The sequence below is a fragment of the Sphingobacterium sp. Lzh-3 genome (assembly GCF_046764375.1).
In the GTDB taxonomy this organism is placed as follows: Bacteria; Bacteroidota; Bacteroidia; order Sphingobacteriales; family Sphingobacteriaceae; genus Sphingobacterium.
Window position 1 is genome coordinate 2,651,718 of the sequence record NZ_CP177226.1, and the last position, 57,671, is coordinate 2,709,388.

Annotated in this window: 49 protein-coding genes and 1 pseudogene (1 of these 50 only partly in view); 29 read left to right on the forward strand and 21 right to left on the reverse strand. The window is 40.6% G+C overall.

All coding sequences use genetic code 11. The features are described 5' to 3' along the window. The 3 genes from ACLCDV_RS10895 to ACLCDV_RS10905 form a co-directional block, all read right to left on the reverse strand. Positions 1-302, reverse strand: the 5' portion of a protein-coding gene (locus tag ACLCDV_RS10895) for a GNAT family N-acetyltransferase (protein WP_411973669.1). Its footprint begins 133 nt before the window's first position; only the first 302 of its 435 coding nucleotides appear in the window; the start codon lies at positions 300-302; its stop codon lies off the left edge, out of view. A gap of 73 nt (positions 303-375) precedes the next feature. Next, positions 376-972, reverse strand: coding sequence for a TetR/AcrR family transcriptional regulator (locus tag ACLCDV_RS10900; RefSeq protein ID WP_411973670.1), 597 nt, complete (start codon positions 970-972; stop codon positions 376-378). A gap of 248 nt (positions 973-1,220) precedes the next feature. Next, complete coding sequence (locus tag ACLCDV_RS10905) at positions 1,221-1,385, reverse strand: hypothetical protein (protein WP_411973671.1); 165 nt, start codon at positions 1,383-1,385, stop codon at positions 1,221-1,223. A gap of 289 nt (positions 1,386-1,674) precedes the next feature. Here ACLCDV_RS10905 and dinB point away from each other — a divergent pair, with 289 nt between their 5' ends. The 5 genes from dinB (at position 1,675) to ACLCDV_RS10930 (ending at position 8,239) form a co-directional block, all read left to right on the forward strand. Further along, a complete protein-coding gene (gene dinB / locus ACLCDV_RS10910; protein ID WP_088161297.1) occupies positions 1,675-2,856 on the forward strand; it encodes a DNA polymerase IV in 1,182 nt (393 codons plus the stop codon). Then, positions 2,837-5,773, forward strand: coding sequence for a DNA polymerase III subunit alpha (locus ACLCDV_RS10915; RefSeq protein ID WP_411973672.1), 2,937 nt, complete (start codon positions 2,837-2,839; stop codon positions 5,771-5,773). The genes dinB and ACLCDV_RS10915 overlap by 20 nt, the downstream gene beginning before the upstream one ends. Before the next feature lie 114 nt (positions 5,774-5,887). Beyond that, positions 5,888-6,511 carry an alpha-ketoglutarate-dependent dioxygenase AlkB family protein gene (locus tag ACLCDV_RS10920; protein ID WP_411973673.1) on the forward strand — a complete coding sequence of 208 codons (624 nt, stop codon included), beginning with the start codon at positions 5,888-5,890 and terminating at the stop codon, positions 6,509-6,511. 345 nt (positions 6,512-6,856) lie between these two features. Next, positions 6,857-7,330 (forward strand): hypothetical protein, encoded by a 474-nt coding sequence (locus ACLCDV_RS10925; protein ID WP_411973674.1) that lies wholly within the window; start codon positions 6,857-6,859, stop codon positions 7,328-7,330. Between the two features lie 111 nt (positions 7,331-7,441). Next, on the forward strand, positions 7,442-8,239 hold the full coding sequence (locus tag ACLCDV_RS10930; protein WP_411973675.1) for an SOS response-associated peptidase: 798 nt from the start codon (positions 7,442-7,444) through the stop codon (positions 8,237-8,239). A 200-nt stretch (positions 8,240-8,439) separates the two neighbouring features. On the opposite strand, the gene ACLCDV_RS10935 is transcribed toward ACLCDV_RS10930, so the two are convergent. Both ACLCDV_RS10935 and ACLCDV_RS10940 read right to left on the reverse strand, forming a co-directional pair. Further along, on the reverse strand, positions 8,440-9,147 hold the full coding sequence (locus tag ACLCDV_RS10935) for a hypothetical protein (RefSeq protein ID WP_411973676.1): 708 nt from the start codon (positions 9,145-9,147) through the stop codon (positions 8,440-8,442). Between the two features lie 19 nt (positions 9,148-9,166). Continuing rightward, the gene (locus ACLCDV_RS10940) at positions 9,167-10,114 is read right to left on the reverse strand and encodes a hypothetical protein (protein ID WP_411973677.1); all 948 of its coding nucleotides are present in this window, start codon (positions 10,112-10,114) and stop codon (positions 9,167-9,169) included. Positions 10,115-10,265: 151 nt separating this feature from the next. Here ACLCDV_RS10940 and ACLCDV_RS10945 point away from each other — a divergent pair, with 151 nt between their 5' ends. The 6 genes from ACLCDV_RS10945 (at position 10,266) to ACLCDV_RS10970 (ending at position 16,326) form a co-directional block, all read left to right on the forward strand. Continuing rightward, positions 10,266-11,420 carry an alpha/beta hydrolase gene (locus tag ACLCDV_RS10945; protein WP_411973678.1) on the forward strand — a complete coding sequence of 385 codons (1,155 nt, stop codon included), beginning with the start codon at positions 10,266-10,268 and terminating at the stop codon, positions 11,418-11,420. Positions 11,421-11,443: 23 nt separating this feature from the next. Further along, entirely contained in the window at positions 11,444-12,181 is a 738-nt protein-coding gene (locus ACLCDV_RS10950) for a C1 family peptidase (protein ID WP_411973679.1), read from the forward strand. A gap of 43 nt (positions 12,182-12,224) precedes the next feature. Then, positions 12,225-14,237: a hypothetical protein gene (locus tag ACLCDV_RS10955; RefSeq protein WP_411973680.1), complete on the forward strand. Its 2,013-nt coding sequence runs from the start codon at positions 12,225-12,227 to the stop codon at positions 14,235-14,237. Next, positions 14,234-14,857 carry a hypothetical protein gene (locus ACLCDV_RS10960; protein ID WP_411973681.1) on the forward strand — a complete coding sequence of 208 codons (624 nt, stop codon included), beginning with the start codon at positions 14,234-14,236 and terminating at the stop codon, positions 14,855-14,857. Before ACLCDV_RS10955 ends, ACLCDV_RS10960 begins: the two co-directional genes overlap by 4 nt. A 263-nt stretch (positions 14,858-15,120) precedes the next feature. Continuing rightward, the gene (locus ACLCDV_RS10965) at positions 15,121-15,327 is read left to right on the forward strand and encodes a hypothetical protein (RefSeq protein WP_411973682.1); all 207 of its coding nucleotides are present in this window, start codon (positions 15,121-15,123) and stop codon (positions 15,325-15,327) included. 168 nt (positions 15,328-15,495) lie between these two features. Continuing rightward, the gene (locus tag ACLCDV_RS10970; RefSeq protein ID WP_411973683.1) at positions 15,496-16,326 is read left to right on the forward strand and encodes an HNH endonuclease; all 831 of its coding nucleotides are present in this window, start codon (positions 15,496-15,498) and stop codon (positions 16,324-16,326) included. A 5-nt stretch (positions 16,327-16,331) separates the two neighbouring features. Here the strand turns inward: ACLCDV_RS10970 and ACLCDV_RS10975 are convergent, their stop codons facing one another. Genes ACLCDV_RS10975 through ACLCDV_RS10995 form a run of 5 tightly spaced genes read right to left on the reverse strand, consistent with a single transcriptional unit; the run spans position 16,332 to position 20,841 of the window. Then, complete coding sequence (locus tag ACLCDV_RS10975) at positions 16,332-16,817, reverse strand: very short patch repair endonuclease (RefSeq protein WP_411973684.1); 486 nt, start codon at positions 16,815-16,817, stop codon at positions 16,332-16,334. A gap of 57 nt (positions 16,818-16,874) precedes the next feature. After that, complete coding sequence (locus ACLCDV_RS10980; protein ID WP_411973940.1) at positions 16,875-17,924, reverse strand: LacI family DNA-binding transcriptional regulator; 1,050 nt, start codon at positions 17,922-17,924, stop codon at positions 16,875-16,877. An 11-nt stretch (positions 17,925-17,935) separates the two neighbouring features. Beyond that, the gene (locus ACLCDV_RS10985) at positions 17,936-19,075 is read right to left on the reverse strand and encodes an HpaII family restriction endonuclease (RefSeq protein WP_411973685.1); all 1,140 of its coding nucleotides are present in this window, start codon (positions 19,073-19,075) and stop codon (positions 17,936-17,938) included. A gap of 3 nt (positions 19,076-19,078) precedes the next feature. Further along, positions 19,079-20,452 (reverse strand): DNA cytosine methyltransferase, encoded by a 1,374-nt coding sequence (locus tag ACLCDV_RS10990; RefSeq protein ID WP_411973686.1) that lies wholly within the window; start codon positions 20,450-20,452, stop codon positions 19,079-19,081. A gap of 50 nt (positions 20,453-20,502) precedes the next feature. Further along, positions 20,503-20,841, reverse strand: coding sequence for a hypothetical protein (locus tag ACLCDV_RS10995; RefSeq protein WP_411973687.1), 339 nt, complete (start codon positions 20,839-20,841; stop codon positions 20,503-20,505). 420 nt (positions 20,842-21,261) lie between these two features. On the opposite strand from ACLCDV_RS10995, the gene ACLCDV_RS11000 reads away from it, so the two are divergent. The 4 genes and pseudogenes from ACLCDV_RS11000 to ACLCDV_RS11015 form a co-directional block, all read left to right on the forward strand. Further along, the gene (locus ACLCDV_RS11000) at positions 21,262-23,580 is read left to right on the forward strand and encodes an AAA family ATPase (protein WP_411973688.1); all 2,319 of its coding nucleotides are present in this window, start codon (positions 21,262-21,264) and stop codon (positions 23,578-23,580) included. Positions 23,581-23,590: 10 nt separating this feature from the next. Next, entirely contained in the window at positions 23,591-25,006 is a 1,416-nt protein-coding gene (locus tag ACLCDV_RS11005) for a 5-methylcytosine restriction system specificity protein McrC (RefSeq protein ID WP_411973689.1), read from the forward strand. A 195-nt stretch (positions 25,007-25,201) separates the two neighbouring features. Next, positions 25,202-26,287 (forward strand): hypothetical protein, encoded by a 1,086-nt coding sequence (locus tag ACLCDV_RS11010; RefSeq protein ID WP_411973690.1) that lies wholly within the window; start codon positions 25,202-25,204, stop codon positions 26,285-26,287. A gap of 337 nt (positions 26,288-26,624) precedes the next feature. Further along, a pseudogene (locus tag ACLCDV_RS11015) lies at positions 26,625-27,317 on the forward strand (transposase); the annotation flags it as partial. Between the two features lie 79 nt (positions 27,318-27,396). Here ACLCDV_RS11015 and ACLCDV_RS11020 read toward each other — a convergent pair. The 3 genes from ACLCDV_RS11020 to ACLCDV_RS11030 form a co-directional block, all read right to left on the reverse strand. Beyond that, positions 27,397-28,587 carry a hypothetical protein gene (locus ACLCDV_RS11020; protein WP_411973691.1) on the reverse strand — a complete coding sequence of 397 codons (1,191 nt, stop codon included), beginning with the start codon at positions 28,585-28,587 and terminating at the stop codon, positions 27,397-27,399. A 92-nt stretch (positions 28,588-28,679) separates the two neighbouring features. After that, positions 28,680-28,877, reverse strand: coding sequence for a hypothetical protein (locus ACLCDV_RS11025; protein ID WP_411973692.1), 198 nt, complete (start codon positions 28,875-28,877; stop codon positions 28,680-28,682). A gap of 234 nt (positions 28,878-29,111) precedes the next feature. Beyond that, on the reverse strand, positions 29,112-29,729 hold the full coding sequence (locus ACLCDV_RS11030; RefSeq protein WP_411973693.1) for a hypothetical protein: 618 nt from the start codon (positions 29,727-29,729) through the stop codon (positions 29,112-29,114). A 1,005-nt stretch (positions 29,730-30,734) separates the two neighbouring features. On the opposite strand from ACLCDV_RS11030, the gene ACLCDV_RS11035 reads away from it, so the two are divergent. Genes ACLCDV_RS11035 through ACLCDV_RS11050 form a run of 4 tightly spaced genes read left to right on the forward strand, consistent with a single transcriptional unit; the run spans position 30,735 to position 37,395 of the window. Continuing rightward, the gene (locus ACLCDV_RS11035; RefSeq protein WP_411973694.1) at positions 30,735-31,109 is read left to right on the forward strand and encodes a hypothetical protein; all 375 of its coding nucleotides are present in this window, start codon (positions 30,735-30,737) and stop codon (positions 31,107-31,109) included. A gap of 17 nt (positions 31,110-31,126) precedes the next feature. Beyond that, positions 31,127-34,552 (forward strand): SusC/RagA family TonB-linked outer membrane protein, encoded by a 3,426-nt coding sequence (locus ACLCDV_RS11040; protein ID WP_411973695.1) that lies wholly within the window; start codon positions 31,127-31,129, stop codon positions 34,550-34,552. Between the two features lie 10 nt (positions 34,553-34,562). Continuing rightward, positions 34,563-35,921: a RagB/SusD family nutrient uptake outer membrane protein gene (locus ACLCDV_RS11045; protein WP_411973696.1), complete on the forward strand. Its 1,359-nt coding sequence runs from the start codon at positions 34,563-34,565 to the stop codon at positions 35,919-35,921. 1 nt (position 35,922) lies between these two features. Then, positions 35,923-37,395, forward strand: a complete 1,473-nt coding sequence (locus ACLCDV_RS11050) for a TlpA family protein disulfide reductase (protein ID WP_411973697.1) — start codon at positions 35,923-35,925, stop codon at positions 37,393-37,395. Positions 37,396-37,431: 36 nt separating this feature from the next. On the opposite strand, the gene ACLCDV_RS11055 is transcribed toward ACLCDV_RS11050, so the two are convergent. The 4 genes from ACLCDV_RS11055 to ACLCDV_RS11070 all read right to left on the reverse strand — a co-directional run bounded on the left by ACLCDV_RS11055 (position 37,432) and on the right by ACLCDV_RS11070 (position 40,000). Then, positions 37,432-37,764, reverse strand: coding sequence for a hypothetical protein (locus tag ACLCDV_RS11055; protein ID WP_411973698.1), 333 nt, complete (start codon positions 37,762-37,764; stop codon positions 37,432-37,434). Next, entirely contained in the window at positions 37,751-38,284 is a 534-nt protein-coding gene (locus ACLCDV_RS11060) for a MauE/DoxX family redox-associated membrane protein (protein WP_411973699.1), read from the reverse strand. The genes ACLCDV_RS11055 and ACLCDV_RS11060 overlap by 14 nt, the downstream gene beginning before the upstream one ends. A gap of 268 nt (positions 38,285-38,552) precedes the next feature. Next, positions 38,553-39,548, reverse strand: coding sequence for a helix-turn-helix domain-containing protein (locus ACLCDV_RS11065; protein ID WP_411973700.1), 996 nt, complete (start codon positions 39,546-39,548; stop codon positions 38,553-38,555). Positions 39,549-39,562: 14 nt separating this feature from the next. Then, positions 39,563-40,000: a hypothetical protein gene (locus ACLCDV_RS11070; RefSeq protein ID WP_411973701.1), complete on the reverse strand. Its 438-nt coding sequence runs from the start codon at positions 39,998-40,000 to the stop codon at positions 39,563-39,565. Between the two features lie 199 nt (positions 40,001-40,199). Here ACLCDV_RS11070 and ACLCDV_RS11075 point away from each other — a divergent pair, with 199 nt between their 5' ends. The 7 genes from ACLCDV_RS11075 to ACLCDV_RS11105 all read left to right on the forward strand — a co-directional run bounded on the left by ACLCDV_RS11075 (position 40,200) and on the right by ACLCDV_RS11105 (position 51,255). After that, positions 40,200-41,441, forward strand: coding sequence for a hypothetical protein (locus ACLCDV_RS11075; protein WP_411973702.1), 1,242 nt, complete (start codon positions 40,200-40,202; stop codon positions 41,439-41,441). 489 nt (positions 41,442-41,930) lie between these two features. Continuing rightward, a complete protein-coding gene (locus ACLCDV_RS11080; RefSeq protein ID WP_411973703.1) occupies positions 41,931-42,452 on the forward strand; it encodes an RNA polymerase sigma-70 factor in 522 nt (173 codons plus the stop codon). 75 nt (positions 42,453-42,527) lie between these two features. After that, positions 42,528-43,691 (forward strand): FecR family protein, encoded by a 1,164-nt coding sequence (locus ACLCDV_RS11085; RefSeq protein WP_411973704.1) that lies wholly within the window; start codon positions 42,528-42,530, stop codon positions 43,689-43,691. Positions 43,692-43,903: 212 nt separating this feature from the next. Then, positions 43,904-47,305, forward strand: coding sequence for a TonB-dependent receptor (locus tag ACLCDV_RS11090; RefSeq protein WP_411973705.1), 3,402 nt, complete (start codon positions 43,904-43,906; stop codon positions 47,303-47,305). 2 nt (positions 47,306-47,307) lie between these two features. After that, on the forward strand, positions 47,308-49,212 hold the full coding sequence (locus tag ACLCDV_RS11095; RefSeq protein WP_411973706.1) for a RagB/SusD family nutrient uptake outer membrane protein: 1,905 nt from the start codon (positions 47,308-47,310) through the stop codon (positions 49,210-49,212). A 16-nt stretch (positions 49,213-49,228) separates the two neighbouring features. Then, positions 49,229-50,512 carry a DUF5000 domain-containing lipoprotein gene (locus tag ACLCDV_RS11100; RefSeq protein ID WP_411973707.1) on the forward strand — a complete coding sequence of 428 codons (1,284 nt, stop codon included), beginning with the start codon at positions 49,229-49,231 and terminating at the stop codon, positions 50,510-50,512. A 32-nt stretch (positions 50,513-50,544) separates the two neighbouring features. Beyond that, on the forward strand, positions 50,545-51,255 hold the full coding sequence (locus ACLCDV_RS11105) for a DUF4998 domain-containing protein (RefSeq protein ID WP_411973708.1): 711 nt from the start codon (positions 50,545-50,547) through the stop codon (positions 51,253-51,255). A gap of 60 nt (positions 51,256-51,315) precedes the next feature. Here ACLCDV_RS11105 and ACLCDV_RS11110 read toward each other — a convergent pair whose 3' ends face one another. Then, entirely contained in the window at positions 51,316-51,456 is a 141-nt protein-coding gene (locus ACLCDV_RS11110; RefSeq protein ID WP_411973709.1) for a hypothetical protein, read from the reverse strand. 328 nt (positions 51,457-51,784) lie between these two features. Here ACLCDV_RS11110 and ACLCDV_RS11115 point away from each other — a divergent pair, with 328 nt between their 5' ends. Beyond that, positions 51,785-52,609 carry an SDR family NAD(P)-dependent oxidoreductase gene (locus ACLCDV_RS11115; RefSeq protein WP_411973710.1) on the forward strand — a complete coding sequence of 275 codons (825 nt, stop codon included), beginning with the start codon at positions 51,785-51,787 and terminating at the stop codon, positions 52,607-52,609. 50 nt (positions 52,610-52,659) lie between these two features. Next, positions 52,660-53,550 carry a helix-turn-helix domain-containing protein gene (locus ACLCDV_RS11120; RefSeq protein ID WP_411973711.1) on the forward strand — a complete coding sequence of 297 codons (891 nt, stop codon included), beginning with the start codon at positions 52,660-52,662 and terminating at the stop codon, positions 53,548-53,550. Positions 53,551-53,661: 111 nt separating this feature from the next. Here ACLCDV_RS11120 and ACLCDV_RS11125 read toward each other — a convergent pair whose 3' ends face one another. After that, entirely contained in the window at positions 53,662-55,920 is a 2,259-nt protein-coding gene (locus ACLCDV_RS11125) for an ATP-binding cassette domain-containing protein (protein ID WP_411973712.1), read from the reverse strand. A 48-nt stretch (positions 55,921-55,968) separates the two neighbouring features. On the opposite strand from ACLCDV_RS11125, the gene ACLCDV_RS11130 reads away from it, so the two are divergent. After that, positions 55,969-56,400, forward strand: a complete 432-nt coding sequence (locus ACLCDV_RS11130) for a MarR family winged helix-turn-helix transcriptional regulator (RefSeq protein WP_411973713.1) — start codon at positions 55,969-55,971, stop codon at positions 56,398-56,400. Positions 56,401-56,493: 93 nt separating this feature from the next. Here ACLCDV_RS11130 and ACLCDV_RS11135 read toward each other — a convergent pair whose 3' ends face one another. Both ACLCDV_RS11135 and ACLCDV_RS11140 read right to left on the reverse strand, forming a co-directional pair. Next, entirely contained in the window at positions 56,494-56,853 is a 360-nt protein-coding gene (locus ACLCDV_RS11135; RefSeq protein ID WP_411973714.1) for a response regulator, read from the reverse strand. Between the two features lie 241 nt (positions 56,854-57,094). Next, the gene (locus ACLCDV_RS11140; RefSeq protein WP_411973715.1) at positions 57,095-57,286 is read right to left on the reverse strand and encodes a cold-shock protein; all 192 of its coding nucleotides are present in this window, start codon (positions 57,284-57,286) and stop codon (positions 57,095-57,097) included. Positions 57,287-57,671 lie beyond the last annotated feature (385 nt).

Here is a 57,671-nt window from a genome sequence, read left to right on the forward strand (position 1 = left end):
ATGCCTTTTGTCTCATCCATAAATTGAAATAGGCTCTTTCCATAACCTTTGCCGCGGTAGTCATTGTGAATAAAAAGCATTTCGAGGTTTCCTTCTGATACCGATGAAAATCCGATAGGTTTCCCATTTTCAATAAGAAGAAATACTTCAAGATGGGGCAGATAAACTTTTGGGATGATTTCTTTGAAATAAATGAAATCTTCTTCGGCAAGAAAGTCGTGCGTTGCTCTTACAGCGGATTCCCAGATTTCCATGATTCCTGGATAATCTCCGGTGGTTGCGAGCCTGATTTGTGTTGGCATAAGATATTCTATTCGTTTTTTAATATTATATTTATTAAAATAAACCGATCGGTCTTTTCATGAGCAAAAAAAATTATGCTTTCAAATTCCTGATCATTCGCTCTAAAAAGGACATCGCTATATTAAGTTCTGTCATATGCTTGTTGACCTTTGCCTGCATAAAAGCACCTTCGATCATCGAGATCATCACTACAGCAATTTCGGTAGGTTCGGTATCTGCTTTTATTTCATTTCTATCTATGCCGCGTTTGATTTGATTTTCGATAGATGTTTTCCAAAAGGCCAGGGCTTTTTGTACGCGTTTCTGCAGTGCCGGATGTGTATCATCAGCCTCCGTGGCAGTATTTAAAATAGGGCATCCTGCCTGTAAATACGGGTACCTAAAATAGTTCTTGTATGTATGGGGATAAACCAACAATCTTTCAATTGAATTTTTACTTGCCAAAATACGTTCTTTCATATGCTGCGTTACCTTACCAAAATTGTAATCAAATACGCTTAATGCAATCTCATCCTTATTCTCGAAATTACCATAGATGCAACCTTTCGAAAGACCAGTGGCGGTCATTACGTCTTTTATGGATGTACCTGCATAGCCTTTCACATTAAAAACGGTCGAAGTTTTCTCCACGATTAGCTGTTTGGTATTTTCGGATTTTTGAGTTTTCATCAGAACTATTTCTTGCCCGAAACAAAGTTAAATAATAAAATAGAACAATCGGTTTTTTTTATAAATAAAGTTAACAACTGACTTTATTTCACTGCTTTTAGATGGCAACTTTTATGATTTTCGGTAATTTTGCAATTATTTCATGTTTGCATGTTCAGAATCTCTTATACTTTTCGCAGCGAATGACTGGACATTGTAAATGCGACCATCGCTTTGATGAATTCTGTCCGTCCTAAATCGGGAGCCGGCTATCCAGTGACGGAGACATCTTTAAGGCGGTTAGATCTTAAAAAAGCAATCTTGAAATACTGGGAGAAATAAGACCTTAGCGCATCGTCTATTGACAATAAATCGTCCTCCCAAAGTGGAGTTGTGCAGGTTCGAGCGAGCAATTGCTCCAGATTTCCTTTCATGGGTTTATAGGCATGCGCACTGGATTTCCGTCATAAGTAAGTGAATCCTTCACCCTTCAAATAGCTGAGTATCTTTTCGTTCATAGGTCCTGTTTCGTAATAAGCAGAACAGCCATCAACTTGTTTAAGCCAATCCTATACTATAAATTATATCGCTGACAATGAATGTGATAAAAATTAAATCATTTCTCGCTGTTGATTGTTTGCTAATAATATTAGTAATTTTGAGTGCAGCAACTACCAAAAATCAAAGGCGACAATACAGGGCCTTTGATACAATTGAAAAAACATGGAGAGGAGTATAGTACATTGTGATCTCGATACATTTTTTGTATCTGTCGAGCGTTTGCAGAACAGCAAGCTCATCGGAGTACCTGTGCTCATAGGAGGAAGTAGTGACCGCGGGGTAGTTGCGTCTTGTTCCTATGAAGCCCGCAAGTTTGGGGTGCATTCCGCTATGCCCATGCGGCTGGCGCTGCGCATGTGTCCAGAGGCAGTGGTCGTACGGGGCGATCACGATCGGTACAGCCACTATTCTGGTATCGTTACACAGATCATCGAAGAAGAAACGCCCATTGTCGAAAAAGCCAGTATAGACGAACATTACCTTGATGTCTCTGGTATGGACCGCTTTTTTGGCTGTTGGAAATGGACACAGGAACTCCGCCAGCGTATTATCCGAGAGACCGGATTGCCCATTAGCTTTGGCCTGTCTGTCAACAAGACTGTCTCCAAGATTGCCACCGGTACGGCCAAACCCTGTGGTGAAAAGCAAGTGCAAAACGGTGCCGAAAAAGGTTTCCTCGCACCACTGTCCATCCGCAAGATTCCCATGGTAGGCGAGAAGTCCTTTACCTTGCTCCGAAATATGGGGATTTCCAAAATCGGAACCCTACAGCAGATGGAGGTGTTTACGATGCAAAAGGTCCTCGGGGAAAACGGGATAAACATCTGGCGTAAAGCCAATGGGCTCGATGATTCCCTCGTACTGCCTTTTCGGGAGCAAAAGTCCATGTCGAAAGAAAATACCTTTCAGCAGGATACCATCGATATGGATGTCCTTCGCCGAACGCTGATCAGCATGGTCGATATGCTCGCTTTCGATCTGCGCAAAGAGCAGAAGCTGACGAGCTGCGTCACCCTCAAGATCCGTTACAGCAACTTCGATACCCATACCCAACAACTACAGATTGGCTATACCAATTCGGATCGAAAGCTTACCGATGTGGTACTTGCACTCTTCAAAAAACTCTATAGCCGCAGGATGCTGATACGGCTTATCGGGATCAAATTCTCTGGTCTGATCTATGGTTCCTATCAGACCGATCTTTTTGACGACAGTGCCGAGGAGGTCAACCTCATGCAGGCCATGGACAAGATCCGAAAACGCTATGGGGCCGAATTTCTGATGAAGGCCATCTGTGCACCGCTGCCAGAGAAAGGAGGGGAGCATGCTCTTAAATCTACATAGTTATTATAGCCTGCGTTTTGGCACTCTCAGCCTGCAGGATCTCGTCTCGGGCATGCTTGCTGGCGGTTATGATACTGCGGTGCTTACCGATATTAATAACAGCTCGGGATCGCTGGACTTCATTAAACTGGGCCGTGCTGCCGGACTGAATCTACTCGCGGGAATGGAATTCCGAAACGGCGATCAGCTTTGTTTCGTGGCCATCGGCAAAAACGAACAAGGCTTTCGTGAGATCAATGAATACCGCACCAAACTCAATCTGGAAAACCGCGCTACACCAGAGCGTGCGCCCGAATTTGAGCAGGTCTTTGTCATCTATCCCTTTAGCAAGCTCAATGGCTTTCCATTGCGGGATTTCGAATACATCGGCATCCGACCCAGCGAGCGTACACGGGCCCAGCTGATGGACCGCAAGGTTCTTGATCGCTGTGTGATACTCGCACCAGTCAGTTTCCGAAAGGTCGACTATACCTTACATCGGCAATTAAGGGCGATTGATAACAACTTGCTGATCTCGCAGCTCGGCGATGAGCAGATAGCTGCCGAGGACGAGGTGTTTATCCCTCGGGTTAAGCTGATGCGCTTATTTTCCGACTTGCCCCAATTGCTGGCCAACACCAACCGTATACTAGGCCAGTGTTCTTTCAGCTTTGATTTTACCAGCGTCAAGAATAAAGCAACCTTTACCGGCAATCGCTACAACGATAAGCAACTTTTGCACAAGTACTGCATGGATGGCTTTACCAGGCGCTATGGTCGCAACGACCGGGTCGCAACCGAACGCATCCAGCGGGAGCTCGAAATTATCGAAAACCTGCGTTTCTCCAGTTATTTCCTCATTACCGACGATATCTGCCGCTATGCACGGGGCCGCAATTTTCACTATGTAGGCCGTGGCTCGGGAGCCAATTCTGCTGTCGCTTACTGCTTAGGGATCACCGATGTGGATCCCATTGCGCTCAAGCTTCCCTTTGAGCGTTTTCTCAATCCCAAGCGCAAGAGTCCGCCCGATTTCGATGTGGACTTTAGCTGGAATGAGCGCGACGAAATGTACGACTATATCTTTAACCGTTATCAGACAGGACATACGGCTTTGATGGGAGCCATGAGCACCTTTCGTTCCCGCAGCATCCTGCGCGAGCTGGGTAAGGTGTATGGACTGCCCAAGGCCGAGATCGACCGTCTCGTGCATGAACCCGAGCATATGCTCAACAAAAATGAGGTGACCAATACCATTCTGAGCGTCTACAACCGTATGGCTGATTTTCCCAATCAGCGTACCATCCATGCCAGTGGCGTGCTGATCTCGGAGGAACCGCTCACCTGTTATTCGGCGATGGACAATCCGCCCAAAGGATTACCTACCATGCAATTTGATATGTATGTGGCCGAAGATATCGGTTTTGAAAAGTTCGATATCCTTTCGCAGCGTGGTATCGGCCATATCAAAGATTGCCGTACCATTGTGCGGGAAAATTTGGGTGTGGTCATTGATACCGACAACCCCAAGCGTTTTTTTCAGGATGCCCATATCGCAGCGCAATTAAAATCGGCCAATACCATCGGCTGTTTCTATATCGAGAGCCCGGCCATGCGGCAGCTGCTCACCAAGTTACGCTGCGATGACTACCTGACGTTGGTGGCCGCTTCATCCATTATTCGGCCCGGTGTGGCCAGTTCGGGTATGATGGGCGAATATATCCGCCGGCATCACGACCCCGCAACGGTCGTCTATCCACACCCCGTGTTCAAAGAACAGCTCGAAGAGACCTACGGCGTGATGGTTTATCAGGAAGATGTGATGAAGATCGCCAATGCCTATGGCGGGCTCGATATGGCCGATGCCGATGTGCTGCGGCGTATGATGTCGGGCAAATATCGCAGCAAAGACCATCTGATCGAAATTGAGGATAAGTTCTTTTCCAACTGTAAGGCGAAGGGCTACGACGAAAAGATTAGCCGCGAGATCTGGCGGCAGATGGAAAGCTTTGCCGGTTATTCGTTTAACAAGGCACATTCAGCATCTTTTGCCGTAGAGAGTTATCAGAGTCTTTTCCTCAAGACCTACTATCCTTTGGAGTTTATGGTTGCGGTGCTCAACAATTATGGCGGGTTTTACAATCGTAAGGTTTATGTGAATGAAGCGCGAATTTCAGGTGGCAATATCTGCCTGCCCTGTGTCAATCAGTCGGTCTTTAATACCTCCATTCAGGGTAAGGATATTTACCTGGGTTTTGACTGCCTGCTCAATTTGGAAGGTAAACTGGCCCATCGCATTATTGAGGAACGCGAAGCCAATGGCAAGTACACGAGCCTAGAAAACTTTGTCAAACGGACACAGACGGGTATTGAGCAGGTTGTTATCCTAATTCGTGTAGGTGCCTTGCGCTTTACGGGGACGGGGAAAAAGCAATTGCTGTGGGCGGCTCATCTGATGATGAGCAGGCATAAGCCTGTGGCAGCGGGTATGGCGCTCTTTGAGACCGAGACTCGCAAGCCTATACTGCCACCCTTGGAAGAAGATATCCTGGAGGATTATTACGACGAGATGGAGCTGATTGGCTTTTGCGTAACGGGTACGCTATTTGATCTTACCAAAAGCGATTACCGGGGCGATGTGCCCGCCAGGGAACTCCATTTGCATGAAGGAAAGATAGTCCGTGTGGTGGGGGATTTTGTCTGTGAGAAATTCGTGAAGACCAAGCGTGGCGACCTGATGAAATTTGGTACTTTCCTCGATGCCGAGGGACGATTTTTTGATACCGTCCATTTCCCACAGACCTTAGCCAACTATCCACTCCGTGGGGCCGGAATCTATTTGGTTGAAGGCAAAATTGTTCTGGAATACGGTTGCCCTTCTATTGAGGTGATCCGCTGTGCGAAGATGCCATTGAAACCAGATCCGAGAAGTGAGTAGTATTTTCTTTTGGATAAACGGGCAAACGCTCTACAACAAGGATTGTTCTTTCCTCACAGGGATCACGTTGTGATGCGGTAAGGTACATCGTTATAAATTTAAAATCATTGCCCCATGGATCAACTTAGTTTGTTTGAAAATGAAGGATATATTTTTCCAGAAGATCTCCTGGAATTTGAGCCAAATTTTATTACCCAGCTAGAAGCTGATCAGCTGTTTGATTTCCTGTTCAGGGAAGTGCCTTGGCAGCAGACATCCAAAAAAATGTATGATCGAACGGTGCTGACCCCTCGGTTGACAGCCTGGTATGGTGATGAGGATGTAGACTATCAGCTGGCCGGAAAAATGATAGGCGTTAACGAATGGCTTAAGCCTTTAAAGGCATTGAAGGAGCGGATAGAAAAGCGGTTTCATTGTACTTTCAATTCCGTATTGCTCAATTTATATCGTGACAACAATGATTCAGTAGCCTGGCACCGCGATCGTGAAAGCGAATTAGGCAACAGACCCGTGATTGTGTCGGTGAGTCTGGGGCAAGCACGCTATTTTGATTTCAGAAAAGTGGACGATCACAGCAAGAGGTATTCATTACTGCTTAAGCATGGCTCGTTACTATTGATGAAAGGTAATCTGCAGGAGATATGGGAACATCGCATCGCAAAATCCACGCAAAAGATGAGTGCCCGTATCAACCTGACTTTTCGCCTGATCAACGAACAAAAGAGAAATAATATATAGGCATCTATTTAAGACCAGCTTTTTCTGTGCTCAACTTTTTTATAAAAGATCAAACGAAAGCAAATCAACCCTTGTTATATCCATACTTTCATAAATTAGTTAATAACAGGTAGTAAAAACCTTGAGATCCCCCTCCTCAAGGTTTTTTTTATTTTTTCAAACGAATTTTATAGTTCTGTTGTCCTTTAGTCGAAAAATGAGAAGATTGCTTTTGCTGGCTTGATTTGCACTTGTTAGGCCAGCTTTTTTTTGAAACCGACTATCCCATTATTGGGATCATAACTATATATATCAGGGCTGGTTTATTCCGGCCTTTTTTTAGGATATAAATCCTATCTTAGTCCTATGCTGTACAATCCCTTTGAACAAGTCACCAAAAGTTCGTTTCGCGAGCTCGTCGAGTCGGGCTACGCCGACTTTGTGCTGCAGCGCTTTGAGTGGCCCGATGTTAAGGAAAAGACAGGTTTTCTGCTCACGCCTTATGATGATAAGGAAGCTGCCGATCAGCATGCCCATCAACTGGGGACAAAGGAGGGAAGAGCCTTGCAGCTGCCGCAGGATGCCGATAAGATCGAAAGCTTGTTGGAAACAGGATCAGGCTATCGGATCTTCCTCAATCGTATCAAGGAGGAGAATTGGGATAAGCGTATGCTTAAGCTCTACGAGAAAAATATTGTCAATTACCTACGTACCAAGACCAGGTTTCAGCGCAAAAATCCGATCGATATCCTATTCTCCTTAGCATATGGTCGGGTAGTGGCTACCATTAGCGATGGACAGACCCAAAAGAAAGTATTTGCTATCGAGATCCTTCGCTAATCAGATCCGGTCCGAACCAAAAAGCAGCCATTTTCTTGCCGTAGGGCAATCGGTATTTAAAGCACAAATTGCGTATATTCGTAGCAAAGCCAAACAAAAAAGGATACCATTATGTGCTGGGATATTAGCCTCCATACCGATATTGAAATTATCAAAAAGACCTTTCCGCAATTGCGGGATGAGCGTCGTCAATTGGATTACAATTATGATTACCTGGAAAACGTCCAGGCCATTACCTTTCCCAAATATCCCATCCTGTATAAGGACAAGGACTCAAGCCAGCTGGCGTTGACCGAGATGGAGTGGGGGGTATTGCCTACCTATATTGACGATCCCAAGCTGCAGGCCGATCGCCGGCGCAATATGATCAATGTGCGTAGCGAGCGTATCTTGGAGGATAAAAAATCCTATTGGTACCGTTTGCGCAAGCAACGTTGCCTTATCCCTGTGAGTGGTACCTTTGAGCATAGAGCTGTAAAGGGCTGGAAAAAGAAAGTGCCTTATTTCATCGGTGAAGCGGGGAGAGAGCTATTCTATTTACCAGGTCTGTACCAGTGGCATGAGACGGTGGATGAAGATGGTGTGGTTGAACGTGTAGGATCTTTTGGTATGCTCACGCGCGCCGCCAATGAAGTGATGGCCAATATCCATAATGACGGGCCCAATAAACATCGTATGCCTTTGTTCTTGCCGGAGGACCTCGAGCGTCAATGGATCGAGGACATTAACGAAGAAGATATGCCACCGATTTTCTTATTTGAAATGCCCAATGAAAAGTTGAAGTATTATCCAGTGTATACCTTGAGAGGGTACCCAAACCGCCCCGATGGTAAACACCGTTATGAGCAATTTGACTGGGAAGGATTACCGCCATTGGGAAGTGATACGGTGCAGACTTCGTTGTTTTAATCGAAGGCCACATATATGTACAATAATATCAACACGGAGTTCTTTTTTGATTATTTATTGTAGGCGCTCCTCGTTAGATCCTCTAGTTTTAATCTTAAGAGATGTGGCTGTACAGATAATTGTCGGTCAATCATTTTTAACGCAAATAGAAAATCAGAACTAAAGAACCTAGGAGGTGTTTTGCATCCAACAATTATTGATTAATCCTGATACTTTTTAAAAGAGAAGTAATGCTTTTTATCACAGATTTCCTGCTGAAATTTAAATATAATGCCTTCTTTGGTTATGTAAAATATGTCAGCAACATTCCAGTCCATAATACCACAGTTATTATCCGGGTTTAACCTCACTTTTATGGTAGGGTTGATTTTGTGATAAATAATTCCCTCTTTTATAAATTCACTTATCTTATAAGTATCTTTATTTGGATAATATACCTTATCAATTTCTAGCCTATTATCACTTTGTTTAATGTATAAAGTTGGTACTATATTTCTTTTTTTTCGTTGGTTCGTAAAAATGATTTTGCCGCGATGCAAATATCCCATCTGATAAATGATACAGTTGCTAAGATTAACGATGGTATCAGGTTGATTGGTGTAAATACTTGCATATTGGGGAGCGTTGAGCCTTTGTCGGTATGGTTTTATGGGTACTAAATTCAGTACTCTTTTTAAGGTGTCAGATGTTTTTTCTATAAACAAGTAATGTATCCCAACCTTGGTTGCGGTATCCTGTTCCTGATAGGTATAAAACTCTTCTCGGCTATAGCAACTGAAATTTTTGAAATTAAGCGTATCCAAGATTGTTTCCTCGAATGTTGTTCGGTCGGGGAAGTTAATGTAGTAGGTCGAACAGCTGCTAAGTGTAAACAGAAAGGAAATAATTAGATATTTAAATAGATTCATTGTCGATCTTTTTATCGTTTCACTTTGATCTGATTGTGCCATCAATCCCTATATGAAAAGTTGAGTTGTCGGGATGATAGGGGTTATTTCTTATGTAATGGATCATTTTCTGTCCCTGAAAAGCCCTAAGTTTTGAATTGATCAGGTTAAAATTCAGCTGACGGTTATGTTTAAATCCAACGCCTAATCTAAAGTAATCCATATTAAATTGCCGTTCATCCGGATCGCCATAAACCACGATGTTATTGTTTAACGCGCTAGCTAACTCATAGCTTCCCTCAGAATATCCCGTAAATCTGTTGTAAGCAACTTGAATATGATTTAAATCGATATAATCTTTATTTGAATGCCAGGCAATCATAGCGCTAGAAGTAAACCAGCGGTCTTTTTGGTCCGCCATCAATTTAGGCAATACACCATCATTCTGATAAAAGATGTGGACATTTCCAAATTTTCCATATACTGATCCCACGCGTTGTGTTTTTTCAGCTAATGAGCCCGATCGCGATAATAATAATATACAACCTGTTCCGGCAGATAGAGAAAGCGGGTAAACATTTTTAACAGCGGGGAATGATAGGTCGGCCATGCTATAAAATGGCTGATAGTAACTATCTGATTTATTGATTTCTTTGGCTTTATAGGGAGACAAAACTACCTGTACCGTAGAGTGGAGCTGTGCTGAAAAACCCTTCCGTTTACTTGAAAAGAAGTTGTAAGTGCCATTTATCCCTACTTGCGCCACCAGACCTCCGTAATCAGGGTTTACACTGCCTCCGAAATTAATATTACTATAGGCGTATAAATTCTCCGCAAGATTTTTGGTTTTGATCAGTTTAAATCCGACGGTCAACGAGCTGGACATTCCATATTGAAATAGGTTACTTTTGCTTTCATAGACTTGGGCATTACTAGTTTGGAAACAAGTAATGTATAATATTGAACTATAAATAGCTGCGAATTTCATAAAATAAGTCGTCTTAGTAATTGGCTTTTACTATTCGATAAAAATATGATAAATAGTTGAAAAAATGGCGGAATATGTTTATTTTTAGAATGATAATCTTTTTAGCCATGTAAAAGATCATCAATTGCTAAGCCATTTAATCTATACAGTTATGAAAACCTTATTCAAATTAATTGTAGTAATGTCTTTATTTTGGATCGCATCTTGTTCGCCAATTAAAGGACTTTATAATAATTTTTCTTCATTTAAACATCAACGAGAAATCCAAACCGAAGCAAACAAGCCTATTCGAATATTTTTGGATAGATGGGGAGATGTTTATCCAGATATAATTATTGAGGATAATCTTTTTAAAAGAAGGAATTCAACATTAGAAAATTACTTCTGTACCAGTGATAATCTTCCGAAATTATACAACATTTATCATATTCCTTATTCGGATGAAATGGAAAAAGATGGTTGTAAAACAAGATTTAATCTTATACAAGAATATCTTCATAAAAAGCTCGCGGACAGTATTGATCGTTTAGCTGCGCATAAAAAACTTGTTTTTCTAATACATGGTTATAACAATACTGCTGAATCTGCCTCTTTGGCTTTTTCTGAAATGGAAAAGAAAATCGTAGAGCGTTACCCTGACCAAAAATTTCTGATGATTGAGTTATATTGGGACGGACTTCAGAATAAAAACAAAGATAAAAACTCCATAAAGATTTGGGACAATGCTCAGGTGTCGGCAGCCTATGTAGGTGTAGGCCTGCGAAATATTCTCAATAAACTACAGACAGACAGCATATATGTCATTAGTCACAGCCATGGAGCTGCAGTAATTACTGAGGCTCTTTTCAATGTAAGGAGATTTCCCCTAGAATATTATAAAAAACATCAGGACGGCAAGGAGCTTGTCCGTTTTCAAGAGTCGTTTTATACACCACAGACTAACTTTGTGGTCGGTATGATTGCGCCCGCTATTCCAGGAATGAATGTATTCTATCGCTATGACCAAAGAACGGGTCCACAGGGAGCTTTTACATCTAAGCTAAAGAACTATAAGTTTATTAATGGATTCAATGAGAATGATGAAGTGGTTAATAAATATATTGGAGTAAGCCAGTATTTTGGATCGACGACATTAGCATGTGACAGCTTGGAAAATATTGCCGTTCAAGAATATTTCTCGTCAACTCCTGGATTATATGTGAAGGTTAGTTTTTCACCTTCTGGTTATAAACAGACTTCTCACAAATATCTGGATTATATCAAAAATCCTGCTTCTACAGAACTGCTTGATAAGATGTTCAAATAATTAGCTCGCAATAAACTTTAATTATGAAAAAGAAAAATTTCAAACCAATTCTAATTGACTTAAAAGTTCTTTTTGGTCGTTCCATGAAGCAATTGGAAAACGAACGTATTAATCTCAATCCAGTGGTAAGTAATTGGGGGAATGATCGTGTAGTGTCTCTACAGCGAAATGATACCCCAATAAAAACACAATTTGGCATATCCTGCACTACTTTTGCGCTTATCGCTGCGATAGAGAATATACTCCAAGGGAGATTTGACCTATCTGAGCGATCGCTGTGGGCAACCTATAAGACCGTCGACATTGACAAAGCAATAAAGGCAGCTCGGGAGAACTATATTCTAGAGGAAAAATATTGGCCACAGTCGGTCGCGCGCGAGAATCCTGCAAATCGTGGAAAGGGTAGATTTAAACTGGAAGATAGCATATGTATATACCAAAATTATCAAGAGGTTATCAATACTATTGATAAAGGGACTCCTTGTGTTGTCGCTATGCAGACCCCTACAGACCTTTTCCTAAAAAAGTCTCAGGTCGAACGTACATCAACTTTTAAAAATGGAGGACATGCCATGGCAGTTGTTGGTTATAAAGTCGAAAATGATAAAGGTTATTTTCTAGTGAAAAATTCCTGGGGAGAGGATTGCGGGGATAAGGGATACCAATATGTCGACTTCAGCTTATTTGATACCAACAAACATGGATATGTATATTTCTATACAATTGGGCAGGTCATTGATAGGGGGGTAAATATCATTTAAAGGAATAGTGGGTTTTTAAGAAAAACAAATAGCCATATATTTTATGAAAAAAGTCGTATTGATTTTTGTATTCAATATAAGTTTTTTTTTCTCGTTTAGTCAAATAGCATTATATGATGCACAGTATCTTTGTAAAATTGATGCAGCTGATTTAAATGCTATCAAAAATGCAAAAACTGAAATTGGATTGTCAAATTATGAGAAAGATGTAGTTAATAATTATACTCGCTTCTTAGAGTATCCCTTTTCTGATAATATCAAAAATTTAGATATTAATACACTTAAAGGTATCTTAAAAAAGTACGACGCTTATCGAGAAAATCAATATCAAAATGCAGTGATTGCATCTATCGATAAAAACAATAAGGCGCTGCCATTTTTGCCATTAATATCTACTATTGCTGGAGGAGGATTATCATTAGATGCTGATCAGCAGACAAAAATTATTGATGGAATTACAAAATATTATGCGGAGGAATTTCAAAAAGCGCAGCTTTTAACTTATTTACAGACTTTTAAAAATACAATTGGTGAAATAGGCGAAATGCAAGTCCTCTTTCCCCAGACTTATACAAAATTGAAATCTGTTGATCCCTCCAAATTTCCTGATTTGGGAAATGAATATAAAAGTATTTTTAACGACGACCTTTATAAAATCCCGGAACATTTAATCGCCCATATTGAAAACCATACCGCAAAAAATAATGCAGCCTTAGAAATGCACTTAAAATGGTTGAAGGCTGAAAATTTATCAAAAATTAAAGAGAATGACTACTACGAATGTTTTAAAATCACTGCAGATATTGGGCAGAAACTGATTAATAATTATCATCCCGTAGATCTTTATAATTTTTTGGACAAGCGCTATATGTACTCCCCATCTCTATTGCAAAATCATTCAAAAACTTCTGAAAAGATTAAAATAGCACTACACGGTCTTAATTTGATTCAAATGAATTTGTTGGATACAATGAAAAGAGAAACAAGCTCTAAAAATCTTTGGATCAACTTGTACAATTTACCTGCTTTAGAGAAGAAGCTGGAATGGGTATATTTTGCGGGTCTTCTGTATCAAAAAGACAGGGAGTTTTTTAACTATTTCTTTTGGGAAGCGCAGGATCTTCCTCTGGATGCTATAGAAGATACTCACATAGAGGATATGCAGAAAAAAATAACTAATATCCTTTCCGTTCTTGGTGAAATACAAGATTTTAGAGCGAACCTTAATACTGAAAACCTCCGTGAAAACTTCCCAACCTATATGGGCCTTGTAATCAAAACGGTACAGGCTATAGGTAACTATTTAGAAAACGGAGATGCTCCTTCTAGAAATATAATGCGATTTAGTCAGGTTGCTGGACATACAATAAACCTTTATGATAATGCAAGGAAAAAGGATTATAGCAACAGCTTTTATTATGCATTGGAGATAATTAATAATCTCTTACCCAATGACAAAAATGATTATGTGGAGATTACAAGTAAAATTGATAACTATAGTTCTTTTATGGCAGAAGTTATCAATACAAAAAATTCAGATGAAATTAAGGAATGCATTAAAAAATACGTTGCTCCTCCAGCTAGCTTCATTCAAAAGCGGGAGCTTTTGTGGACATTGTCAATTACAGGCCAGCCAGGCTATTTCGTGGGAGCGGAGAAACTTAAAAAAATTAAAAATAGAGCATTTTCGTCTGGAATTACGCTGCCTATGGGATTTGAATTTACGTTAAAAGCAAAGCGAAATCAAAATAGTGCTTCGTGGGGTATTTTTGCTCAACTTATTGATTTAGGCGCTGTTCTGAATTTCAGACTGGGTAATCAAACATCTACTCTTCCAGATAAAATCACATTTAAACAAATATTTTCCCCGGGCGGAATGTTTACTTATGGGGTCAAGAATTCACCACTAACTTTAGGCTTGGGCTATCAATACACCTCCGAGTTGCGTAAAGTGACAGAAAATGGAAATGAATCTTTTCCACATGGAGAACGTATATTATTTAGAGTTTCCTGGGATATCCCTTTTATCAACATTATCAAAAGTAAAGCAAGATGAAGGTATACTTACTACTATGCAGTTGGCTCCTTTTCTGTCTGAAAATTGCTTTCGCGCAGCAACAAACAACGGTTGTTCGGATAATAGAAGTTGACAATAGCTTTGACAAGGAGTCGAGGCTTAAGTTACACGCTGCTGCTAAAGAGTTTGAAGCAATTTTAAATTCCGAAGCTTTTGCCCGAGAGGTCCTCCATGAGAAGTTTAATGTTGGTAACAATGGGTTGAGTAGTGCAGAAATCTATGAATTAATAATCTCTGGCATCAATGACTATAAAAGCAATTCGAAAGATTATTCGATAGATTTGCATCTCAGCGTTTTTGATAAGTATGTTGGTTCCAGAAATTTCGGAAAGACTGATATGAACACGAGAATTACATCGACTCACAGATGTTTTATATTAAACAATAATGTAAAATGCTACACATCGCATTTGGCACATGAATATATGCATCAAATTGGATTTTATGACAAAAGGAAATGGTTGGTTGGAACAAAAACTCAAAGCGTTCCTTATAAAATTGGAAATATTATAAACAAGCTAACAGGCAATTTGGAAAACTGCAGTGCCGTTAAAAAAAACTGTAGTTTTAATAGATCGGATAACAATAAATTTGAGTGACGTGACGATAAGGAAATCAAATAGTATTTGCTGCGTTGTTAAGGTGAATATTGATTAAAGTTATCACCACTCCAATTAATTTTGACATTGTTTCATAAAATATTGGGATTTTTAATGAACGAAGATAATATCAAAAATACTACCGATCTTTATATTAGATCGAAGCCCAAAGCCGGTTAACATTTAGCCAAAGCGGACATCTAGCTAACATTGCCTCCCTTGACGGTTAACAAGGGGGGCTTTTTATTTGAAAAAATAGAAGTATGACCAAATTCAAAGGACACATCGAAATTTTTAGAGAAACCTCCGGCACCCGATTTGAAGCCTGGCGCGTACTCATTGATCCACAGGAAAAGCTATATCCGGTATTTTTTAAATGGGATGAGGGTAAGTTTGAGAATAGAGAATTTGCTATTCAATCGATGAAACGGCGGTATCCAAACCTAGAGATTCGATTACATCGCTCTTAATTTGGCGCTATTTTAAAAAGATTGCCTATTTTGTGTTTATGAATGCAGAATTAGTTCCTTACCTCAGAGCCTTTACCCATGTTAAGAGAGCCAACACCAGATATGGATTGGCACCACATAAACCGATCCTGCTCTTAACTTTGGTTGAACTGATCGAAAAAGGGGCTCGTGATCAACAATCGCTTTGAAGTTAATGTTGATCTTGTTGGACTATTTCAGGAGAACTGGCGATTGCTGGTGCGCACAGTACATCAACCAGACTTTACCCAACCCTTCTATTATCTACAGTCCGATAAGGCAGCAAATGGAAATTTCTGGCGTCTATACCCAAATCCCGGTTTTCAGATTAATGCACATATCAAAAGTGTCAAGATACTCTCAGAAGTGGTGGCATATGGCTCGTTCGACGATAAGCTTGCCGTGTTGCTTAGTGGTCCGTTGAACCGCACGACAGTTCGAGATCAATTACTTTCAACTTATTTTCCAGCTGAGCGGCATGCATATTACCGTCAAAAAGAACTGAATGACGGCTTTTACCATGAAGTACAATCTTTGGTGCTGAACGAGCCCGAGGCACAGTACAAACATATTTCTATTCAGACAGAGGAAGATGTGTTTGTCAGATCGGGGTTGTTTAAACGCTATATCCCGCAACTCTATCAGGATACCTGCGCCATGACAGGCATGCGGATGCGGTCTATTTTTAAGTACAACTTTATTGATGCATGCCATATTGTGCCTTTTGCAATTACGCATGATGACAAGGTAACGAATGGTATAGCGCTATGTCCGAATCTGCATCGCGCATTTGATAGGGGACTGGTAAGTGTAGCAGAAGATTACACCATTATGGTTTCAGCGCATATCGACGAATTAGCGGACCATCCTTATAGTTTATCAAAACTAAAAGGAAAGCCAATTTTAGTTCCTGAACTACTACGCTATTATCCATCGCAGGAAAACTTAGCCTGGCATCGGGAGAATCTTTTTAAAGGATGATATTGCTATTTCCAGAGTTTTCTGGTTTCCAAGAATAGCTCTATCTGATTTATAACTTTTGGAAGGTTTTTCAGGATGTCCTGTGTCCAGAATCTGAATACGACGTAATCCATATCCCGCAGGGCTTTATTGACGCGTATATCTTTCTGCATGTTGCGCTCGATCTTGGGAATCCAGAAAAGACGGTTGGATTTAATGTGCTCTTTATTGTTTTTCCAGTCGAATCCATGCCAAAATTCACCATCGACGAATATCGCAAGTTTATATTTTTTGATCACAATATCCGGAGTTCCTGGAAGGGACTTGTCATGAAGACGGAAACGGATATCTTTTGACCATAAAGCCTTTCTTAGAACCAGCTCGGGTTTGGAGTTGCGATTCCTGATTTTTGACATGTTGTAACTTCGCTTCGGCGTGGTGTAGAACCCCGCGGATTCCTCAAAGCGAGGAACATGAATTCTGTCGTTTTCGTCATCGTAATTTTCCATCATTCAAAGTTAAAGATAATGGCTGGTACTTTACAATATTGCTAATCAAGATTATCCTTGTTAATGGCGAAAGTTCTTCTTGTTTTGGTCTCGTCTTGAAGATTCTCTGACAATGAGCTCTGGTTCGATTACTATTTTTTTTGCAGACAATTTTACTTTTGAGTTTAAATGCTCTAATAAAAGTTCTGCAGATTTTTCACCCACAATTTCGGGTTTTTGGTCAAGTGTGGAAAGACTTGGGGACAAGTATTGTCCGAATAACTGATTAGAGAAACCGATTATACCTTTTTGAGGAGGGATAATATCTTGTGACTTTAGCTCATTTAATACACCCAAAGCTACATAATCATCACCGCCGATTATTGCATCGGGTTTTATGGGCATCGATATTAATTGCTTTGTTGCAGTTATTCCTCCCTCTGGCGAAAGCTCTCCAAATATTTGATATTCTTCCTGAATATTGATTCCCGCTTCTTTCATAGCATCTACATAGCCGCGGAATCGTTCGTTAAAGATGTGGACTTTATGATGAGTAGAAATACTTGCTATATTTTTATAACCTTGATCTAGGAGATGTTTAGTAACTATATATCCAGCTTTATAGTCATCAATTGATACAGACGAACAATCGATGGAAGGCTGGATTCTGTCAAAAAGGATTAGAGGCTTATTTTCTTCGATAAGTTTTTCAAAATGTTCAAAGGAATTCGTTTCCAATGACATCGATATGATGAATCCGTCCACTTGTGCTTCCAACATTGAGGTGATTCCTGTGATTTCAGATTCTAAAGATTCGTTGCTTTGATATAGTAAAATGCTGTACCCTTTTATCTTTAGCGTTTGTTCAATACTAGCAATCACCTTTGAGAAGAATTCTATCTTTGCGTCTGGGATAATAACACCTATGATGTTAGTTCGGCCATTGGAAAGAGAAGATGCCAACTTATTAGGACGATAGTTCATCTTTTTGGCTGTCTCTAGCACTAATCTCCTGGTCTGATCACTTATCGTAGGTACATTGTTAAGTGCACGTGATACCGTGGATTTGGTTAGGTTCAATGCCTTAGCAATATCGCTTATGTTAACTCTAGTTTTCAGAAGTATAGGGATTTTAAATAAATTTAGCTAAATCTAATCTGTAAGTTGATCTTAAAAAACAAATTATTGTTATCTTCGTATAACCAGCCGAAATAAAACTTCTTTTTAGTTACTTTGCTTGCTGTTCCGGGATTAAATTCATCTTCACCTGTTGATGGCTGTTCGAAAAAAGTATTGTTCAACAGGTAGTTTCTAAAAAGATTAAAATCGTAAATATGGAAACAAACAACATCACCATCTTCTTTTGCAACTATTACTCCTCCAAAAGAATCATATTCGCCATGCCAGGGTTTTTCTGAAGTCATTCCCATGGCACACTCGACCAGGAATTTTTTTATTTTATATTCATAAAGCTTCTGCGAGCTAGGCTCTCCACTATAAAAATCCAAGGGATCTATATCCTCAAGATATTGTGTAACTTTCTTTAAGGAATTAGTCCTATTGATCCAGCGAAAATATAGAGCATAGCCCAAAATCTCAGGTAGGTCTCCGTCAACCATTTTAAGGTTTCTCCAAAGCTGCTTAGATTGTATATCTTGAAACTTAACTAAAAAACCATTTTCTTCCAGCCTCCGAAGCCTATACCATATTTTGGATTGTTTTTTTTGTGGAGCATAGGTTTGCTTATTAAACTCTATTACATCTAAATCTTTTTGGCCAGTAACAGCGTAAATAAAATTGTTACCTGAACCAGGATTAAACAACGTCGACTTTCCTCCCAAAAGTGATTTAACACTAAATCCTAAATCTGTCTCTTTAGCTAGTCTGTGATCGTATATTCTTAAAGCGATATCTGCTTTTGAAGAAGATGCCGCCTTAATTTTGGAGATATTACATTCATCTAAAAAAGACTGTAAATTAGGTATACTAAAAGAATTGCCTTTTCCATTTTTTATACCAAGAAAAAGAAGATTCGATTGCTTTTCAAAATCTTGTTCTGTATAAAACTTAACAATATTAGACTTTTGCTGTTTAACTTCAATTCCGTTATTTCTAACAAATTCCAAGGAATTATTTAACTCATTTTTGTAGGCTTTTATAACTTCATAGACATTATTATAGTCTTTTTCCAAATTCATGTCTGATTGATAGAGTTTTCCTTCAGCTATAAGTTTAATCAGAACATAAAGTTCACTCCATTCCCCTTTATTACCTTTAAGCATATCCTATATGAATTTTAAAGTTTTTAAAAGCTCTCTTGCTGTTGCCTGGATAGCAGGTACAGCAACCGAATTTCCAAATTGTTTATAAGCCGAAGCATCGGCAACAGGAATAAGAAACTCGTCTGGAAAGCCCTGCAGTCTTGCCCATTCTCTCGGAGTCATTTTACGTATGCCCTCCCGGTTGACTTCTCCCTTTATTTTCGTAGTAGGGTTGAAATCCGTAATACGGTCATCAAATACCAAATTACGCTCGCGTCCCATACCACCGCAAACTACTGCATTTGCGATCCCGTCGTCAGCAATTACTTCAAATCCAAATCCATTTCCCTTATTAGCATGCCGGGCCTTATGTTCTTCCAATGTTTTTAAATACTGCGTTGATAGATAGTATTTTGTAGGCACTACATCTGTCTCTTTTACATCAGCAAAGGATAACGTTTTATCTAATGGTTTAGGATAATTGAATGACTCAATACCTGTACTAGGATGGAATCCTACTATAAATATTCTTTCCCGATTCTGTGGCACCCCGTAGTCCTTTGCATTCAAAACTTGCGGATCTGGAACGTAGTAACCAAGATCGTTACGTAGTACATTTAAGATTGTTTCTAGTGTTCTTCCTTTATCATGACTTCTCAATCCTTTTACATTTTCAAGAAAAAATGCTTTGGGTTGTTTACGTTTTATTATTTCAGCTACGTCAAAAAACAATGTTCCCCGAGTATCATCAAAGCCACCGCGTTTTCCAGCTATTGAAAATGCTTGGCAAGGAAATCCTGCACATAGAACGTCAAATCCATCAGGAATAAAAGATTTGGTTCTCTCTTTGGTGATATCGCCAAAAGGCAGTTCCCCAAAATTCGTCAAATATGTTCTTTTTGCTTCTTTATCCCATTCACTTGTAAAGACACACTTTCCGCCTAAATTCTGAAAGGCTAATCGAAAGCCGCCTATTCCCGCAAAAAGGTCAATAAATTGAAATTTTGGTTTACTTATTGGGACAAATGGTGCATTAATAGGTGTGAAAAGGTCTGTTTGCAAGGCCTTTTGCGCAATTTCATAGGTGATTTCCTCTTTTGGTTTCAACTGTTGAAGAGTCTCTTGGGTAAATGAAATCGCATCATCTTTATAGTAAGAGGACACCCCATTTTTATTATTATGCAAAAAGTGTGTCAAAGCCGATTCCTTATAATCTTCGGGATCATTGGGATTTACTTTGTTACGTCTTTCTGTTAAGTATTCTAAAGATATTTTATCTGTAATTTCCATTTTTTCGCTACTTCCTCTGTCTTCTTTCAGGTCGCTGCAAGATAGCGATTTTTTGGAAGAAGCTAAAGCAAGTCTAGCTCCAGGATTATGAACATTTATAAGATCCATTTGAAAATGATTGACAATTATATGTTTAAGAAATAGGAAGGTATGTTTTTTTAAATAAAATGCTGTAAAATTTTGTCTTCCTTAGCCATCTGAGCAGCAGGTATCCATACTGCTACTAAAAAGGATATTGTTAGAAGCAAAGGGAGAAAAATATTGTCAGTTAAAGTAATGCCGATGAATAGTATGATCGGAGCAATTGATATTGAAGAAAGGAGAGTACACCCCATTAGATACCAGGTTATTTTCTTTAAAATTCTATGTTTATTCGGTTTTCTGTACTTATTGGGTTTGTACTTACGAAATTTAATTACATTACTACAAATAGTGGAAATACCAGCTAGAACTGAAATCAGATCAACTAAAGTTGATTTTAAAATATTCTTTTGCATATTATAAAAGTTTAATGAAATCTTTTGTTTGCTAAATTTAATAGTATTTTATGATAAAAAAAATAGCTTGCAAAATTTTTGTTGAATCTCTCTCTTTATCAATAACAATACACAAATGATTAATTTTAGCAAATAGGCTAATGGATCTAGATTATAGGATGCCTGAACAAGTTTTGTTAAAAATGAAGATAAAAAATAATTTTATATATACTTACATTCTAATTGTTTCATTAGTATGTTATTAGGTTTTTTAAAGTGAAAGTTTTATTAACAAGTGATTATAAAGTGTAATATTTTTACGTTTAATTACTTATATTTAATTGTGAAAAGTGCTACTTAGCTTCAAATCGAATACATGTCTATTTGTCTTGGTAAGTCTGTCCCTCTCTTTTGGGAATCGTAGCCATTTATTTAAATTTTATGAAAAAGGAATTAGAATTGAGTATCCGTGCGGCATATGTAAATGAGCACTGTAAGGACATTATAGAAGATACCGATTTTTACTTTCAAAAAGCGAAAGATGCTCTGGATAGCTTACTGCAGTATGAGTTGACAGAGCAGCAAAAACAATTTCTTTTAAACAATAAGGAGGATTATCACTTATTAAAACAGGAGTATGACAACGGCTCCGAACACCATGATTTTCTCAAGTTACTTTTTACCGTTATCAGTTATTGTGACATCAGAGCATATCGTAAGCACGAATTAAACGCTTATGCCGATAAGCGCGTTCTTGCTGCCGCTGCTGTTAGGATGCCTAATTGGGTGAACCAATTACTTTGCTATAAATTTGATCTCCCCATTCCTGAAGGATCTGTAAAAAATGCGATAGCTTACTTAGAAGATCCTGTTGGAAACTTTACTATGCTCAGTGATTCGCACCGTGAACAGTTGACGCAAAACTTGTTTGGCAAAGTATATGTGAAGTCAGAAGTAGTAAATGAACTGCTTGAATATTTCCAGAATTTCGGCTTTGAGGTCAACAACCCTAAAAATTACACCCACTTATTGAGTCGCATCTGTTACCTCATTAAAGATAACTGGACAGAAAGTTTGATAGGTTTGATGGTTGCTGATTCCACAGGTTGGCAAGAGGAAGTAGCAAGACCCCAAACCGATGAACATTATGTTGCTGTCTGGAATCACAAAAAGCCTAGTGGTACAGTTGGCACAATTAAATTGCTTAGAGAATGCCTTGTGGAGAACGGCAGTTTTAAAATATTTTATACCACTCGCTATAATGTACACTATATAGCGGAAATCATAGATCTCGTTACTGATCAGAAGCAGCTTGATGAAGCGGCTTGGGAAGCTCAATATGGAGATATTGAGTGGTACAGTGACAAGTTTGAAAATTACTATGATGGAACGGGAAAAAAAGCTAAAATTATTTATCTAGCGCGCAAGCTATATAAGATTGACCCAATAAGTTCAGATAATTTTACTTTTCAGACCGGTTACCAATACCCAAGTGTTGGCAATCAGACACCCATTGTATCATATAAAACGGAAATTGAAATCATACCTGCAAAAATTACGGAAAAGCAATATATGGAAAATCAACATATTGATCCCTTAATAGAACTGCTGAAATACAAAAAGCAGATTATTCTACAAGGCCCCCCGGGAACAGGGAAGACCCTTCTTGCGAAAAATTTAGCAAAAGTATTATTTGAAGCTGACCAAGACACCATTTTAAAAAAACCTGATCAGATCAGTGTTGAGACTATAAAGGCAATAGTTAGACAAGGCCAGACTTTCCGTAGCGTGTCTGACTACGCTGATTATGAGATTATCAAGGTCAATGAAAATGGCTTTACTGTAAAGACCCACCAGACAGGTAAACAATATCCAGCAAGTTTTGCCAACATTATCAAATATTATGCTGGGCAATTCTGGTCCAAAGTGGGATCCATTAGATATGGCAATGATTCTTACGAAGCAGCTATTGCAAAATACATCTATGAACAGATCGATGCCCTGGAGCAGCGCGAAGATATCAGTAATACGAGCCGTCTCCGTATTATGCAGTTCCATCCAAGTTTTACATATGAAGATTTTGTGCGTGGTATAGAATCTGAAGTGAATGGAGATAAGTTAGGATATAGGGCTAAAAATAAACAACTGGTGTCAATGGCTGATGAGGCTACCCTTCATCCAGATCAAAATTATATCTTGATACTGGACGAGATCAACCGTGCCAACTTATCGGCGGTTTTGGGCGAACTTATCTATGCATTGGAATACCGTGGTGAAGATGTAGAGTCCATGTATCATGTTGACGGGTCAAATAAGATCAGTCTTCCCGACAATCTATATATTATAGGTACCATGAATACGGCCGATCGGAGCGTTGGCCATATCGACTATGCGATCCGTAGAAGATTTGCTTTTGTGGATGTCCTGCCCAAAAATCTAGAACTAGATTTGAATGACGGATTCGATACCGAGTTGTTTAACAAAGTGTCCAAGTTGTTTGTCAAGGACTATGATCCGACGATAGATTATACAAAAAATCGAGAACTGCTCAAAAATTCGGTCTATCTTTCAGCAGAGTTCCGTCCCGAAGATGTATGGCTCGGTCATTCCTATTTTATTAAAAAGAAAGATGCGACTATGGACATGCGACTGGACTATGAGATCAGACCCATCCTGCTCGAATATATCAAGGACGCCGTGCTTCATGAAGAAGCGCGAGCGCGTGTACTCGCACTGCCAAACGAAATTCCAGGTAAATAATTCTGAGCAGATGAAGATTTCATTGTACGAGCATGTCAGGCATGTCCTATTTGAGCAGGAATACGATGCAGATGGAAATCCGGTTGGGACTGACGAGTTATCCAAATGGTCATCCTGTATTCCTCGCGTATATAAAAATAGGCGAGGGCAGGCTTATAATTGCTTCCACATTATCAAATCAAAGAATAGAGTTGAGCTCACAGCCGATTACTATGTTGGCGTCGACTGGCTTATTCCTGGTGAAAAATATGTGCATGTGGCTCCTAAGCTCAATAAATATGTGATCGAACGCTTTTCTGAGCTGAGCAACAAGGAAGCAGATGTTGAGGAATATAAATATGAGGATTCAGAAGACACGAGAGAATTAGAAACCGAATCCAATAAAGTACAGGTTAATTACCTGAGGATGCTGTTGGATGCAATGTCAGATCCAATAGTTGCCAAAGAATGTAGGGATCTGATAAAGATCGAGTGGCATGACCCTATGATCCGTATTGAGCAGGAGGATGACAGCCTGACGCCGTTTTTGGTGGTGCAATTTCTGCAACTGCTTAGGCAGATCGTGCGGAAAGGTCTGAAAAAGTCATACTACAAGGTGAGTGAAAACCTCAGTAACCGTGTCAAGGGAAAGATCTTGGTGGGACAACAGGTCAAACATAATATCCTTAAAAATCGATTGACCAAAACCTATTGTGAGTATCAGGTGTTTGGAGAAGACAATAGTGAAAACCGTTTTCTTAAAAAGGTTTTTCAATTTGCTATCGCTTACATTGGCAATCATAGTAGCCTTTTTCAGGGTAATGAAAAGCTGCTAGAGGGAATCACCAGTTATATCAGGCCTGCATTTGAGCATATAGGAGACTTGGAAGGGGAGAATGTACTACGTCAGTTTAAGTATAATCCGTTTTTTAAAGAATATAGGGATGCCGTTCGGATCGGGAGTTACATTCTTAAGCGCTTTGCTTATAATATCAGCCAAGCGACAGAGAAGCAACCTGTGGAAACTCCGCCGTTTTGGATCGATATGCCGCGGTTGTTTGAACTTTATGTATATCAGAAGCTTTTGGAAGCCAATGGTCATGACACGGGTAAGATTAAATATCAGTATTCCACATATGGTAATTCATTGGATATTCTTATAAAAGATGGGAAGAATTCCATAATCATTGATGCGAAGTATAAGCTACAATACAAGTCTCATTTGGTGCATCAAGATATCAGGCAGGTCGCCGGATACGCGAGATTGAATAAAGTTCGGAAAGAATTGGAAATAGAAGAAGATCGGAATGTAGATTGTTTGATTATCTACCCAGAACTTTCCCTTACTGAAGAAATTAACCTGTCGGCCGAAGGCATAATAAAGGATTCGTCATATATTAATGATTATTATAAAGTATATAAATTAGGATTAGGTGTGATGAACTAATTCTTAGCGTAATAATTTTATGATATAGTTTTTATTTTTTTTAAAGATCAATTAGAGGAAAAAAAACTACAATATTAATTATAAGGATGCTTAATTAAATAGTTTGATAAAAATAATTTTGATGAGCTATTTGACCGAAGGTTTACTAAAATTGAGCTGTAACCTTCAATAAATTACATTTTTTACTATATTATTATGAATGGAGATGATTTAATTGAACGATTATTAAAATGCATAATCGAAAATAGAAATATTTTTGAAGCCCCATCTAAGTATTTCGAGGAAGATTTTGAGAATTATTTCGCCCTAAGAATTGATAATTACTATAGTTTTTTAAAGGAGAATAATTTCTCACAATATCTTAATGAGCTATATAAATTTCAATCAGGTATTACGTCAAACAAGGATGAGCTAAAATTGCTCAATAGGATATATGGATTTAGTGATGTTCTAAAGAGAGGTATTAAAAACTATTTTAATGGTAAGCCAAATAAATTTTACGAAAGCTTTTCTTCGTCTCTAGACAACTTGTTAAAATTCAAAGATAATGTATTTATAACCGAAATAACCCTTGGGACAAATTTTTATAGAGTTAGGAATTCACCTAAACCTCTAAGAGCTGTTGACATGTTTCATATACCTTTCCAATTAAGGCATCTATGTAGTACACAAAGATATTCAATACCTGGGGTTCCCTCGATTTATTTAGGATCTTCTACCAAAATATGTTTTCGCGAATTGGAAATAGATGAACCAAAATCAAAAGAAAGTTATATTTCTTTGTTCCAGACCAACAAGATCTTGAATGTATTGGAGATTTTGACAGTTGAAGGTTTCATTGGGAAAATGAAATTGGCAGATTCATTTTCGCAAAAACTTGATCTTCTGTTGAAATTTGTAACACTTTTTCCTCTCTATCTAGCTAGTACAATAAAAGTCAAAGTTAATCAAGGGTTTAAACCAGAATATATAGTGGCTCAGTTTCTATTAGAATATGTATCGTCATTGAATGAAAATGAAAAAAAAATAGATGGAATTAAGTTTCCATCTACAAAGGTTGAGGAATTCAGCTTCGAGTACAATTTGGTATTACCTATTGTACAAAATGCTGCTTCAGGACACTGTTCTTATCTAAAGCAAATATTAAGGGTATCGGAGCCTTTTTACAGTGGAGATATTTCAATTATAAAAAATACTAAAAGTTTCGATGAAATTGATTTCAAAAAGGTGGACTTAGAAGTTGCAACTGGAAAAGCTGAAATTTTACACACAGAACCATAATGAATTGAAGGATGGCTTTTAATACTAAGCACAAACATTAGAGCTTAACGAATCTGAGGTACAGTATAAACATATTTCTATTCTGACCGATGAAAATGTGTTTGCTGAATTGGATACTGTCTCATAAAGTTTGTAATTTATAGAAATGCGGAGTTTGAAAGGACTTCACATTTTTTATTTACTAACCATATAAGAGTATGATTGATAAGGAGTCACTATTAAACGACAAGGGGGGCTTAAAAGAGTTTTAAGGACGGATCAGATACAGGTACAAGCAGTATTGAAAATGTTCGAAGGAGAAATGGATGGCCACCTTTAAAAGAATGAGCGCAGTGGGCAGGGGTATTTCCGTAGCGGACATAAGAGTAAGAAAGTTCGTGGTGATCAGGGAGATCTAGAAATACAGGTTCCCTGTGATCGCGATGGTAAATTCAATCCGATCATCGTTCCCAAATGCAAGAACATAATTGATAGAGTTGAGAACGTAATCGTTTTGCTATATGCCAAAAATATGAGTGTGTCGGATATAGAAAATATGATGCGCGATGTGTATGGATTTGAGCTTTCTGAATCGACGATTTCCCGTATTACCGACCGTGTGGCGGGTGATGTTATTGCCTGGCAAAACTGCCCGCTTGGCAGCGTCTATCTGATTGCCTGGAGCATTGTTTTTAAGGCTAGGGGAGAACTCCAAAGTGGTCAATAAAACCATTTACTTTGTTGTTGGCTCTACAGGGAGGGTTATAAAGAAGTTCTGAGTAAGTGGCTGGGCAATGAGGAGAGTGTCAGTTTTTGGATGGCAATCCAGACAAATTGGAAATCCTGGGGAGTAGAGGATATGCCGATTACAGCGATTGGTGATCTTAATGGTTTCTCGGCTACTATACGGAGTGTATTCCCTGAATGTAGTAACCAGGTCTGTGTTGTCCATTTGGCTTTGAGAGAAATCTCTAGAAAATGGACAATGCCCATTCGAAACTGGGCTCTTATGCTAAATCAGTTCTTAACTTTACTTGAAAACAGAGCCTAGTTATAAGGGACATAACTGAACTCCGTAGTTTTTTATACACTTGGTGGGAACAGGCCCTTCTTTGTATGGGAATCGAGCTTCAAAATTTCTTTAATTTAATATGTACATCTTTTTTTTGTTCCTCTACTTCAATTATTTGAAATTTGGTTTTAGTTTTTAGGTCATCCTTTGTTTTATTAAGGTGATTTTTAAAATGTAAAAATTTGCTTGTGCCCGTGGAGATTATTGCTTTTCCAAAATTCACAGAGTTGTGTGGAACATATTTAAAGGCTCCAGCCTTTCCACCGTGATGTGGTACGACCAAATGATTCGTATGATAATATTTTAGTTCTTGAAGGATTAAGTTACATGTACTATAATCTGCGTCTCCAGAAAAAATAACGCTAGCAAAACTACTTTTTACACACAAAAGAATTCCGGATTTGTTCCGTGAATAGTTTTCTCTAGTTCTATAAATTTGAATATTACAATTTGGTTCACAGATACTTTCTACTTTTCTTCCTGCTTTCTTAAGATTTTTGATGTAATGTATACTATTCTTCGGAAGGCTATTTCTTATTCTATCAACAATTCTTTTTGATGTTGCATTTGGGGTATGTTCAGGAAAAATAAATGTTGAGAAACATTGTTGTATAGTTTCCGACTCCAAACCCAGTAAAGCATGATAATGATCTTTATCCCAATGACTGATTATTAACATAGGTAAATTTTTTTTGTATTCAATATATTTATCTGCGAACAGGTTATCTATTTCTTGCTTTGTTGAATGTAAATGTGATCCTATATCATAAACTATTTTAACTCGATGCTCAAATTCAACTTCATTCCAATTTGCATGCCCGACATTACGAACATTAAATCCGGATGCATCAGATACGGGGAAATTCTTGGTTAATAGAGGTAGATTTGATTTTTCATCTAAGTAATATGTGATAATTTCCTGTTTAGCTGAAAATAAATCGGATAATACTTTTGAATACTCAAATGAATATCCGATTAGATATGAATTGTGAATTTCTAGCATAGATTCCAATAGGAAAATCTCTAGCATTTTGTTTCTTGATACCCTGTAAACTGCGCCCTCTTCTAATTTTTTACCGTGATAATTTCTTATCAATACCATTGAGCTTCTTTTTTGTGGGTCACTTCGAATGAAAGTTTTGATTTCCATAAAACTTTGGTTGTCAACAAAGTCAAACAATAGTAAATTTTCAGTGGGTCTATATTCCTCAATATAAATAAAAATGTATGTGTTATTAGTATTTCTCATTTAATCTTTTTTTTAAAATAAATGCACTATTCCTTTGAAAAATAAAGTTCTCGTAAGCGAAAGTGAAAAAAGCCACTTTTACCAAAACCATGTTAGGCGATCTTTTTATTGTCTTCAAAAAATTTCATTCGCTTCAAAGCAAATGAGGTATCCTTCATTCGACCTTTATAGTAAATGATAAAAGTTCCTTTTGTCAAATATTTTAAATAGCGTTTTGGGAAGTGATATTCTCTTCCTTTGTTATCCTTCCATTGGGACACGTCATTTTCAGTGATGACAACGTAATTCATTAAATATTAAATAAACTTAAATAGTAGTGGGGGGAGTATTGTCGTCGCTTGGTTTAACAGTTCTTGCAATATCCTTTAAAATTTCATTTTGCTCGCGTAACGCTGCGGTGTGATCACGTTTGGCGACAAGATATCTATCAAGGAGACTTGAAAGAACCAGGTACAGCCCGTAGAGGCAGATTGCAATAAATCCTCCGTAAATGAGGTACATGAATAATCCGAATGAGAACATAATTATAGTTTATTGGTTAAGGTATTTTTGTTTTCAAAATCTTTTAGCCATACAGTATCCACTTTCTTAATTGCTTTCCTTATGGTGTGCTCAGGTACTTCCATCTTTAACTCATAAATGGCCTCACCGCGATTTCTTGGGTCTTTATCATTTGCAGATTTCCTAAAAGTATTAGTGTTCTTTACTAATCCCTTTAATAAACCACTCGTCCAATCGATAGAAGTTTCTAAATTTAGAACTGGCGGCAGTTTAGGAATTATGTCAGAGTTGACAAATAGTGTACCCTTTGGTAGATTTTTTATAATGATTATAACGTAGGCATTTATAAAACTGGAGATTACATTGGTTTTTTCATTTGTTGAATTATGTTGTATATATTGTTGCGTTTTAATGTTAACTGTATTTAGCTCAAATGGATCAAAATTGTCATCAATAAAATCCTCAATAACTCTATTAAATATTTTAGATATATAATAAGCAGCTTCTAACGACACTTTTTTCTTTAAGGAAGAGTATTTGATATCATATTGTTTAAGTAAGTTGTCCATATCGGTCGCAGAAAGACCTATATGGTCTCTTGCAGTTTCAATATTTTTTAAGAAAATAAAAGGTATATCCATATTGTTTAAATAGAGTGATTTCCATTTTTTAATATTGTTTTGAAAAATGGAAATGATTGTTTACATTTGCTTTATAATAAATGCGACAATACGTATAGGAGCAGTCCTACACTAACGATGTCTCTCGTTTGAGAAAACCGGCAAAATTTTACCTGCGAGAAGACTGCGAGTTCGCCATTCTATTGGATTATTTTTATCTTTACCGATATTTAGTAGCCAATAGGGCGAGCTTTGCATCAGTCTTTTTGGAGGTGAAGCAGAAAAATCTCTTGTAGATTATACTGCTAAAGGGTTTCCTGCCGGTTTCCCTCAACCATATAAGCAGCAAGGTTCTCCCTATTGGTTTCTATCAATCTGAGCTTCCTTAAACTTTTCGAGTGTCATCGTTTTTATAACCAATAAGATTATGACAAAACGATTAAACGAGCGCCAAAAACACCAGGCTTACCTCAAAAAGGTTAGCATTTGGTTTTCCAATTCAATTTTAATAAGTAAGATTATTCGGGCTCCAGAATAATCGGTTAAAAACAGTATAAACCAAAATAGGGGTTAGCGGCATTCGCAAAATAGTTCATGCCGAACAGGTAAGCACTAGGAAGGCCCTTAAACTAGGTTTTCCCGATCTGTATCAGATACACTACACCCTTTAATTTTGTGTAATTAAAAAAATTGCTCTTACGAGACTTCGAACACCTTAAATGTAGCACTTTTATTTTTAAACAACAAAATTAAATACTATAATTTTGTATTGTTATTCTATACTAAATAGGTCGGGTTTTTTAGTTCTTTCCGAGAGGAAGCGCCATAACGACCCCTAATGATGACTTGTAACCAATTTGCGGGCGCTTTGCGGAACTGTTAATTTTTTCTTGTTGTACAAGCAGTTTTTGTAAAACAATACTGCTATTGACGACCCTTTTTTAATGCAAAAAATTTGCAATTGGGGAAGCTATGCTCGCTTTGCTAGGACGGGTAGGCTCAAGTCATCTTTATTGAACCGATAAAATGAACCAAAAATATTCAAATGTGCTAGCTTTAGAGCTGGCACTCTATGAAATCCACGATACAGGATATGATCCTATCCAAAAGATTACCGACTTCTGGGAAAAGTACGACCTCATAAGTATTCAGAATACAATCAATCTGTTATTAAAAAATCACACGGATACAAACTATATGAACGAAATCTATGTAGTCAGCCATAAACAGGTTTTTTCAGCTGATCTGTTTCGTTTATTAGTCGCCTATTTTATGGCGCATACCAATCATATTCAAATCGATAACATTGATATTTCAGATGCGGAGACTACCCAGGTAAGTAGACAAGAGCTTTCGGTCACGAAAAGGATTCACGATCTCTTTGTGAGAATAGCAGACTAACTTTTAACAATAAGCAGATGAAACACAGGTCAAACTGGATATCTGCCTTATTGGATAAGGTAGACTATCGGGCAGCTATAAAAGGTGCCGAAAAAAATAATTTAAAAATAGTACTAAAGGCATGGGATAAAAAGTACCACTTCAATTGTATAGTATATAGCTTTAGGCAGATGATGTCGGCATGTACCCCTGTGCCGGTGCCAAAGAGCGTAAAGGGAATGTTTACCATAAGGACAATTCTAATCCTGTTCCTTATGATGTTCAGTTTTCATATGTTTAGTTTATCGGCTCAGACGCCCCGCAGGGACAGCTGGGCAGATGGGCCACTAGCTATCCGCGGAAAAGTCGTATCGTCAATCGATGGTAAACCCATCCAAGGGGTATCCATCCAAGTGCAAGGTGAAAAGGGTAGGGCTTCGTCCAAAAGCGATGGTTCCTTTTCATTGCCAGTTTCCAATCCTAAAGGTAAAGTCTTATTCTCCCACATGGGTTTCAGGCGATTAGAACTGCCTTATGTTGCTGGGGTATCATTGCGAGTGAAATTGATACCGATAGAGAATCAATTGGACGAGGTTGAGGTGGTCTCTACCGGGTACCAAAAGATCCCGAAAGAGCGAGCGACGGGGAGTTTCGCCCAAACGGATATGAATTACTTCAATAGCCGTCCGTCCACAACGGTGATCTCACGTTTGAAAGGTCTGGTAAGTGGCCTACGTTTCAACTCGGATAAAGATATCTCCGTACGAGGGCAGAGTACCATTTTTGCCAACGATCAGCCGCTGATTGTTGTAGACGGATTTCCCTATAGCGGTGATATCGATATGCTCAATCCGGAGGATATTGCGTCAGTAGACCTGCTCAAAGATGCAGCTGCGGCAAGCATCTGGGGGGCACGGGCGGGAAATGGCGTTATTGTTATATCGACAAAGAAAGGCCAGGCCAATCAGCCTGCGACAATTTCCTTCTCTTCACGGTTCTCGATTGCAGCAAAACCGGATCTGAAATATGCGCCCAATTATATGGATGCGCAAACGTATTTATCGGCAGAAAAGCTGCTCTTTGACAATGGTCGATATAATACCTTATTTGACGATACGCAAAACTATCCGGTTATTTCGCCTTATGTACAATTGCTCCACCAGGGAAATACTGCAGAAGCTGAGGAACTTGCTAACCAATTCGGTAGATCTGATATTCGGAATGATCTTTCGAAAGCTTTTTACCGCAATAGGCTCCTGCAAAATTATGATCTCAATATCAGTGGCGGCTATGGTAAAGGACAATATTACACCTCAGTTGCGTACAACAAAGATTTGCAAAGTCTAAACAAGAATCAGTCAGACCGCCTTTCGCTCAATCTCTCGAATACCTTGGCTATTACCGATCGCATAAAGTGGACCGTAGGATTAAATTATATAAAGGCAAGAAACTCGGTAGACAATACTCTTGCTGATGTGCTCGGTGGCCATGGTCTTTATCCTTATTCTCGTCTATGGGATGACGAGGGTAATCAAACGTCTCTATATCCCATATTTAATGGCAATTGGGTAGATCAAATCGCACCTCAAAAAGGTTTTATCGACTGGAGCTACTGGCCTCTGCAGGAACTTGGCCGTACTGAAAACCGTAGCGATAGCCATGATATCCGTGCCTATACTTCAGTAAACCTACAATTAGTCAAGGGGCTTACTGCCGATATTAGTGCGCAGACGCAACAAAGCTTTTTGGATAATAGCCTGATAGCCACACAGGAATCTTTCGCGACCCGTAATATGATCAATCAGTACGCGCAATTACAGGATGGAATGGTTGTTGGCTATAATATTCCGGTCGGGGATATTGCTAGTTTTACAAAGAGCCGTACACAGGCTGCCAACCTAAGGGGGCAGCTTAACTATACGCGCGAAGCGAAAGACTGGCGTCTGGATATGCTCTTGGGAGCTGAGCTATCGCAAACGCAACGCAGCTCGGATTATTTTAGACTGTACGGTTATGATAAGGATATTCTGACTGCGCAGCCTGTGGATTATCTGTCGTATTTCACCTTATCACCTTATGGAACGGCTGCCGCAATTCCGAACTACAGCGGTCAGGGAAAGGGCGTAACTCGGTTTGTGTCTACTTTTTTCAATGGTTCATTTGCGCTGCGCGATCGTTATATTATTTCGTCGAGCATTCGGATGGACGGCTCCAATTATTTTGGTGTCAATACCAATCAAAAGATAGTACCACTTTGGTCTACAGGACTAAAATGGCGGCTTTCAAAAGAGTCTTTCTTTAAAAAAGGACTATTCGATCAGCTTGATCTGCGTGCTACGTATGGCTATAGTGGTAATCTAGCTTCCAATCTGACTGGTGTAACCACACTGCAGTATCGTAGCAATGCAAGCTTTACCCATTTGCCCTATGCCGTGATGACCAATCTTGGCAATCCCGATCTCCGTTGGGAGCGTATTGGACAGGCGAATTTTGCTGTCGACTTTCGGCTAGCCAACAAATGGCTAGGGGGCAGTCTGGAATACTACCTTAAAAATGGAAGGGATATGATCGGCGATAAGCCCTTTGCACCGAGCAGCGGAGTGGGGTCTATGCGCGGCAATTACAGCTCTATTTCGGGCCAAGGTGTAGATGTCAAGCTGACTGCAAATGTGCTAAAGGGGAGTAGATTTGGCTTTCGCTCTGACCTCATGTTTAGCTATACCTATGATAAGGTAAAGGCCTATGATAAAGGGATTGTCCCAGTGGTAGCCTATACGGCCAACGATAATATACCACGTGTTGGCTTTCCGGTTCACAGCTTATACAGCTTCCAATGGGCAGGGCTTGATCCTACAAACGGCGACCCTCGTATTTTGGATCTGAATGGAGAGGTCAGTGCAGACTATAATAATGTACTTAACAAGCTCAATGCTGATAATCTGGTGTATAGCGGTATGACCCGCGCCAAATATTTTGGTAGCTGGATCAACCGGATTCGCTATCAGGATTGGGAGCTCGGTGCAAGCATATTATATAAACTGGGCTATGTATTTCGTAAGCCAAGCCTTTCATACAGCCAGCTTGCCAGTTCGGGAAGGCTGATTGGGCATGCTGAATTTGCTGATCGATGGCAGAAGCCAGGTGATGAATTAATGACCGATGTGCCGAGTTTTAGCTATCCGGCAAATACCAATCGTGACCTAGTATATCAACAGAGTACAGTTAATGTAGGGAAAGCAGCGCATATACGTCTGCAGGATGTATTTGTTTCCTACAGCCTAAAGCCAATGATTGGGGGGAAGCAGCGGGCAGTTAAGCTGTCGTGTCAGTTAGAAAATCTAGGACTTCTTTGGAAAGCAAATGACTGGGGATACGATCCGGATTATATTCCTGGAAATGCCAATCCAATAACAAATTATCCAATGCCATTTCAAGTAACACTTGGAGCATCTTTAACCTACTAATTCAATAACAATGAAAACATATATGCTCATATTAGCAGTGTTGGGACTAAGCGCGATGATAGCCTGTTCCAGCTCTTGGCTCAATATAAAACCGGATCAATCGCTAGTCGTGCCCAAAAGTGTTGTGGACTATCAGGCCTGGTTGGACAATACAGCCAAATTCAATAATTCAAATTCATTCGGCAATATGGAAGTCTCCGCAGACAACCTTTATGTACCTGATGCAACATTTAACGGACTCAGTTCTGCTGCTGCCCGCAATATGTATACTTGGGCAAAGGGCGGTGATGATTTTTATCAGGGTGAAGGAAGTGCCAGCTGGGGCGATGCTTACGATAAACTACTGCAGGTTAATGCAATCATCGAAGGCATCGATAAAGTGCAAAGAGATTCCGATCCTGCTGGCTGGGACAATGTGAAAGGTAGTGCATTATTCTTTAGGGCATTCTACCATTATGCGCTCTTAGCAGAATTTTGCGGGGCTTATGATGAATCTGATCCCTTAGGAATCCCGATAAAGAATACAGCAAATGTCAATGATAAGATGCTGCGTAGTTCGTTGAAACAGAGTTATGAATACGTGTTGTCGGATTTAGATGCGGCCACGAAATTATTGCCATTAGCACCAGCAAATAAACTGAGACCTTCGCGTATGGCAGCTTGGGCATTGTTATCTCGGATAAATCTTGCCATGTCAAACTACGCAACTGCACTTCGATATGCACAACTGTGCCTGACTAGCAACGATCAACTTCTGGATTATAATAGCCTAAACACGACGGCCAATTTCCCTTTTGATCGACTGAATAAGGAGGTGATTTTTTCGGCCTATATCGCCAATCCTGCAATCTTATCGCAAAATAACCATGTCATCGATAGTACATTATATGGATCTTACAGGCCCGATGACCTCCGTAAGCAGCTTTTTTTTCGTATCAATGCAGGTCTTCCACGTTTTAAAGGCGGATACTTTGGTGTCGCTAACTGTTTTGTCGGACTGGCCATTGATGAAGTGTACCTGAATGCCGCGGAATGTCTGTTGCGCAGAGGGCAACTAGCAGAGGCTGAAAACCTGTTTAATAAATTGATGGCTACGCGTTGGAAAACAGGGAAGTATATTCCTGTAAGCTTTGGCGATCAGACTGCCGCATTGGGGAACGTTCTCGAAGAAAGGCGCAAAAGTTTGCTCTTTCGTTGTCTTCGGCTTTCCGATATCAAAAGGCTAAATAAATCCACAGATCAAAAGGTGACAATGCGGCGAAAGATCAATGGCAATGAAATCGTGTTATCTCCAAATGATCCGAAGTACGTCCTGCCTATCCCGCAAAAAGAATTATTGTTAAATCCAATGCCCCAAAATCCAAGATAATATGAAAAAGATATTTTTAAGTATAGCTATCCTGTTGCATACAGTTTTTATGCTCTCAGCACAAAGGAAATCAAATTTTGTTATGAAGTTAGCGGGCTTTGATCAATTTGAGAAAGCCGCAGTGACAATACAGCGTCTAGACGAAGACGCTGACGTATTAAAACTTGAAACAGAATTGACGGATGGTCACGTCTTTTCGGTGATAGATGGAAAATGTAAGATCGAGCTGGCAAATTTGCCGAAGCATTTTATACTTACGGTCAATATGTATAAGCAGGGCTCCAGAAATGAGTTTATTGACAATTGGTATGTTTCTGCTACGGATAGTATAGTCATAACCAATAATCATTCTATAAGAAATTTTGATAAGATCACTTTTTCGGGCTTCGGTGCTGAACGATATCGTTTACAGTATACGCTGGATGGCATGTTATGGAATAGGGTTAGTTATTTCCGTTATCCTTCATCAGTAGACTATTTTACCGGTGATTTTGCCCATTTGACAATATTTGATCGTGCTGTGGATATGAATATTGAAGCTGGCAGGCTGGTCAATAAATCAGATTTGGATTTTCCCGCCAAAGAGTGGATGTTGGCTAATATGTTTTACAAAATTTACTATACCTTTCTTTTGAGGCCACTAACAGTTAGCTTCATTAGAAATGATTCCAAGCGCACGGAAGATATAGCGGGCATATTGCATAAATTTGAGTCGTCTTACGGAGGAACTATTATTGAAAAGGGCAAATTGTCGTCAAGCAATTATATTAATTTTTATCTTGCGTATTGGTCATTAAAAAATACATTGTTTGGTCAAAATAATATCAAGTATAGAATCAAACTATTGGAAGACTATTTTCAAGACCAATCATTGGAAAATATGGGCTATGCTGCTTTAAAGCGATCATTTTATGGGTTGGATGAGGAGAGTAGAAAAGTTTTCTTGGATTGGCTTATTGCACATTCGAAGTCTTCGATTCGACTAGAAAAGCTAAAGCTTAGGGAAGCAGTGGCAGTCGGCAAACCTTTTCCCGATTTCGATTTAACAGATTTAAACGGTAAGGTTTGGCATAAAAAGGACTTATTGGGAAAAGTGGTCTTTTTCGATTTCTATTATACAGGGTGTAACAACTGTGCCATTTATTTTAAAAATACAGTTTCTAAAGTAGAAGAGCATTTTAGTCAGAATCCAAACGTCCTGTTTGTTAGTGTAAGCATCGATAGAGAGAAAGAATTCTGGAAAAAGTCCGTTGAATCGAAAAAATATAATTCAGATCATAGTATTAAGCTTTACACAAATGGATTACGAGACCATCACCCGTTGATTGAATACCTAAATATAAAGGCGTATCCTTTTCCAATCCTGATGGGCAAAACAGGCTTAATTGAGACTTCGGATAATGTAAAATTGGGGAGAAGTGGCAAAAAGGTAGAAACGTTAATTGAGACTATTGATCAGGCGATACGAAAATAAAAGAAGCCGGAGTGTGACCTCCGGCTTCTAAAAATACTAATTAGGGGTATATTCTCCCTTTTGGTCGCTATTAGGTACAAATGTTGCCGTTAATGGCGGCGCTTGACCAACAACTGGATTCGCCGATCCCAGATTCCATTCTGAAGTACACACTTTGGAATCATTTGGTTGGCAATCAAGGCCATCTTCATCTCCGTAGATGTAATCAGCTGGATTTGTAGAAGGGCTTCCAGTTGTGTTATAATAACGATGGATTCCAGCCAACTTCTTATTAGCGGCTGCTTGTTGTGTAAAAGACTGCGTCAATATTGCGCCGCCTATTGTTGCTACGCCTAGTAGCACTTGTCCTAATTTTTTAAATTTTTCCATTTTTTTGGATTTTAAAATGTATAACTTTTATGCTTATAAGGGCAAAGATTCCCGCAATCAGCCAGATAAGATTAAAGACGATATGCGTTTTCCAGCCCATAGATTCGATCACACCACCACAGTGACAAAGCTTTTTGTCTGCAAACCGGACCATCAAACTTAGGTAGAGGGTAAATACCCCCATCAATAGGTTTGATGCCCACAGTGCAGAGCGCTTAATCCGATATACAGGCACAATCAGCAGGATAGCCAGCACAATCTCCAACGTTGGAATACCGTAGCCAATCAGTTTCGCGTAAGCGCCCAGATAGGGGATCTTGCTATTACCTCTGATGAAAGTAGCCATGTTCATAAACTTGGCCCAGCCCGTATACATGTATAGAAAAGCATAACCGTAGATGATCACATCAGGCAGACGGCGATAGATCGAGCGCGCAATCCGGTGGATTAAACCGCCGCGTTTGCTGAAGCTCGCCCGCTGCTTCTGTTGATGTACCGATACTGTGATTCGCTTTTCCATAAGCTTGTTTGTGTTGTTGTGTTTTATGTTTGTTTGCTGCGGAGCCCTTCGGCCGGAGACCGATGGATTTCCTGGTTGATCTTGCCACTCACCGGCATCGCGGGAACAGGGCAAATTTTCGGCGGTAATGTGTTGTCTTCATATTTTAGTTTTTAGTTTGTTTATCAAAGTTAGTGCGGCAAATAGCCAACGACCTGTAGTTTTGGCGGTCTAACGATCTATTTTTTAGAAGGCCAACAGCATTTTGTCCAGTAACAACGGACAGCGGCTAGACTTCCTTGTTGCGGTAATCTGTCGGAGAAAGGCCCATTTTCCGTTTGAATAGCTTGCTAAAGTAGTCGGGGTCGGTATAGCCGGTTTCCAATGAAATGGCGACAATGCTGAGCGTACTTTTTCGCAGCAGCAGGCAGGCGCGGTCGAGCCGGCTGTCGCCAATATATTGACGGATGCTTTTTTTGAGCTGTACCGCGGCAATACGGGAGAGCTGGCTTTTGGTCCAGCCAAGTTGCCTACAGATGACGCAGATGCGCAGCGCCAGATCGTCGTTGTAATTGCGCAACAGGTAATCTTGCAGGGATTGCCCCGCAGCAGCAAGCCTGCTGTTAGTGGCCTGCTGCTGTCGGGACAATTGCTTGTGATACCGCGCGATGCACTGCTCGAAAGCGCACAGTACAGCGAGGGAATCTTTGAACTTCCGGATCGGACTGAACCGTATTCTATCCAGCAGGGCGCACATAGCTTTCGACAGGGGGATGTAGGGTAAGAAAACGGCTGCAGGGCTGGCACTGAGCCAGACCGAAAGCAGCTCGGCAAAAGCCGGAAAATGCATTTTCAGGTCGCAGGGCCATTCCTGGTCAATGCTGATGAGCATAAATCGATGCTCGCCAGCGGGAAAATGAAGCAGGTATTCGCCGGCAGGATGATAGCCCAGGCAGATACTGTTGCTGGGTATACCGAACAAGTGTTGCTGCGCTTGCCCGTACATTGCTAACTCGCCTTCAAACAGTGCCATTAGGCTACAACAGGGTACAGCCACCGAATAGGGAATTTGCATCGCCACTGTGCTGCTGATTTCAACAAGCTGGATATGGACGCCAAGACAGGGGCGCGATTGCAGGGCAATACGGCAATCGGGCAGGTGGATCAGCTCCCAAGGAACAGCCTGCAGCGGATACCGCACAAAGTCGGGCTTACTGCGTGTGCTGATGGGCTGGATGCCGCGTATGGCGAGAAATGGCGCAATATGAAACGGACTTTTCCTCATACGATTTTGCTGGCCTAATAAGCATCCGTACGCTGGAAAGTCCAGAGCCGCTCGAAATTACCGCCCACGTACTCCGGTTCGCTGCGCAGGCAATCGGCTTGCGCCGAACGGTACCTGATCCAGATACCTACTGTAAAAGACAGATTGCCCGTGGTTGTGGACAGGATAATATCCTTGGCGTCTTCATCTGTAAGCCGTTTCTCTTTTCGAAAGGGGATGGGAAGGCCCAGGCCCCAGCTAGAGGCAATGACCGCACCCATGCGTGTATTAAACTCGGTCGATAGCTGGCTGATCTGCCGGAGCTGTCTTTCGTTAAAGTCAAAATGCTCGCACAGAAAGTTTTTAAAATCACACCTTACGCGTTGGATCTGCAGCGCTCGGAAGTCTTGGGGAGCCGATAATAGGGCCTGCTGGAAACGGATAACTCCAGCGGTATCAAAGGAATTTTTCATAATCAAGTTCGCTTTTTTTGAATGAACTACAAAGAAAAATGCTATTTAAATCGCTGTCAAGGGCTGTTTGTGGCAGATTTACAGAATGTGTAAGGTTCTGTACATTCTGTACCGTATTTTCTGTTTTTAGTTCCATCTAAGCCGAAGCGGTGATAACTACAAGTTTATATAATTATCTATTTGCTTGCTATTTTTATCTATGATGCTGATTTTGAATAAAGTAAAGATTACTTTTATTGCTATGGTTACAAAAAGGAATAAAAGTTTGAAAATAGGCGTATACAGTTTGGGTATTCTGCTTTACGCCATTTGGATCAATATGGGGAGCGCCATCGATCATCTGTCGGTCCGTTGGCACAGGCCGAATACCTTCTTTTTTATCGGGGCTACCGTGGGCCTGCTCGTGCTGTATGCTTACTTCATTGCCTGGATGCTCCATTGGGTTTATGCTGCGCGATCGACGATTATCCAGGTTTTTAACCATCGGCTCTTGCGCTACCGGGCACTACTTTTCTTAGGACTGACACTGGGGCTGCTTACGGCTGTGCACTTGCTGCTGATGACGGCAGTATTGAGCCAGCACCGCGGGTATACGATTTTCAACAGTTACTTTAAACATGATTTTTGGGTGTTCTTTGTGCCGCTGCTGCTCTACTGCATATACCTGTACCGGCACCCGCAGCTGGCACTGTCTACATTTAAACGCCTCGGTCAACTGGAGGACTGTAAAGAGGAACTCGAACTAAGGCAACAGGATCTGATCGCACAGCGCGGCAGCCTGCTGAACGCCAATGCCGACCTGCGCAGGCAGGAGCGCAATCTGCAGGAGCAAATGGAACAGCTGCTGCAAAAGCAGGGTGAGCTCTCGGAAGTGATCCGCGAGCTAAAAGCGGACAGCAATGGCCCCGCGCTTCCTGATAGCGCGCTCCTGAAGGTCTGGCAGGAGCAAAGGAGCATGCCCGCTTTACTGGCCTATATTCGGTCACTGCAAGTTGCTGGAATACCGGCAGACCGTAGCATACTGCAGGTGCATCAGGTTGTTTTCCTGTACCGTAAAAACCGTGTCTTTTTTATAGGCGACAAAGATGGCGACAAACAGATGATTTCGGATAGGGCAGGTCAGGTGCTGATCGCTTCGGAATGGCTGGTCAAAGTGAGCAATACGTATTACATCAATATGCTCTATTGCTATAGCCAGCTGCAGAAATATGAAGGTGCCGATGAAAAGGAAGGGGCCAAAATGCTGCTCCTGGATCCTGCTGTACGGGCGTCGATCGAAGCCCAGCTGCCTGCATCAGAACTCAATGCCATGTTAAAGGTAACACGCCGCTCGCGCGAAAGATTTTATGCTTTCTGGGAATACTCTAAGCTCCTGACATTGGACGAAAATGGATTGTTTTTAAAATTTCGGATCAAGGGGGACCAACTGTCTGCAAGCTAAGAGCTAAAATAGCTTCCCCGATGGCTTTGCTGCGGTGCTTGTGGCCCCGGAAAAGAGGCCGCGGCCAAGCCGCAAACTGGCCCCTCCGCACGCCTTGGCTTAGGACGCTGTCCGTACCTGCTTCGTACCAGCTTCGGAGCTCAACAGCTTGCCAACAGTAATTGACCACTAGTGAACCAGATTTTTTCTGTTTAAAGTCTGGTCAATAGCTGTAGAATAGCTGTATAACATCTGTTGCTGTTCCGAAGCAGGTACGAACATGGGGCGAAGCAGACGTCAATCCGGCTGCTTATTCTCAAGAGGTGTTGACTAGGAAATGGTAGGAGTGATTTAAAACGAATAGGTATGAAAAAAAAATTAAAGAAATTTGATCTGAAATGATAAAAGAAATACCTCCCTAAAAAAATACGTGTATGTAATTTAAAATTCCTATATTAAACATCGAAAGTAATCGATAGTTAACCAGCTTATTTCATACCATCGAACCTAATGGAAGATAACGTAAAAGCTTTATTTGAACAGAATTATTATGGACTCGTCGAGCTTTCGCGCCGTTTGGTAGGTAGTAATGAGACCGGTGAAGATATAGTACAAGATGTATTTGTTAAACTTCTTGCTAGTGATATAGCTCTTCCGGGTGGCGAACAGCCTGCCAAATCTTATCTTTATACGATGGTCAAGAATGCTTCGTTGAGCCATCTCCGAAAAATAAAGGTTATCCACAATTATCGTCAGTCCAATCCATTGATCGAAATATCCGATGAAGATATATTGGAAGATATAATATATGCCGAAGTCATTAACCAATTGTATGCATCCATTCGGAATCTTCCCGAAGCCAGTCGGAATATTTTTAACATGGCTTACTTTGAAGAAAAATCAAATTCAGAGGTCGCTGAGTCTTACGGAATCTCGATAAATACTGTTAAGACGCAAAAACGAAGGGCAATGGCAAGCTTAAAAAAGATGTTGTTCCCGGTATTGCGGTCTATCAAAATCCTACTATTTTAAATTTTTTTTATTTTCTTGTCATCCTTTCTCCCTACTTGCGCGTCTTGTTGATAGATGGCGTCATAGAACTAAATTATGGAATCAAATTATTTAAGGATAGCCCAATTAATGGAACAATATCTTAGTGGAACAATATCTGCCGAAGATCTGCTGGAGCTGCAACGGTTTCAGGTATTATATCCAAGGATAAAGACCTGGTTGGACAATAGGGAGGCCAAGCAAGAGGAAATATATGATCTTCTGAGAGCACATATGCGTGAGGATATTCAAGTAAAATGGGACTCGATTTTGGATGAAGCTCAATTGCACCGTAAAAGAAAGAAAACAAAAAAGTGGCTTGTTGCTGCCTCTATTATTGCAATACTCGCTATCGGAATCTGGGCGGTACCTCATTTTTCTATGGATGAAAAGGTATTGGTCGTAACCCCAAAAAGTAAGTACGTAGTACCGGGAAAACATCAGGCTATTTTGACATTGTCAAATGGGGAGACGATACTTTTAGGAGAAAAAGACAATACAACAATTCATGAGGGCCGAAATCTTATGAAAATAACAGATAACCAACTTGACTATGTTGCCACAAGCAAAGATGAGGTCTACTTTCATAAACTAAAGGTGCCTATTGGTGGAACCTATCGTGTCCAATTAAATGACGGAACAATAGTATGGTTAAATGCTGATTCCGAAATTGAATATCCCTCCGTATTTATTGGAAATGAACGACGTGTATCGATCAGAGGCGAAGCTTTTTTTGAGGTCGCAAAAGATTCTTCCAGACCATTCCGTGTGAAAGTTGGCGAATCTACTGTAGAAGCTGTAGGGACAGCTTTTAATATCAACACTCATTTCCGGGAGGGACAGATCAAGACAATTCTGACGGAAGGGAAAATAAAAGTTAGTGTTGCCGATAAATCGGTATTGATAGACAAAGGAAATGCGACATTGGTAGATAACAAACGAATAACCATCACAAAGGCCGATCTGGAAGAAGCACTTGCATGGAAAGATGGATATTTCTATTTCGGAGGTAAGGATCTCAAGAGCATCATGAATGAGATTGCGCGGTGGTATGATCTCGATGTGGAATACAAACAGCCTGTAAGTGAAGAAAAATATCAGGGTGGAATTAAACGAACGGAATCTATTCAGGCTGTATGCGCTGTGCTGGAAGGGCTAACAGGGCTGGATATCCAAATCAAAAACAGAACATTAATGGTAAAACAAAAAGGAGGCCAATGATAGAATAATTAATACACAGCGTAATAGAGAATCTAAAAACAACTGGAGGTACGGGAATACCTCCAGTCAGAATATAAGGCTCTAAACGAACTATAGTACTAACACAATTACAAGTAAAACCTTATCTAATCAAATGTATGGAATTTAAGTATATATGGCAAAATCTATTTGCCAGATGGCGTAGCCATATGCTGTTAAAAACACTACTAACCATGAAACTTACTGTATTTCTCGTAATTATGGGGACGTTGAGTGCAGTTTCAAAAGGTCTGGCCCAAAAAGTTAGCCTTAAATTGAACAATTCAACAATGGAAAATGCCTTGGGAGCAATTAAGGCTCAGACGGGCTTTCGTTTTATTTATAAGGAAGCGACCTTAAAGAAGGCTTCCAATGTCAATATCAATTTGACTAAAGTACCGTTGGAGCATGCTTTAAAACAATTGTTGCAGAACCAACCGCTAGACTTTCAGATGTATGAAGGCACAGTTGTTATCGTGCCGAAATCGGATAAAAAAAATCAGCCACAGGAGCTTGCAAACGCAGCCATCCAGCGTGATGTACAAGTGACGGGCTCCGTTAAGGACTCGGTTGGAAGAATACTACCCGGTGTGTCTATCTTTCTCAAGAGCAAGCCGAGTGTCGGCACAACGACTGACCTTAACGGAAATTATATTCTAAAGGTACCCGCTACCGACGTGCTGGTATTCAAAATGGTGGGTTATCGTACCGAAGAAGCTCCAATTGCTGGCCGAACCAAGATTGACATTATCTTAGAGCAATCTTCGGCCTATGTGGACGAAGTAGTCGTAACTGCATTTGGACAAAAGACCTTACGCGAGAGTGTCGTCGGTGCAGTCACCTCGGTTTCACCTCGGGAGCTACGCACCGGTAGCAGCAACTTGACAACAGCCCTGCAAGGTCGTGTAGCGGGCATGATATCCTTTCAGCGTAGTGGTGAACCCGGGCTCGACAATGCCGACTTCTTTATCCGTGGTGTCGGAAGTTTTGGTGTGAATAATTCGCCCCTCATTTTGGTCGATAATATGGAGGTTACGTCGACAGACCTTGCGCGGATCCCCGTGGATGATATTGAGAGCTTTTCGGTGCTTAAGGATGCTGCTGCAGCAGCAGTATACGGATCTAGAGGAGCAAATGGTGTATTGCTTGTTACAACGAAGATGGGAAAAGAAGGCCCGGCACGCCTTAATTTCCGGGTGGATCAGCGGCTTTCAGCTCCGACAGAAAAAGTGAAAATTGCTGATCCGGTTACCTGGATGAAAATGCAGAATGAGGCCTACATGACCCGGGATCCGTTAACAGAACGTCGAAACCTATATTCGCCTGAAAAAATAGCACGAACCGAAATTGGAGATGATCCTTATGCATTTCCATCGGTAGATTGGCTCGGGATGTTGATTAAGGAAAAAACTAATACTCAGAACTATAATCTAAACATTACGGGTGGAAGCCAGATTGCGCAGTATAATATCAGTGGAAATTTGACACAAGACTTTGGGTTGATCAAAGTCGACCCTTTGAATAGCTTCAATAACAATGTGAATTTTAAAGTGTATAACCTTCGTAGTAACATCAATATCAATGTAACCAAGTCTACAACACTTGCAGTAAGAGCTTTGGCCAACCTTCAAGATTATAGTGGCCCAATTGTTGGAGGGGCTGATGCATTCAGGTATGCCTTACGCTCTAATCCAGTCCTTTTTCAACCGGTTTACAAACCGGGGATTGAGCAGTCTTATATCCGGCATCCAATGTTTGGGAATGCAGAGGATGGACGGTATCTAAACTCCTATGCAGAAGTGGTAAAGGGGTATCAAAATTATAAACGAAGCAATATCGTGCTTTCTGTCGAATTGAACCAAAAGTTGGATTTCCTGACAGAGGGGCTTCGCTATCGTGGTATGCTTAACATAACACGTAACTCTTTTTTTGCTGAAAATAGACAGTATAAACCGTTTTATTATGAATTTATGGGCTACGATGCGAACAATTCTCCGTATTATAACCCACTTAATCCTGAGCAGGGAACTGAATATCTGGATTATAGTCCAGCAGAACGTACCAATGCCGCCATTTTCCGTCTGGAAAATCAGATCCTCTATGACCGTACGTTTGGTAAGCACACATTAAGTGGCATGTTTCTAACAGCAATTCAGGACCGCGTGGAACCAGATACCCGGACTCCTTCTTTGCTGAATACATTGCCCTATCGCAACGTTTCTTACTCAGGACGGTTTACCTATTCTTTTGATAAACGGTATTCTGCCGAATTTAATTTTGGATATAATGGTTCAGAACGATTTGCGGACAAACACCGCTGGGGATTTTTTCCTTCTGCCGGTCTAGCCTGGAACGTACAGAATGAAAGCTTTATGGAACCTTACCGGGATGTTGTGTCATTGCTTAAATTTAGGTTTACACATGGTCTGGTGGGGAACGATGTGATTTCTGCTACAAGTTCTCGTTTCTTCTATCTCTCAGATGTTGATCTCAATTCGACCAATCAATCCTATACATGGGGAATGCCCGGCGAAACTCGGAGAACGGTTAATGGAATAAATATCAGACAATATCAGAACAGCGATATCACCTGGGAGATTTCCAAACAATCTAATCTTGGTCTGGAACTTGGACTTCTTAAAAATTCATTTAAATTGACTGTTGATTATTTTAATCAAAAGCGTTCAAATATTGTACAGACGCGAGCTTCTATTCCATCGACAGCAGGGTATTCTGCTAATATCTTGGCGAATGTTGGCAAATACAGCTCACGGGGTATCGATGCCGAGATGAACTATTCGAAATCTGTAAATTCTGATTTATGGTTTCAGGCACGTGGTACGTTTACTTACGCCACAGGAAAATATGTCAATTATGAAGAACCTCAATATGAATACCCCTACTTAAGTAGAATTGGCCTAAGTGCGACACAGCAAAGAGGATATGTTGCGGAAAGATTATTTAATGACGATGATGAGGTGCGCAACAGCCCTTCTCAGACTTTTTCCGAACAGGTACTCGGCGGAGATATCAAATATTTGGATATTAATAAAGATGGCGTCATTAACTCCAATGATATGGTGCCTATCGGCTTGCCAACCACACCTGAAATCAATTATGGCTTTGGTCTGAGTACAGGCTATAAGCGTCTTGATTTTTCGTTCTTTTTTTCAGGGATGGCACAGACCTCACTATTTATTGATCCTACTTACGCTGGATCCGCACCATTTGGCAGTGTAACAGCGCCAAATGCTGTGCTACAGGTGTGGGCAGATAGCTATTGGTCGGAAGGCAATCAAAATCCTTATGCGCTGTGGCCGAGACTAAGCACAACGCCGATGGCAAATAATACGCAAACAAGTACATTTTGGATGCGTAACGGAAATGTCTTTCGCCTCAAACAGGTCGAGCTGGGATTTGAATTAAATCCGGAAATGGCCAAACGCTATAAATTTCAACGGTTTAGAATCTATGTGAGTGGGACTAATTTATTGAAATTCAGTAGTTTCAAAATGTGGGATCCTGAACTTGGTGGTAATGGATTGGGGTATCCGTTGCAACGCGTATTTAACCTGGGTATTAATGCAAGCTTTTAATTATGAAAAGAGGAATTACAAAATATTTAATTGGTGTGTTATCGGTATTTATCGGTATGTCCTGCAGTAAATATGTAGATGTGGTACCGGATAATGTCCCGATACTCGAACATGCTTTTGCTAGTAGGGTAATGGCCGAACGTTATTTGGCCACCTGCTATAACGCTATGCCCAATTTTAGTGGATACAACAGTAATCCGGCAATCATGGGAGCTGGTGAAATATGGACAAACGAACAGATCGCATCTGCTGGTAAGAATATTCTTCGTGCTGCACAGAATGCCGATAGCCCTTTGCTGAATGAATGGGATGGTACCTCCAGCCTTTGGCGCGGGATATCGGATTGCAATATATTTATAGATAGTATAGGTAAAGTTCCAGACATGCCTGTTGAAGAGCGAGATAAATGGAAGGCTGAGGCTACCTTTTTGAAGGCTTTTTACCATTATGAATTGTTGAAGCGTTATGGGCCAATTCCTATTGTAGACAAATTTATCCCTGTGGGCTCGGATTTGGAAAATTATGCTGTGGAGAGACAACCTGTAGACGATGTATTTGAATATATTGTTAAAACGATTGATGGCGCCATGGAATTTCTTGACCCCAATGTTGTCGATATGAATGCTGAAATGGGACGTGTTAACCGCATCGCGGCAAAGGCCATAAAAGCGGAAGTACTGGTTTATGCGGCAAGCCCACTATTCAATGGCAACCAGTCGCAGCTGGCTATGCTTAAGAACCAAAACGGAAAGCAGCTCTTTAATACTACTTTTTCGGCCGAGAAATGGACCAAAGCCGCCAATGCGTGTCGGGAAGCGATTGAAGCAGCGGAACAGGGCGGAAAATCGTTGTTTGTTTGGCAGGCGCCTCCGGGAGTTAATATAACCCGTCCGGAAGCAATAGCTCAATTGAGTTCCAGATTAGCTTTTAGCCAAAATAAGGATAATACAGAAGGGCTTTGGTTTTACTCCAATAACCTGATCGGAAGCGATGTTCAGTTGTCTTATATGCCGCGCGGCTGGGATGCTAATACGCAGTCGAATGCAAGTATTCGTACTTTTCTTTCAGCCAGTCAGAACATGGTCAATAAATATTATAGTGCCAATGGGGTGCCTATCGAAGAGGATAAAACATATCCCTACAGTCAACGTTTTGAGGTGGTTAATGTTACAAATACCAAATACCAGTATGACGTTGCGCTCAACAATCAGACTATTCGCCTGCACCTCGACCGAGAACCGCGTTTTTATGGGAATATATCATTCGATGGTGGCCGTTATTTTATGCGGAGCAATGCTACAGAAGCTGCAGCGTTTAGTACCTTTTATCGGCTAGGAGGAAATGTGGGGATAAATAATGGTACTTACTATAATGTAACGGGATATGGAGTTAAAAAATATGTGAACTATGAAAATACGTTCGGCGCATCCAATTCAATGAGTATTGTATCTTTCATTGCACCGGTAATTCGTTTGGCTGATCTTTACTTGTTGTATGCTGAAGCATTGAATGAAGCGAATGGCCCAACAGCCGAAGCCATATCTTATATTGACAAAGTACGTGCAAGGGCAGGGCTCAAAGGGGTCGAAGTTTCCTGGCAGGAATATTCGATTTACCCGAGTCGTCCTTCGACAAAGGAGGGGTTACGGAAAATTATTAAAGATGAGCGCACAATCGAACTTGCTTTTGAGGGCAAACGTTTTTGGGATCTGCGCCGTTGGAAAGACGCAACAGAGGAATTGAGCAAAGAAGTGGTGGGTTGTGATGTTAATCAGCAAAATCCCAACCTTTATTACAGGCAAGTGGTATTCTATTCCCCAAGCTTTACAGAACGCGATTATTTTTGGCCGATCAGTCGCGCGGAATTGCGTAGAAATCCCAAAATGGTTCAAAATTATGGATGGTAGTTTTAAAATAATGAATATGAACTTATTGTATAAAAACAGGAAATTGCTTAGGCTTTTAAGCTTAGTTGTGTTCTTTATCGCTCTTTTTCAGGCCTGTAAGGAAGATGTGGGTATACAGCCTATTAAAGAAGGGGGCGTATCCGGACAGGTAACAAATGTGCGCACCTATTCGTTGGCTGGCGGGGCAGTTATTAAATATGATCTTCCTACAGATAGAGATTTCCGCTATGTAAAAGCGGTTTATGTGTTGAATAACGGTAGTCGTGTAGAGACTAAATCCACACAATACAAGGATTCCCTTCGTGTGGAAGGCTTTTCGGTCGCTGGTAAATATGATGTCGAACTCTACTCCATCAGTGTCGGTGAGGTGGCATCCAAACCTGTCGTTGTTACAGTAGATGTTTCTACGCCTTATAATCGATTAATCTCAGCGAGCCTGAAAGGTGATTCAAAGTTTAATTCTACCTATGGTGGAGTCAATATTTATATTGACAATAAAGAGAAGCAGCCGCTGGTGGTCGTTGTCATGAAAAAAGATGCGGAAAACAACTGGAAAAATATTGATACAGCGTATACAAGTCTGGAAGCGCAGACCTTACGTGTACGTGGGATATCTGAAGGTTTGAGTACATTCGGTGTATTTATTCAGGACAAATGGCGCAATAATTCGGATACTATTGTGAAGGAGTTAGCACCATTGGAGGAGATATTGATTCCGAAAGATACCTGGCAGTTGACCCAAATCGCAGTCGGTGCCATCGGTGGTGATTGGGATACTTTTAATGCGACTTACGGTGGACGTAGTTTGAAGTATAAGACCTTATGGGATAATAAGATGACAGTGCATGGGGATGAGGCATGGTTTGCATCGACGCCAATCCCTTTTTCATTCTCAATTGATCTTGGTGTGCCAGCTATCTTAAGTCGTATTAAAACCTGGCCGAGACTGTCTGATTTGAGCGGAGCGTACACGACTACTCATGTCAAGAAATTCCAGGTATGGGGATCGAACAATCCGGATATGAATGATCCGAGTTTTGATAAATGGTTTTTGTTAGGGACGTTCGAAAGCGTTAGGCCATCGGGTTTACCCTTTGGACAAGCAGCCACAACAGAAGACAAAAATTATGTAAAACAAGGGGAAGAATGGGATTTTCCAGATGTCAACCCTACAGACACTCGTTATAAGAATCGCTATATCCGAATCAAGGTATTGAGCACATGGAATGGTATTGAAGCTTCAGACAAAAATCCTTCTGCGATTATCATGTCTGAGATCACATTATGGGGACAACGTTAATGAGAGATTGTTTAAGACTAATGCATGAAATTATGAAAAGAAAAATAGTATATATATGTGTTCTTATAGCAGGGCTTATTTCTTGTAAGAAGGAAGACCACTACTATAAGGCCTACCTCGAGAATGCAGAGCGTTACTATCCGGGAGCAGTAGATTCGTTGGCAATATATCCTGGTAATGGCAGAGCTCAGGTTCATCTGCGTTTAAGTACCGACCCAAAAATCAAGAAGATACGACTGGTGGTAACCAACGACTTAAATGCGCTAAAGGATACGCTTTATTACGCGATTGCGGCTTCGGAAATTGGTAAAGAAAAAAATATCGTTCTGGACAAACTGAAAGAAACCCGTTATACCGTAAATACTCGGGGATTTAGTGCCGAAGGAGATAGTTCCAAAGCGGTTACAGCGACAACATCTGTGGAGGGGGAACGTTATGGTGCAACGGTTTTAAGTCTCAATAGGGTATTCAGTAATTTTACGACCTCTCCAAACGGTCGAAAGCAAGCCGTATTTTTTGTAGAGACTGTAGGCAGTGGCTTCTCACCGCTACAAGGGACAACGATTTATTTTGATAAATCGAATGGTGCGCGTGATTCCATTTTTTTGGCTCCCTTGGATTTTGCGGTTGAATTTCCCATTGATATCAAGCCTAAGGGAAATATTTCCTTTGTCAGCTATTACAAAAAGACAATGTTTTCTTTGGATAGTTTCAAAACAAATGAGATTGTGGTCAATTATTAGTGTTTCAGATAATAATGTATAAGATGATGGGGGGCTAAAAGTCCCCCATCTGTTTTTATATTAATCAGCTTCATCCCGCACATGTGTTGTGCTCTCAAAAGATTGATCCTCGTTTTCCTCGGCTGCTTTGACCATCACAGCAACGGCACCTGCTAATTTTCTTTTTCCCACCAACCCAAAAGTGGCTTGTATATGGTACACCAATAGCGGTTATTTTGGTGTGGTGCAAATTCTCTCCCTTCATTATGGACTTTCTAGCACAGTCAATTTGGACTGTTTCTGCGCTTGACGCTGCCCTCTATGTTGTACTGCCAGGTATCCTTTTTATCATTTCTTCGGTGTTGGCCTTGCGTCTCATGATCAGGTATGGAAAAAGGTGCTGCTGGTGGGCGTTGTGCTGCTGCTGACCGCTTTTTACCTGCAGATGCTACAAAATGACAGCGCCGTAATTCTGTGCTATTCTTCAGCTCAAATGAGTTAGTCTACCCGCACCAATAGCGGTAATTTTGGATAAACAAAAAATAAAACGATGAGCAAAATAGTTTTTATAACAGGAGCTTCCAAAGGATTTGGAAAATTATGGGCTGAGGCCTTACTTCAACGCGGCGACAAAGTTGCTGCCTCGGCAAGAAATATCGCTGCTCTTGCTGATTTGAAAGCCGTCTATGGCGACAGTCTCTTAGCAGTGGAATTGGATGTGAACAACCGTGAACATGTTTTTTCAGTTGTTAACAAGATCAAAGACCATTTTGGTCGCATCGATGTGCTGATCAACAACGCCGGATTTGGCTTATTTGGTACCACCGAAGAAACATCCGAGCAGCAGGCGCGTGATCAGATGGAAACGAATTTTTTCGGATCACTGTGGGTAGCGCAGGCGGTATTGCCGATTATGCGAGCGCAGAAGAGTGGTCACATTATTCAGGTTTCCAGCTTTCTTGGCCTGACCACGATTCCTTTATTGGGTTTATATAATGCGTCAAAATTTGCCGTAGAAGGGCTCATCGAAACAATCGGTTCGGAAACGGCGCACCTGGGCATTAAAACAACTTTGATTGAGCCCAACGGTTTTGCAACAGACTGGGCAGGAGCATCTGCGGTCCAGACTTCCTCGGATATTACAGACTACGAGCCTGTGCGTGCTGCCTTTGCAGCGACCGGCGATAATCCCGATACCTGGGGCAAGCCCGAGGCTACGGTAGCGCCAGTGTTAAATATCATCGATAGTGAAAATCCACCCAAGCGCATTTTGTTCGGTAAAATTGCCTATCAGGTCATTAACGATGTGTATACGCAAAGGCTCGAAGAGATCCAAGGCTGGAAAGAGGTCAGCATAGCCGCGCATGGACATTAAAAATCTCCAATCGGCTGGAATATTTTTTAACTTTGATAAAATGAAAACCGATGCAACATTATAGAACCCTGACAGAACTCCATCTGGGCAATCGTTGGGAAGCGCCACAGCATCCGCTCTTCAGCTTGGTCGGCTGTCTTTCGGACTGTAAACTGGGGGATAGGGAATTTACCGCCGACTGTTATGTAATCGCATTTAAAAAGATTAAATCCGGCAATTTGATGTACGGGCGTACGCGCTACGATCACGATAACGGTTGTCTCTTCTTCGCGAAACCCCGGCAGATCATCGAGATGAAAAACTTGGAGTTCGAAGAAAAGGGCTATATGTTGATGATCCACGAAGACTACCTGCATGGCCACGAACTTTACAAGGAAATTGAGAAATACAGTTTTTTCGATTATGAAGTGAACGAGGCCTTACATCTTTCCCCGAAAGAGGAGCAGCTAATTTTGGAGCTCTACGCAAAAATCCAGGACGAATACGATACTAATCCGGACGAATACAGCCGTGAAATTATGCTGAGCCATGTTTCCTCCATCCTGAAATATGCGCAGCGCTATTACAAAAGACAGTTTATCGATCGGGCGCAGGTCATCGGCAAAACAGCATCCAAGTTTAACGATCAGCTTCGGACTTATGTCAATCAGGGCCTGCTGGCAAAAAGCGGCCTGCCCAATGTGGCCTTTCTGGCCGATCAGCTCTTTGTGTCGCCACGCTACCTCAGTGACCTGCTCAAACAGGAAACGGGCAAAACGGCCATGGAGCTGATCCATATTTTTATGATCTCAGAAGCCAAGAACTTACTGCGCTTAGGGGAGAAAGGTGTTGCTGAAATTGCTTATGAACTTGGCTTTGAAAATCCATCGTATTTTACCCGGCTTTTTAAAAAGCAGACGGGGATGAAACCCCTGGAGTTTAGAAAGTCCCAGTTGAACTGATAAGTTGTAAGGTATTATAAGTCACAGGAAAATGAACGATTTTCTTGGGGCTTTTTCTTTATTTCAATCCTGCAACAGGTGGGAGCTTCCACCTGCTTTTTACCTATAAAATCACTTTTTGGAATGGACATGTCTCCGTAAACAGGCTGCCGTTACCGATACCGTATCATGGAGCAAATCGGAAACGGTACCTGTAAACACCACATTTCCGCCATACTTGCCGGCTCCGGGCCCAACATCGATAATCCAGTCCGCTTGGGCAATAACATCGAGGTTATGCTCGATAACGATCACCGTATTGTGGTTGTCCACCAGGTTATTGATAAAGTTTAATAGCTTTTCGGTATCGTTTGGATGTAAGCCGGTGCTGGGTTCATCCAGCACGATAATCTTGTTGGAATTCTTGAGTTCTTTGATCAGTTTGAGCCGCTGTCTTTCACCACCCGAAAAACTGTCTGAGCGTTGCCCTAAGGTAAGATAGCCCAGGCCGAGTTGGAGTAACATATCAAACGACTGTCGGTAGAGTTTGTCCGGGAAAAAATCATAGGCTTCTGCGACAGTCATATCCATCACTGCAACAATATTTTTATCATGGTAATGATAGGTTAAGACCGCTGGCTTAAAGCCAGAGCCACCACAGACCTCGCAGGTCTGTTCAATGTCATCCATAAAGGCCAGATCAATTTTTTCGATCCCGATACCTTTGCAGTTTTCACAGGCGCCGAGGCTATTCCGGCTAAAAAGCTTATCGGATACCTGATTTGCTTTTGAAAACAGGGTGCGTATCGCATCCGATAAGCCCAGGTAGGTCAATAGATTGGAGCGTGCGCCCGTTGAAAATAACGACTGGTCGATAATGGTGGCTTCGGGATAAAATTGGGGCAGCACTTTGTTGATCAGTGTGCTCTTGCCCGATCCCGCCACGCCCGTAACGACGGTCATCACCTTTTGGGGAATGCTTACATCGATGTCTTTCAGATTATGCAGATTGGCATGCTCGATTTCCAGGTATCCCTTTGCCGATCGTGGTTTATGATTAATTTGAGGCCGTTTGGCAAAGTACAAGCCTGTTTTTCCGGTGGATGTTTTTAGTCCCGCAACCGTGCCCTTATAGACAATTTCGCCGCCGTTTTTTCCCGATTCTGGCCCCATATCGATCACATGGTCGGCTATGCGGATCAAATCGGGGTCGTGCTCAACGAGTAAAACGGTATTGCCTTTATCCCGCAGCTGTTTAATAATCGCTGCGATATTCTGTAAATCCATCGGATGTAGTCCGATGCTCGGCTCGTCAAAAATATAAAGTAAATCCGTTAGGCTGCTCCCCAGGTTTCGGACCATTTTGATGCGCTGGCTTTCTCCGCCTGACAGCGTATCTGTTCTTCTGTCCAGGGTCAAATACTGTAAGCCGATGTTGACGATATGCTGCAGTTTCTTTTTCAGTTCGGTCAGAATAACATCAAAAGCGTTGGATGGTAATGATGTAATAAATTCCAACAGCTCATCGATCGAAAGGGCGGTACAGTCGGCGATGCTTTGGCCTGCTATTTTACAGGACAGAATTGTATCATTCAACCGTTTTCCCTGACATAGGGGACAAGTTTGGGTAACGATAATCGTGTTTAAAGCCTCTTTTCGGCTCATGATTTCCTTAGACTGCTTCTTGAGGAATGCTTTTTCAATGCGGGGGATAATACCCTCATATTGGACCGTTTTTCCCCATTCCGGATCGGGATGTTTGGGTCTGTGTTCGGCTGCATGCAAAAGCAGCTCCCATTCCTGCGGCGTGTAGTCGTTCAGTTTTTTATTGTTGTCAAAATAGCCTGACTGGGTGTAGCGCGTCAGGCGCCAGCCGCCCGGTTGGAAGGTGGGAAATCGGATAGCTCCCTCGTTCAACGATTTTTGTTTATCAATAAGGCGATCTACATCAATGGTCTGCACAATGCCCAGTCCTTCACAGGCCTTGCACATGCCTAGTGGATTATTGAATGAAAAAGCGCTTGAATAGCCTACAAAGGGTGTCCCCATGCGCGAGAAAAGCAGGCGTAAGGAAGCATATATGTCGGTAGCCGTTCCTACGGTCGAGCGTGCATTGCCGCCCAATCGTTTTTGATTGATAATGATAGGGACATTCAGGTTGTCTATTTTGTCCACATCGGGAACGCCGATGTGTTGCAGCCGGTTTCGGATAAAACTGCCCTGTGTTTCGCTGAACTGCCTTTGGGCCTCAGCACCTATGGTTTCGAAGACCAAAGACGACTTGCCCGATCCGGAGACCCCTGTAAAAACGGTAATCTTTTTCTTGGCGATCTGGAGAGAAATATTCTTGAGATTATTTTGTCGGGCATGTATGATGTGAATATGTTCCATAATCATTAACTTTGGTAATTATTAACTAAGTTAACTATTTTGTTGGCGATGAACAAAACCGAACAGAAATTTTATGAAGTGTTTACCGATTTACAATGCTTCATCTTAGCAAATATGAATAGGGGCGACATCAATGGTGTAACGGCTACGCACTATAATATCATCGAATATATTTACCGCCACGATCATTGTATCGTCAAGCAGATTGCACAGGCGTTTAACATAAGTCCGCCTGCTGTTTCCAAGCAGCTCAAATTTTTAATTGCGCATGATCTCGTCGAACAGCAACAGTCCTCGGCCGACCGCAGGATTTTCAACTTAAGTGTAACGGATAAAGGCCGGTTCATTATTGATAATTCGGAGAATTTTAGGGAAGCAGTGGCCAAAGAAGCTGCGAAAAGCTTGACGGAAGAGGATTTAAATAAGCTGACTGAAATGCTTAATAAGGTGTTGATGGCCTGCTCAACCCCGACATGCTGAGAAAATCATGAATCATTAACTTCGTCTTTTAACTTGCGTTTCAATTATAGTCCCTTTTGAAGCGCTGAGTAGGTCAGGTATATTTATGCTGTTTTAACTATTTCTTTTAACCACATCGATCATATGATCTAAATCAAATGGCTTTTCAATAAAGTCGTCGGCTTTACATTCGTCGGCGGTTTTTGCAATATCGCTATCTGTCGATGTCAGGACAGATGGAAGCTCTTCGGTATCTGGATCAGCTTTGAGTTCCTTGATCACTTCGGATCCCTTTTTACTTCCTTTAATATGGTCATCCACAATAAGAATGTCGGGGTCAATATCTGCAAGCTCTTCAATTGGTTCAGTCGTAAGCGATGGAATCACATCAAAACCCTCATCAACTAAGACCTCATCCATGATATTCAAGATATCTTCATTATCTTGAATAACTACAGCCTTCTTTTTTGTCATTTCTTTTGAAATTTATCGGATAAATATAGAAAAAAAAGCGAGTACAAAGAACAGGGGAGCGCGCAATTTTCAGTTCGAAGAAACAGAACAAAAGTGAGGCTATCCAAGAGCTGATTGCAATGTAGACTATTAGGGCGCTTAGGTCGTCGTTTTTGGCTAATTTTTTAACAAAAAAAAAACAGATAACATGAATGTTATCTGCTGAACTTAACTTAAAGAAGTTTTTAAACTTCCTACCTAATTATGCTATTCGCACATTAACTGCGTTAATGCCCTTTTTACCGTTTTCTAGATCGAATGTTACAGTATCGTTTTCACGTAAATGATTGATTAAACCTGACGAGTGTACGAAAACATCTTGACCGCCATCTGTTGGTGTAATAAAACCAAAACCTTTGGTGTCATTAAAGAATTTTACTGTTCCTTGTTGCATTGTATATATGTATTAAATTATGTATTTATTAGAACGCTTTTGCAGCATACCTTTCCTTTAACCATACGCGTTAGTAAAGGATAAATCGATCTGTCAACAAAAAATGAAGTTTGCAATTTTTCGTATTGATACTATCAATCTGAAAAAGGCAATTGACTTTATATGTTGATAACAAAATAGCAGCTGGAAAAACAAAGACTGAGAAGAAAGAGTAAACTCAAAAGTGTCAGAAGAAGTAGTGGCAGAAGCCTGATTATTATTCAAATGTAGTTATAAATTATTGAAAAACAAAGTTTTTTATTTTCTTCTGCCAATGTCAGTAAGCACTAGAGGCGAAAGAGTTGCCGCCGAATGCGGAGCTGATGCTTTTCTTGCAGAGCCATTT

What these genes read in the sequence shown, in the direction of transcription:
- ACLCDV_RS10900 (WP_411973670.1), bottom strand. Translation starts at nt 972, where the DNA reads ATGAAAACTCAAAAATCCGAAAATACCAAACAGCTAATCGTGGAGAAA.
- ACLCDV_RS10905 (WP_411973671.1), bottom strand. Translation starts at nt 1,385, where the DNA reads ATGAAAGGAAATCTGGAGCAATTGCTCGCTCGAACCTGCACAACTCCA.
- dinB (WP_088161297.1), top strand. Translation starts at nt 1,675, where the DNA reads ATGGAGAGGAGTATAGTACATTGTGATCTCGATACATTTTTTGTATCT.
- ACLCDV_RS10915 (WP_411973672.1), top strand. Translation starts at nt 2,837, where the DNA reads ATGCTCTTAAATCTACATAGTTATTATAGCCTGCGTTTTGGCACTCTC.
- ACLCDV_RS10920 (WP_411973673.1), top strand. Translation starts at nt 5,888, where the DNA reads ATGGATCAACTTAGTTTGTTTGAAAATGAAGGATATATTTTTCCAGAA.
- ACLCDV_RS10925 (WP_411973674.1), top strand. Translation starts at nt 6,857, where the DNA reads ATGCTGTACAATCCCTTTGAACAAGTCACCAAAAGTTCGTTTCGCGAG.
- ACLCDV_RS10930 (WP_411973675.1), top strand. Translation starts at nt 7,442, where the DNA reads ATGTGCTGGGATATTAGCCTCCATACCGATATTGAAATTATCAAAAAG.
- ACLCDV_RS10935 (WP_411973676.1), bottom strand. Translation starts at nt 9,147, where the DNA reads ATGAATCTATTTAAATATCTAATTATTTCCTTTCTGTTTACACTTAGC.
- ACLCDV_RS10940 (WP_411973677.1), bottom strand. Translation starts at nt 10,114, where the DNA reads ATGAAATTCGCAGCTATTTATAGTTCAATATTATACATTACTTGTTTC.
- ACLCDV_RS10945 (WP_411973678.1), top strand. Translation starts at nt 10,266, where the DNA reads ATGAAAACCTTATTCAAATTAATTGTAGTAATGTCTTTATTTTGGATC.
- ACLCDV_RS10950 (WP_411973679.1), top strand. Translation starts at nt 11,444, where the DNA reads ATGAAAAAGAAAAATTTCAAACCAATTCTAATTGACTTAAAAGTTCTT.
- ACLCDV_RS10955 (WP_411973680.1), top strand. Translation starts at nt 12,225, where the DNA reads ATGAAAAAAGTCGTATTGATTTTTGTATTCAATATAAGTTTTTTTTTC.
- ACLCDV_RS10960 (WP_411973681.1), top strand. Translation starts at nt 14,234, where the DNA reads ATGAAGGTATACTTACTACTATGCAGTTGGCTCCTTTTCTGTCTGAAA.
- ACLCDV_RS10965 (WP_411973682.1), top strand. Translation starts at nt 15,121, where the DNA reads ATGACCAAATTCAAAGGACACATCGAAATTTTTAGAGAAACCTCCGGC.
- ACLCDV_RS10975 (WP_411973684.1), bottom strand. Translation starts at nt 16,817, where the DNA reads ATGATGGAAAATTACGATGACGAAAACGACAGAATTCATGTTCCTCGC.
- ACLCDV_RS10985 (WP_411973685.1), bottom strand. Translation starts at nt 19,075, where the DNA reads ATGCTTAAAGGTAATAAAGGGGAATGGAGTGAACTTTATGTTCTGATT.
- ACLCDV_RS10990 (WP_411973686.1), bottom strand. Translation starts at nt 20,452, where the DNA reads ATGGATCTTATAAATGTTCATAATCCTGGAGCTAGACTTGCTTTAGCT.
- ACLCDV_RS10995 (WP_411973687.1), bottom strand. Translation starts at nt 20,841, where the DNA reads ATGCAAAAGAATATTTTAAAATCAACTTTAGTTGATCTGATTTCAGTT.
- ACLCDV_RS11000 (WP_411973688.1), top strand. Translation starts at nt 21,262, where the DNA reads ATGAAAAAGGAATTAGAATTGAGTATCCGTGCGGCATATGTAAATGAG.
- ACLCDV_RS11005 (WP_411973689.1), top strand. Translation starts at nt 23,591, where the DNA reads ATGAAGATTTCATTGTACGAGCATGTCAGGCATGTCCTATTTGAGCAG.
- ACLCDV_RS11010 (WP_411973690.1), top strand. Translation starts at nt 25,202, where the DNA reads ATGAATGGAGATGATTTAATTGAACGATTATTAAAATGCATAATCGAA.
- ACLCDV_RS11020 (WP_411973691.1), bottom strand. Translation starts at nt 28,587, where the DNA reads ATGAGAAATACTAATAACACATACATTTTTATTTATATTGAGGAATAT.
- ACLCDV_RS11025 (WP_411973692.1), bottom strand. Translation starts at nt 28,877, where the DNA reads ATGAATTACGTTGTCATCACTGAAAATGACGTGTCCCAATGGAAGGAT.
- ACLCDV_RS11030 (WP_411973693.1), bottom strand. Translation starts at nt 29,729, where the DNA reads ATGGATATACCTTTTATTTTCTTAAAAAATATTGAAACTGCAAGAGAC.
- ACLCDV_RS11035 (WP_411973694.1), top strand. Translation starts at nt 30,735, where the DNA reads ATGAACCAAAAATATTCAAATGTGCTAGCTTTAGAGCTGGCACTCTAT.
- ACLCDV_RS11040 (WP_411973695.1), top strand. Translation starts at nt 31,127, where the DNA reads ATGAAACACAGGTCAAACTGGATATCTGCCTTATTGGATAAGGTAGAC.
- ACLCDV_RS11045 (WP_411973696.1), top strand. Translation starts at nt 34,563, where the DNA reads ATGAAAACATATATGCTCATATTAGCAGTGTTGGGACTAAGCGCGATG.
- ACLCDV_RS11050 (WP_411973697.1), top strand. Translation starts at nt 35,923, where the DNA reads ATGAAAAAGATATTTTTAAGTATAGCTATCCTGTTGCATACAGTTTTT.
- ACLCDV_RS11055 (WP_411973698.1), bottom strand. Translation starts at nt 37,764, where the DNA reads ATGGAAAAATTTAAAAAATTAGGACAAGTGCTACTAGGCGTAGCAACA.
- ACLCDV_RS11060 (WP_411973699.1), bottom strand. Translation starts at nt 38,284, where the DNA reads ATGGAAAAGCGAATCACAGTATCGGTACATCAACAGAAGCAGCGGGCG.
- ACLCDV_RS11065 (WP_411973700.1), bottom strand. Translation starts at nt 39,548, where the DNA reads ATGAGGAAAAGTCCGTTTCATATTGCGCCATTTCTCGCCATACGCGGC.
- ACLCDV_RS11070 (WP_411973701.1), bottom strand. Translation starts at nt 40,000, where the DNA reads ATGAAAAATTCCTTTGATACCGCTGGAGTTATCCGTTTCCAGCAGGCC.
- ACLCDV_RS11075 (WP_411973702.1), top strand. Translation starts at nt 40,200, where the DNA reads ATGATGCTGATTTTGAATAAAGTAAAGATTACTTTTATTGCTATGGTT.
- ACLCDV_RS11080 (WP_411973703.1), top strand. Translation starts at nt 41,931, where the DNA reads ATGGAAGATAACGTAAAAGCTTTATTTGAACAGAATTATTATGGACTC.
- ACLCDV_RS11085 (WP_411973704.1), top strand. Translation starts at nt 42,528, where the DNA reads ATGGAATCAAATTATTTAAGGATAGCCCAATTAATGGAACAATATCTT.
- ACLCDV_RS11090 (WP_411973705.1), top strand. Translation starts at nt 43,904, where the DNA reads ATGAAACTTACTGTATTTCTCGTAATTATGGGGACGTTGAGTGCAGTT.
- ACLCDV_RS11095 (WP_411973706.1), top strand. Translation starts at nt 47,308, where the DNA reads ATGAAAAGAGGAATTACAAAATATTTAATTGGTGTGTTATCGGTATTT.
- ACLCDV_RS11100 (WP_411973707.1), top strand. Translation starts at nt 49,229, where the DNA reads ATGAACTTATTGTATAAAAACAGGAAATTGCTTAGGCTTTTAAGCTTA.
- ACLCDV_RS11105 (WP_411973708.1), top strand. Translation starts at nt 50,545, where the DNA reads ATGAAAAGAAAAATAGTATATATATGTGTTCTTATAGCAGGGCTTATT.
- ACLCDV_RS11115 (WP_411973710.1), top strand. Translation starts at nt 51,785, where the DNA reads ATGAGCAAAATAGTTTTTATAACAGGAGCTTCCAAAGGATTTGGAAAA.
- ACLCDV_RS11120 (WP_411973711.1), top strand. Translation starts at nt 52,660, where the DNA reads ATGCAACATTATAGAACCCTGACAGAACTCCATCTGGGCAATCGTTGG.
- ACLCDV_RS11125 (WP_411973712.1), bottom strand. Translation starts at nt 55,920, where the DNA reads ATGGAACATATTCACATCATACATGCCCGACAAAATAATCTCAAGAAT.
- ACLCDV_RS11130 (WP_411973713.1), top strand. Translation starts at nt 55,969, where the DNA reads ATGAACAAAACCGAACAGAAATTTTATGAAGTGTTTACCGATTTACAA.
- ACLCDV_RS11135 (WP_411973714.1), bottom strand. Translation starts at nt 56,853, where the DNA reads ATGACAAAAAAGAAGGCTGTAGTTATTCAAGATAATGAAGATATCTTG.
- ACLCDV_RS11140 (WP_411973715.1), bottom strand. Translation starts at nt 57,286, where the DNA reads ATGCAACAAGGAACAGTAAAATTCTTTAATGACACCAAAGGTTTTGGT.